The organism is Bradyrhizobium sp. P5_C12 (assembly GCF_054049735.1).
Genome location: NZ_JBFULU010000018.1, coordinates 55,627 through 113,297 on the forward strand (window position 1 = coordinate 55,627; position 57,671 = coordinate 113,297).

At 65.4% G+C, this 57,671-nt stretch carries 50 protein-coding genes and 1 other RNA gene (2 of these 51 only partly in view); 26 read left to right on the forward strand and 25 right to left on the reverse strand.

The window, feature by feature from the left end; translation table 11 throughout:
• The 4 genes from ruvB to ACXJMY_RS18045 form a co-directional block, all read right to left on the reverse strand.
• A protein-coding gene (ruvB, locus tag ACXJMY_RS18030) for a Holliday junction branch migration DNA helicase RuvB (RefSeq protein WP_456620686.1) crosses the window boundary here: on the reverse strand, positions 1-60 show its 5' portion. It extends 990 nt beyond the left edge of the window; the window shows 60 of its 1,050 coding nt (coding positions 1-60); its start codon is at positions 58-60; the stop codon falls past the left edge of the window.
• Positions 61-187: 127 nt separating this feature from the next.
• A complete protein-coding gene (gene ruvA / locus ACXJMY_RS18035; RefSeq protein WP_456620687.1) occupies positions 188-805 on the reverse strand; it encodes a Holliday junction branch migration protein RuvA in 618 nt (205 codons plus the stop codon).
• Positions 802-1,329, reverse strand: a complete 528-nt coding sequence (gene ruvC, locus ACXJMY_RS18040) for a crossover junction endodeoxyribonuclease RuvC (protein ID WP_456620688.1) — start codon at positions 1,327-1,329, stop codon at positions 802-804. The genes ruvA and ruvC overlap by 4 nt, the downstream gene beginning before the upstream one ends.
• A 250-nt stretch (positions 1,330-1,579) precedes the next feature.
• Positions 1,580-2,326, reverse strand: a complete 747-nt coding sequence (locus ACXJMY_RS18045) for a YebC/PmpR family DNA-binding transcriptional regulator (RefSeq protein ID WP_456620689.1) — start codon at positions 2,324-2,326, stop codon at positions 1,580-1,582.
• A gap of 208 nt (positions 2,327-2,534) precedes the next feature.
• On the opposite strand from ACXJMY_RS18045, the gene ACXJMY_RS18050 reads away from it, so the two are divergent.
• The 6 genes from ACXJMY_RS18050 (at position 2,535) to ACXJMY_RS18075 (ending at position 11,955) form a co-directional block, all read left to right on the forward strand.
• Positions 2,535-4,283, forward strand: a complete 1,749-nt coding sequence (locus ACXJMY_RS18050) for a methyl-accepting chemotaxis protein (RefSeq protein ID WP_456620690.1) — start codon at positions 2,535-2,537, stop codon at positions 4,281-4,283.
• 199 nt (positions 4,284-4,482) lie between these two features.
• Positions 4,483-5,907 carry a methyl-accepting chemotaxis protein gene (locus ACXJMY_RS18055; RefSeq protein WP_456620691.1) on the forward strand — a complete coding sequence of 475 codons (1,425 nt, stop codon included), beginning with the start codon at positions 4,483-4,485 and terminating at the stop codon, positions 5,905-5,907.
• Positions 5,908-6,282: 375 nt separating this feature from the next.
• Positions 6,283-7,419 carry a DSD1 family PLP-dependent enzyme gene (locus ACXJMY_RS18060; RefSeq protein WP_456620692.1) on the forward strand — a complete coding sequence of 379 codons (1,137 nt, stop codon included), beginning with the start codon at positions 6,283-6,285 and terminating at the stop codon, positions 7,417-7,419.
• Between the two features lie 554 nt (positions 7,420-7,973).
• On the forward strand, positions 7,974-8,438 hold the full coding sequence (locus tag ACXJMY_RS18065; protein WP_456620693.1) for a (2Fe-2S)-binding protein: 465 nt from the start codon (positions 7,974-7,976) through the stop codon (positions 8,436-8,438).
• Positions 8,439-8,446: 8 nt separating this feature from the next.
• Positions 8,447-10,615, forward strand: a complete 2,169-nt coding sequence (locus tag ACXJMY_RS18070) for a molybdopterin cofactor-binding domain-containing protein (RefSeq protein ID WP_456620694.1) — start codon at positions 8,447-8,449, stop codon at positions 10,613-10,615.
• Positions 10,612-11,955: a c-type cytochrome gene (locus ACXJMY_RS18075; RefSeq protein ID WP_456620695.1), complete on the forward strand. Its 1,344-nt coding sequence runs from the start codon at positions 10,612-10,614 to the stop codon at positions 11,953-11,955. The genes ACXJMY_RS18070 and ACXJMY_RS18075 overlap by 4 nt, the downstream gene beginning before the upstream one ends.
• Positions 11,956-12,189: 234 nt before the next feature.
• On the opposite strand, the gene ACXJMY_RS18080 is transcribed toward ACXJMY_RS18075, so the two are convergent.
• The 6 genes from ACXJMY_RS18080 to ACXJMY_RS18105 form a co-directional block, all read right to left on the reverse strand.
• The gene (locus ACXJMY_RS18080; RefSeq protein ID WP_456620696.1) at positions 12,190-12,867 is read right to left on the reverse strand and encodes a hypothetical protein; all 678 of its coding nucleotides are present in this window, start codon (positions 12,865-12,867) and stop codon (positions 12,190-12,192) included.
• 19 nt (positions 12,868-12,886) lie between these two features.
• On the reverse strand, positions 12,887-13,714 hold the full coding sequence (locus ACXJMY_RS18085) for a TIGR00282 family metallophosphoesterase (protein ID WP_456620697.1): 828 nt from the start codon (positions 13,712-13,714) through the stop codon (positions 12,887-12,889).
• A complete protein-coding gene (locus tag ACXJMY_RS18090) occupies positions 13,692-14,288 on the reverse strand; it encodes a 5-formyltetrahydrofolate cyclo-ligase (protein WP_456620698.1) in 597 nt (198 codons plus the stop codon). The genes ACXJMY_RS18085 and ACXJMY_RS18090 overlap by 23 nt, the downstream gene beginning before the upstream one ends.
• Positions 14,289-14,481: 193 nt before the next feature.
• A non-coding RNA gene (gene ssrS / locus ACXJMY_RS18095) (6S RNA) lies at positions 14,482-14,642 on the reverse strand.
• A 207-nt stretch (positions 14,643-14,849) separates the two neighbouring features.
• Positions 14,850-15,233 (reverse strand): cell division protein ZapA, encoded by a 384-nt coding sequence (locus ACXJMY_RS18100; protein ID WP_211382142.1) that lies wholly within the window; start codon positions 15,231-15,233, stop codon positions 14,850-14,852.
• Positions 15,230-15,550 carry a DUF4164 domain-containing protein gene (locus tag ACXJMY_RS18105; RefSeq protein WP_063701112.1) on the reverse strand — a complete coding sequence of 107 codons (321 nt, stop codon included), beginning with the start codon at positions 15,548-15,550 and terminating at the stop codon, positions 15,230-15,232. Before ACXJMY_RS18105 ends, ACXJMY_RS18100 begins: the two co-directional genes overlap by 4 nt.
• A 364-nt stretch (positions 15,551-15,914) precedes the next feature.
• On the opposite strand from ACXJMY_RS18105, the gene tkt reads away from it, so the two are divergent.
• From tkt to ACXJMY_RS18145, 8 genes are all read left to right on the forward strand, one after another.
• Entirely contained in the window at positions 15,915-17,900 is a 1,986-nt protein-coding gene (gene tkt / locus ACXJMY_RS18110) for a transketolase (RefSeq protein WP_456620699.1), read from the forward strand.
• 171 nt (positions 17,901-18,071) lie between these two features.
• Positions 18,072-19,079 carry a type I glyceraldehyde-3-phosphate dehydrogenase gene (gene gap, locus ACXJMY_RS18115; protein WP_456620700.1) on the forward strand — a complete coding sequence of 336 codons (1,008 nt, stop codon included), beginning with the start codon at positions 18,072-18,074 and terminating at the stop codon, positions 19,077-19,079.
• A gap of 142 nt (positions 19,080-19,221) precedes the next feature.
• The gene (locus tag ACXJMY_RS18120; protein ID WP_456620701.1) at positions 19,222-20,418 is read left to right on the forward strand and encodes a phosphoglycerate kinase; all 1,197 of its coding nucleotides are present in this window, start codon (positions 19,222-19,224) and stop codon (positions 20,416-20,418) included.
• 38 nt (positions 20,419-20,456) lie between these two features.
• Entirely contained in the window at positions 20,457-21,524 is a 1,068-nt protein-coding gene (gene fba / locus ACXJMY_RS18125; protein WP_456620702.1) for a class II fructose-bisphosphate aldolase, read from the forward strand.
• A gap of 256 nt (positions 21,525-21,780) precedes the next feature.
• Positions 21,781-22,806: a class I fructose-bisphosphate aldolase gene (locus ACXJMY_RS18130; RefSeq protein ID WP_456620703.1), complete on the forward strand. Its 1,026-nt coding sequence runs from the start codon at positions 21,781-21,783 to the stop codon at positions 22,804-22,806.
• 3 nt (positions 22,807-22,809) lie between these two features.
• Positions 22,810-23,478, forward strand: a complete 669-nt coding sequence (locus ACXJMY_RS18135) for a thiamine phosphate synthase (protein ID WP_456620704.1) — start codon at positions 22,810-22,812, stop codon at positions 23,476-23,478.
• 8 nt (positions 23,479-23,486) lie between these two features.
• Positions 23,487-24,563 (forward strand): tetratricopeptide repeat protein, encoded by a 1,077-nt coding sequence (locus ACXJMY_RS18140; RefSeq protein ID WP_456620705.1) that lies wholly within the window; start codon positions 23,487-23,489, stop codon positions 24,561-24,563.
• Positions 24,564-24,647: 84 nt separating this feature from the next.
• A complete protein-coding gene (locus ACXJMY_RS18145; protein WP_456620706.1) occupies positions 24,648-25,433 on the forward strand; it encodes an inositol monophosphatase family protein in 786 nt (261 codons plus the stop codon).
• 30 nt (positions 25,434-25,463) lie between these two features.
• Here ACXJMY_RS18145 and ACXJMY_RS18150 read toward each other — a convergent pair whose 3' ends face one another.
• The 4 genes from ACXJMY_RS18150 to ACXJMY_RS18165 all read right to left on the reverse strand — a co-directional run bounded on the left by ACXJMY_RS18150 (position 25,464) and on the right by ACXJMY_RS18165 (position 32,297).
• Entirely contained in the window at positions 25,464-26,591 is a 1,128-nt protein-coding gene (locus ACXJMY_RS18150; RefSeq protein WP_456620707.1) for an AAA family ATPase, read from the reverse strand.
• A gap of 171 nt (positions 26,592-26,762) precedes the next feature.
• Positions 26,763-29,924 (reverse strand): multidrug efflux RND transporter permease subunit, encoded by a 3,162-nt coding sequence (locus ACXJMY_RS18155; RefSeq protein ID WP_456620708.1) that lies wholly within the window; start codon positions 29,922-29,924, stop codon positions 26,763-26,765.
• 6 nt (positions 29,925-29,930) lie between these two features.
• Positions 29,931-31,124: an efflux RND transporter periplasmic adaptor subunit gene (locus ACXJMY_RS18160; RefSeq protein ID WP_456620709.1), complete on the reverse strand. Its 1,194-nt coding sequence runs from the start codon at positions 31,122-31,124 to the stop codon at positions 29,931-29,933.
• A gap of 261 nt (positions 31,125-31,385) precedes the next feature.
• Entirely contained in the window at positions 31,386-32,297 is a 912-nt protein-coding gene (locus ACXJMY_RS18165; RefSeq protein WP_456620710.1) for a LysR family transcriptional regulator, read from the reverse strand.
• A gap of 102 nt (positions 32,298-32,399) precedes the next feature.
• On the opposite strand from ACXJMY_RS18165, the gene ACXJMY_RS18170 reads away from it, so the two are divergent.
• Entirely contained in the window at positions 32,400-33,050 is a 651-nt protein-coding gene (locus ACXJMY_RS18170) for an SRPBCC family protein (protein ID WP_456620711.1), read from the forward strand.
• Between the two features lie 43 nt (positions 33,051-33,093).
• Here ACXJMY_RS18170 and ACXJMY_RS18175 read toward each other — a convergent pair whose 3' ends face one another.
• Together ACXJMY_RS18175 and ACXJMY_RS18180 are read right to left on the reverse strand one after the other, a co-directional pair.
• Positions 33,094-34,122, reverse strand: coding sequence for an SAM-dependent methyltransferase (locus ACXJMY_RS18175; RefSeq protein WP_456620712.1), 1,029 nt, complete (start codon positions 34,120-34,122; stop codon positions 33,094-33,096).
• 206 nt (positions 34,123-34,328) lie between these two features.
• A complete protein-coding gene (locus tag ACXJMY_RS18180; protein WP_456620713.1) occupies positions 34,329-34,457 on the reverse strand; it encodes a hypothetical protein in 129 nt (42 codons plus the stop codon).
• Between ACXJMY_RS18180 and ACXJMY_RS18185 the strand changes: the two genes are divergently transcribed.
• The 3 genes from ACXJMY_RS18185 (at position 34,456) to ACXJMY_RS18195 (ending at position 37,104) form a co-directional block, all read left to right on the forward strand.
• Positions 34,456-35,487 carry a flagellar motor protein MotA gene (locus ACXJMY_RS18185; protein WP_456620714.1) on the forward strand — a complete coding sequence of 344 codons (1,032 nt, stop codon included), beginning with the start codon at positions 34,456-34,458 and terminating at the stop codon, positions 35,485-35,487. The two genes, ACXJMY_RS18180 and ACXJMY_RS18185, sit on opposite strands and share 2 nt — an antisense overlap.
• A 23-nt stretch (positions 35,488-35,510) precedes the next feature.
• The gene (locus ACXJMY_RS18190; protein WP_456620715.1) at positions 35,511-36,539 is read left to right on the forward strand and encodes a peptidoglycan -binding protein; all 1,029 of its coding nucleotides are present in this window, start codon (positions 35,511-35,513) and stop codon (positions 36,537-36,539) included.
• A 118-nt stretch (positions 36,540-36,657) separates the two neighbouring features.
• Positions 36,658-37,104 (forward strand): GNAT family N-acetyltransferase, encoded by a 447-nt coding sequence (locus ACXJMY_RS18195; protein WP_456620716.1) that lies wholly within the window; start codon positions 36,658-36,660, stop codon positions 37,102-37,104.
• A 198-nt stretch (positions 37,105-37,302) separates the two neighbouring features.
• Here ACXJMY_RS18195 and ACXJMY_RS18200 read toward each other — a convergent pair whose 3' ends face one another.
• Complete coding sequence (locus ACXJMY_RS18200) at positions 37,303-39,147, reverse strand: ABC transporter ATP-binding protein/permease (RefSeq protein WP_456620717.1); 1,845 nt, start codon at positions 39,145-39,147, stop codon at positions 37,303-37,305.
• Positions 39,148-39,348: 201 nt separating this feature from the next.
• Here ACXJMY_RS18200 and rpmE point away from each other — a divergent pair, with 201 nt between their 5' ends.
• Entirely contained in the window at positions 39,349-39,576 is a 228-nt protein-coding gene (gene rpmE, locus ACXJMY_RS18205) for a 50S ribosomal protein L31 (protein WP_247988093.1), read from the forward strand.
• 153 nt (positions 39,577-39,729) lie between these two features.
• Here rpmE and rcdA read toward each other — a convergent pair whose 3' ends face one another.
• Positions 39,730-40,239: a protease adaptor protein RcdA gene (gene rcdA, locus ACXJMY_RS18210; RefSeq protein ID WP_456620718.1), complete on the reverse strand. Its 510-nt coding sequence runs from the start codon at positions 40,237-40,239 to the stop codon at positions 39,730-39,732.
• A gap of 602 nt (positions 40,240-40,841) precedes the next feature.
• On the reverse strand, positions 40,842-41,033 hold the full coding sequence (locus tag ACXJMY_RS18215; protein ID WP_456620719.1) for a DUF1192 domain-containing protein: 192 nt from the start codon (positions 41,031-41,033) through the stop codon (positions 40,842-40,844).
• Positions 41,034-41,221: 188 nt separating this feature from the next.
• Between ACXJMY_RS18215 and metG the strand changes: the two genes are divergently transcribed.
• The 3 genes from metG (at position 41,222) to ACXJMY_RS18230 (ending at position 47,072) form a co-directional block, all read left to right on the forward strand.
• The gene (gene metG, locus ACXJMY_RS18220) at positions 41,222-42,988 is read left to right on the forward strand and encodes a methionine--tRNA ligase (protein WP_456620720.1); all 1,767 of its coding nucleotides are present in this window, start codon (positions 41,222-41,224) and stop codon (positions 42,986-42,988) included.
• 70 nt (positions 42,989-43,058) lie between these two features.
• The gene (locus ACXJMY_RS18225; RefSeq protein WP_456620721.1) at positions 43,059-44,057 is read left to right on the forward strand and encodes an NAD(P)H-quinone oxidoreductase; all 999 of its coding nucleotides are present in this window, start codon (positions 43,059-43,061) and stop codon (positions 44,055-44,057) included.
• A gap of 138 nt (positions 44,058-44,195) precedes the next feature.
• A complete protein-coding gene (locus ACXJMY_RS18230; protein WP_456620722.1) occupies positions 44,196-47,072 on the forward strand; it encodes an EAL domain-containing protein in 2,877 nt (958 codons plus the stop codon).
• Between the two features lie 539 nt (positions 47,073-47,611).
• Here the strand turns inward: ACXJMY_RS18230 and ACXJMY_RS18235 are convergent.
• On the reverse strand, positions 47,612-47,875 hold the full coding sequence (locus ACXJMY_RS18235; protein WP_456620723.1) for a hypothetical protein: 264 nt from the start codon (positions 47,873-47,875) through the stop codon (positions 47,612-47,614).
• Complete coding sequence (locus tag ACXJMY_RS18240) at positions 47,872-48,135, reverse strand: DUF7662 domain-containing protein (protein WP_456620724.1); 264 nt, start codon at positions 48,133-48,135, stop codon at positions 47,872-47,874. Before ACXJMY_RS18240 ends, ACXJMY_RS18235 begins: the two co-directional genes overlap by 4 nt.
• Positions 48,136-48,282: 147 nt before the next feature.
• Between ACXJMY_RS18240 and ACXJMY_RS18245 the strand changes: the two genes are divergently transcribed.
• Positions 48,283-49,779, forward strand: coding sequence for a diguanylate cyclase (locus ACXJMY_RS18245; protein WP_456620725.1), 1,497 nt, complete (start codon positions 48,283-48,285; stop codon positions 49,777-49,779).
• Positions 49,780-49,890: 111 nt separating this feature from the next.
• Here ACXJMY_RS18245 and ACXJMY_RS18250 read toward each other — a convergent pair whose 3' ends face one another.
• Positions 49,891-50,766: a UTP--glucose-1-phosphate uridylyltransferase gene (locus ACXJMY_RS18250; protein WP_456620726.1), complete on the reverse strand. Its 876-nt coding sequence runs from the start codon at positions 50,764-50,766 to the stop codon at positions 49,891-49,893.
• A 203-nt stretch (positions 50,767-50,969) separates the two neighbouring features.
• On the opposite strand from ACXJMY_RS18250, the gene ACXJMY_RS18255 reads away from it, so the two are divergent.
• On the forward strand, positions 50,970-52,358 hold the full coding sequence (locus ACXJMY_RS18255) for a lytic murein transglycosylase (RefSeq protein WP_456620756.1): 1,389 nt from the start codon (positions 50,970-50,972) through the stop codon (positions 52,356-52,358).
• A gap of 21 nt (positions 52,359-52,379) precedes the next feature.
• On the opposite strand, the gene ACXJMY_RS18260 is transcribed toward ACXJMY_RS18255, so the two are convergent.
• Positions 52,380-54,143 (reverse strand): peroxidase family protein, encoded by a 1,764-nt coding sequence (locus ACXJMY_RS18260; protein WP_456620727.1) that lies wholly within the window; start codon positions 54,141-54,143, stop codon positions 52,380-52,382.
• Between the two features lie 294 nt (positions 54,144-54,437).
• On the opposite strand from ACXJMY_RS18260, the gene ACXJMY_RS18265 reads away from it, so the two are divergent.
• Positions 54,438-56,156 carry an SGNH/GDSL hydrolase family protein gene (locus ACXJMY_RS18265; protein ID WP_456620728.1) on the forward strand — a complete coding sequence of 573 codons (1,719 nt, stop codon included), beginning with the start codon at positions 54,438-54,440 and terminating at the stop codon, positions 56,154-56,156.
• Between the two features lie 71 nt (positions 56,157-56,227).
• Here the strand turns inward: ACXJMY_RS18265 and ACXJMY_RS18270 are convergent, their stop codons facing one another.
• On the reverse strand, positions 56,228-56,596 hold the full coding sequence (locus tag ACXJMY_RS18270) for a CsbD family protein (RefSeq protein ID WP_456620729.1): 369 nt from the start codon (positions 56,594-56,596) through the stop codon (positions 56,228-56,230).
• A gap of 183 nt (positions 56,597-56,779) precedes the next feature.
• Complete coding sequence (locus ACXJMY_RS18275) at positions 56,780-57,517, reverse strand: SDR family NAD(P)-dependent oxidoreductase (RefSeq protein WP_456620730.1); 738 nt, start codon at positions 57,515-57,517, stop codon at positions 56,780-56,782.
• Between the two features lie 98 nt (positions 57,518-57,615).
• Here ACXJMY_RS18275 and ACXJMY_RS18280 point away from each other — a divergent pair, with 98 nt between their 5' ends.
• On the forward strand, positions 57,616-57,671 hold the beginning of the coding sequence (locus ACXJMY_RS18280; protein WP_456620731.1) for an SDR family NAD(P)-dependent oxidoreductase. It continues 724 nt past the right edge of the window; 56 of the gene's 780 nt are visible here — the first part of the coding sequence; its start codon is at positions 57,616-57,618; its stop codon lies beyond the right edge, outside the window.

The following is a 57,671-nucleotide window of genomic DNA, read 5'->3' on the forward strand; positions in this document are numbered from 1 at the left end:
GGTGTCGCCGACGTCATCGGAGCGGCGCTCGGGCGTGACCATGCGGGGGGGCGTGGTCATGCGGATAAGCCTGATCGTAGGGTGGGCAAAGGCGCTCTTCGCGCCGTGCCCACCATATCTCCGATCATTCTACAGATGGTGGGCACGCTTCGCTTTGCCCACCCTACGAGATTGACCATCGACGCGCTCACTTCGAGAGCTCCTTCAGGCCGAGCCGAATGAGCTGCGCGGTCTCGGCAGTCTCGCCGGCACTGCGCGATGCCGCCGCGATGGCGGCGGCCGCCTGCGGCTGGCCGTAGCCGAGATTGACCAGCGCGGAGATCGCATCCGCGACGGGCCGCGGCGCACGCTGGTCGTCGACGGCGCCGGCGAGGTGCACAACGGCCGGATCGACATTGGCAAACGCCGGCGCCTTGTCCTTCAATTCGGTGACGATGCGCTCAGCGACCTTGGGGCCGACGCCGGGCGTGCGCGCCACCGCGGCCTTGTCGCGTAGCGCAATGGCGTTGGCGAGATCGGAGGGCGCCAGCGTCCCGAGCACGGCGAGCGCGACTTTTGCGCCGACGCCCTGCACGGTCTGGAGCAGGCGAAACCATTCGCGCTCCTGGTCGGTGCGAAAGCCGAACAGTTTGATTTGGTCCTCGCGGACATAGGTCTCGATCGACAACACGGCGGCTTCGCCCGGCGACGGCAGATGCTGCAGCGTCCGCGTCGAGCAATGCACCTGATAGCCGACGCCGCCGACGTCGAGGAGCACATAATCCTCGCCGTAGGAATCGATCAGGCCCTTGAGCTTGCCGATCATATCCCAACCACCTTCAGCCGCAGCGCCGTGCTCTGGCGGTGATGGGCGTGGGTGATGGCGATGGCGAGCGCGTCGGCGGCATCCGCGGACGGCGGCTCGGCCTTGGGCAGCAAAATCTTCAGCATCATCGCGATCTGGTGCTTGTCGGCGTGGCCGGCGCCGACCACGGTCTTCTTCACCTGGTTCGGCGCGTATTCGGCCACCGTGATGCCGAACATTGCGGGCGCCAGCATGGCGACGCCGCGGGCCTGGCCGAGTTTCAGCGTCGCGACGCCGTCCTTGTTCACGAACGTCTGCTCGACCGCGGCTTCCATCGGCTTGTGGTCGGAGAGCACGGCCGCGAGCCCTTCATGGATCGCGAGCAGGCGGCTTGCGAGCGGCAGGTCGTCCGGCGGTTCCACCGAGCCGCAGGCGACGTAGACGAGCCGATTGCCCTCGGACTCGATCACGCCCCAACCGGTGCGGCGCAGGCCGGGGTCGATGCCAATGATGCGAACGGGGACGCGAATCGGGAGCGCGGTCATGGGCCAGTGATAGCGGCTGGCCGCTGTGGGGGAAACAGAAACAGAACGAAAGTAACAGGGGAAGTGGGGTCGGCCCTTCGCCTCTCCCCGCTTGCGGGGAGAGGCCGGAATGCGCGCGAAGCGCGGATTCCGGGTGAGGGGGACTCTCCGCGAGTCCGTCTGTCAGCGTCTACGCGGAAACAGCCCCTCACCCCGACCCTCTCCCCGCAAGAGCGGGGCGAGGGGGTGCACCGTCCAAGCGGAACGAACCCTACCCGCCCATCTTCGCCATCAGCGCGTCCGAGACCTCGAAATTGGCGTAGACGTGCTGGACGTCGTCGTGCTCGTTGAGCAGGTCCATCAGCTTCAGCAGCTTCTCGCCGGTCTCGTCGTCGACCGCGACCGTGTTCTGCGGCTTCCAGATCAGCGCGGCCTTGCGCGGCTCGCCGAATTTGGCTTCCAGCGCCTTGGCGACGTCGCGATAGCTTTCGGTCGAGGCGTAGATCTCATGGCCGCCCTCGCCGGAGATGACGTCGTCGGCGCCGGCCTCGATCGCGGCATCGAGCACCGCATCGTCGGAGGCGACGCTGCGGTCATATTCGATGATGCCGGTGCGGTCGAACATGAAGGAGACCGAGCCTGTTTCGCCGAGGTTGCCGCCCGACTTGGTGAAGAAGGAGCGGATGTCGGAGGCGGCGCGGTTGCGATTGTCGGTCAACGCCTCGACGATGACGGCGACGCCGCCCGGGCCATAGCCTTCGTAGCGGATCTCGTCATAGTTCTCGCCGTCGCTGCCGAGCGCCTTCTTGACGGCGCGCTCGATATTGTCCTTCGGCATGTTCTCCTGGCGCGCCGCGGTGATCGCCGCACGCAGGCGCGGGTTCATGTTGGGATCGGGCGTCCCCAACTTGGCCGCAACGGTGATTTCCCGCGCCAGCTTGCCGAACAGCTTCGACTTCTGGGCATCCTGCCGCCCCTTGCGGTGCATGATGTTCTTGAATTGGGAATGTCCGGCCATGCGTGGTCTCTTGGTCTCTAGGGAAGTGTCCGCCAGCGAGAGTGGGAAGCGCGGCCTTATAGGCCGCCAACCCACCGGAATGAAAGGGTCTCTCATACTTTAAGGTAATACCGTAGGGCCCCCTGTCCAGATGTTAGGCATCGTTAACCCTGACTTCATTCCGGCCTGCGAAAATAGCGACCGCCCGTCCCCCGACAAGAGTGACCTGATGGCGTTCGGACTATTTCGGAAGCGTCTGCCGGATTCGGCCGCGCCTGCGACAGCCCCGCAAGCTGCGCCGCCTGCCGTCAATGCCGAGCCCGCGCCGGCCGCCGAGAGCGATTCGGCCAGGGAAATCCTCGAACTGCTGGAACTCGAGCTGGGCGCGATGATTCGCCAGCTTGAGCGTGCCGCCAATTCGGTCGCCGGCGGCGCGGAGGCGACCGCGGCGACGCTTGCCGATATCCGCCTGCGCACCGACGCGCTGACCGGCCGGACCAATTCCGCGCAATCGACCGCCTCCACCTTCGCCCAGGCCGCCGACAAGTTCACCCAGTCCGCACAGGGAATCGGCGCGCAGGTCCGCGCGGCCGGCAAGCTCGCCGACGAGGCCAGCGCCGCGGCGCAGGAGGCGCGCGCCAATGTCGACCGGCTGCGCGAGTCCTCGGCCGCAATCGGCAATGTCGTCAATCTGATCGCGCAGATCGCGCGGCAGACCACGCTGCTCGCGCTCAACTCGACCATCGAGGCGGCGCGCGCCGGCGCGGCCGGCAAGGGCTTCGCGGTCGTCGCCACCGAGGTCAAAGCGCTCGCGGTGCAGACCCAGGGCGCGACCGAAGAGATCACCAGGAAGATCGACGCGCTGCAGCGTGACGCGGCCGGATCGGCGGATGCGGTCCATCGCATCTCGCAGGCGATCGAGGCGATCCGGCCGGTGTTCGACACCGTCAACGGCGCCGTGGCCGAGCAGAACGCGACCACCGGCGAGGTCTCCAACAACGCGGCCAGCGCGTCGCAGTTCATCATCTCGGTCGGCGAGAGCGCCGCCGAGATCGATGCCGCGACCAAGGCCGCCGCGACCCACGGCGAGAGCGTCGCCAGTGCCGGCAAGGCCGTCACCACCTTCGCGCAGAAGCTGAAATCGCGCTGCGCGATCCTGCTCCGGCAGAGCGAGCACGACGATCGCCGCAAGACCGAGCGGCTGCCCTGCCATCTCAAGCTCGAGACCGCGCGCGGGCTGATGCCGGTCTACGAAATCGCGATGGATGGCGTGCTGATCGGCGGCGCGGACGCAGGCCGGCTCGCGCCGCAGGGCATCATCGACGGCAGCCTCGAAGATGTCGGCTCGTGCCGCCTGCGTGTCATCGAGCAGTCCAAGGCCGGCGCCCGCACCCAATTCGTCGGCCCTACCGCCGAGCTGAACGAGAAGATCGAGGACAAGCTCTGGTCGATCCACGAGGAGAACACGGAGTTCGTCACCCGTGCGCTGGAGGCGGGCAACGCGCTGACCAGGATCTTCGAGCAGGCGGTTGCGCGCGGCGAAGTCAAGATCGACGATCTCTTCGATACCGATTACGTCGAAATCGCCGGCACCAATCCGCAGCAATACCGCACCAGATATCTGGACTGGGCCGACCGCGCGCTGCCGCCGTTCCAGGAGGCGTTCCTGGCCAAGGAGCCCCGCATGGCGTTCTGCGCCATGGTCGACCGCAACGGCTTCCTGCCGGTGCACAACAAGATCTACTCGCATCCGCAACGGCCGGGCGACGCCGCCTGGAATACGGCCAACTGCCGCAACCGACGGATTTTCAACGATCCGGCGGGGTTGGGGGCCGCGCACAACCTGCGCTCGTATCTGATCCAGAGCTATGCGCGCGACATGGGCAACGGGAACACGGTCATGATGCGCGAGATCGACGTCCCGGTCCGCGTGCAGGGCCGGCACTGGGGTGGATTCAGGACGGCCTATAAGCTCTAGCGCGCAATCCGAAAAAAAGCGTGCCGCGGTTCTTCAAAAAGATCATGCGCAAACAAGGAGCTAAAGCGCGATGACAATTCTTCGCGCCTGAGTGCACGCTCAGGCAAGACGCCGGACGCGAATCATCCTTTAGAATCGGGATTGGAATGGGAATGCCGCGGAGGGCCGGCGCACGGCTCTGACTGGAGGAAGCCCAAACATGTCCGTCGCGCAGCTTGCAGTATTGGACACCGGATCGAACCGGACGCTGGCCGAGCGCCTCATCGACCAGCTTGCCGACCGCATCGGCGGCCTCGGCGTGGAACTTGCCGACATCGCCGGCAACGTCCAGGAGGTCGCAAGCCGCGTCGCGAACCAGTCTGAACGGTTTCATCACCTCCAGAAGACGGCCGAGACGATGGTCTCGGCCAACCACGACATCGCCAATGCGTCGCAGGCGGTGCAGTCGACCACCTCGGCCGCCGTCGGCGAGATCGCGCAGTCGCGCGGCGCGGTCGACGCCGCGGTCAGCCACATCTCGGAGCTCGTCGCCGCTGTGGGCCGGATCGAGGCGCGCTTGAGCGCCGTCGGCTCCGCGCTGGCGCAGGTCGCAAAGGTGTCCGGCTCGATCGAAGCGATCGCGAAGCAGACCAATCTGCTCGCGCTCAACGCGACCATCGAGGCCGCGCGCGCCGGCAATGCCGGACGCGGCTTCGCGGTGGTGGCAAGCGAGGTGAAGAACCTCGCGGAAGCCACCCGCCAGGCCACGCATCAGATCTCCGACACCGTGCGCGATCTCGACGGCCAGATCGAAGGCCTGATCGGCGAGAGCAGCGACGCCTCGCTGCGCGCAAAGACCGCGGGCGAAGGCGCCCAGCAGATCTCCGGCATCATCTCGCGCGTGCAGCAGGGCTTTGCCTCCGTCGAAGCCGAGATCGACAGCGTCACGCGCGCGGCGACCTCCAATCTCGGCCATTGCGACACCGTCATCACAGAGCTCAACGAGCTGGCCAAGGGCGTCGACCTCTCCTCGCGCGATCTCAAGAACGCCGACCAGCGGGTGACCAAGCTGCTCGACACCTCCGAAGGCCTGATCGCGATGATCGCCGACAGCGGCGTGGAGACGTCGGACGCGCCGCTGATCCGCGCGGTCGTCGAGACCGCCAGGCAGATCTCGGCCGAGTTCGAGGCCGCGATCGATCGCGGCGAGATCACGCTCGACCAGCTCATGGACGAGAAGTACCGGGAAATTCCCGGCACCGATCCAAAGCAGTATCTCACCAGCTACGTCGACTTCGCCGACCGCGTGCTGCCCGCCATCCAGGACCCGATCCAGAAATCCGACCCCCGCATCGTTTTCTGCGTCGCCTGGGCCAGGGGCGGCTACCTGCCGACCCACAATCCGAACTACCGCCTGCCGCAGGGCAAGGACCCGGTCTGGAATAACGCCAATTGCCGCAACCGCCGCCTGTTCAGCGACCGCGCGGTGAAGAAGGTCGCGGCCAACACAAAACCCTTCCTGCTGCAAACCTATCGCCGAGACATGGGCGGCGGGCAGTTCGTGCTGATGAAGGACCTGTCGTCACCGATCATGGTCCGCGGCAGGCACTGGGGCGCGTTCCGCATGGGTTTTCGGCAGAGCTGACGACCGCTCCTGCGGCCCTCACATCAAAATCTGAAAAACAACCCCATGCACAGTAGCCGGGGCGTGAGGAATCAATGGCTTGCGCCTCATCGCACGCAAGGCGCCTGACGAACCCTTGACCCGTCGGGCAAAACAGGGATAGAATACCAATATTCCGAAATCGTACTTGCAGCAGAGGGGCTGCTCACCGCACGAGTCCTGCGTCTGCCCCGGAGCAGATCAGCGACGGGTCCTGGTGCGAGCCCTTCTCACGTTGCTCGTCGACCTTTGCAGCCGAGCGTCGAAGCCGCCAGCACTGGTGCGACGGCCGTTGTTGCCATAGAAAGGCTGCCGCATATTCGGGGCGCGAGCCCGAACACAATCAGCTGGTTTTCGATGTCCCTTCCACCCACCCAAATCGGCGCGCCGCTTTCCGAGATCGATACACCGGCGCTGATCATCGACCTCGACGCCTTCGAGCGCAATCTCGACACGATGGCGACAGCGGTCGGCAAGCTCGGCGTTCGGTTGCGTCCGCATGCGAAGACCCATAAGTCACCGATCATCGCGGCCAAGCAGATCGCGCGCGGCGCGGTTGGCATGTGTTGCCAGAAGGTTGCCGAGGCCGAGATCCTGGTGGCGGGCGGGGTGAGTGACGTCCTCGTCAGCAATGAGGTCGTGGGTCTGCGGAAGCTGGAACGGCTCGCGTCCCTCGCGCGCCACGCGCGCATCAGCGTTTGCGTCGACAATTCGATCGTTCTTGAGCAACTGGCGCTCGCCGCGGAACGGGCCGGCTCGCAGATCGAAGTCCTGGTCGAGGTCGACGTCGGTGCCGGTCRCTGCGGCGTCAGGCCGGGGCCAGCCGCAGCCGGCCTGGCGCGGCAGGCGGCGGGTTCGCGCTTCCTGTCGTTCGGCGGCTTACAGGCCTACCACGGCTCCGCCCAGCACTTGCGCACGCCGGAGGAGCGGCGCGCTGCCATCGCCAGTGCCGCGAACGCGACCATGGAAACACTTCGCGTCCTCAAGGAGGCAGGCTTTCAATGCCGGACGATTGGAGGCGCGGGAACCGGGACGTTCGAACTCGAAGGCGCTAGCGGCGTCTGGAACGAATTGCAGGCCGGCTCCTATATTTTCATGGACGCCGACTACGCGAAAAACGTCGCCGACGGGACGCGCAATGCCAACCTGTTTGAGCATGCGCTGTTCGTGATCGCGACCGTGATGAGCACTCCCTCCGGCGAACGCGCGGTCATCGATGCGGGCCACAAGGCCCTGTCAAACGACAGCGGATTTCCGGTTGTGCTGGGCCGGCCCGACCTGCGCTATCATCGGCCCTCTGACGAGCACGGCCTGCTCGACTTCGACAGCGCTTCGTCACGGCTGGCGATTGGCGACAAGGTGACGCTCATCCCGGGTCATTGCGACCCGACCGTCAATCTCTACGACTGGTATGTCGGCGTGCGCGGCTTCAATAAACCGGACGCCCGCGTGGAGGCGCTTTGGCCGATCGCGGCGCGGGGCGCGGTCACCTGACATACTCACGGCGCAGTGCCGTAGGGTGGGCAAAGCGAAGCGTGCCCACGTGTCTATTGCTGTCTTGCAAGGTTCGTGGGCACGGCGCAAGTGCGCCTTTGCCCACCCTACAATTCCGGACTCGCGAAGAGAGACCCCTCACCCTAGTGAGGTTGTATCCCCCAGCGGTGTTGCCCTCTCCCGCAAGGGGAGAGGGCACAACAATGGCCAGCCGCGATTAATCCCGTCGAACGTAGCCGCGATCGCCGCCCGACTTTCCCAAACGCACGAGTTTCGTCATCGCATGATTTTGCGCGTTCGCACGGTCATCTGCAGCGATCGACGATGGATACGACGAAAATGCGCCAAAACATGACGATTATCATATCAATTAGCCCAAAACCGTTGCAGCGATCGCCGCACAAATTCGTGAACGTCATGGCCTGACGCTTTCGCAGCGCAAATATGCATTGCCGGGAATTTCAACGCTTCATCGTTTCGCGTCGGTATGATTATGGTCGCGCGGAATTCGCCGACATGATCGCCGTAAGCGATCGTCGAGCAAGGGGATGCACATGGCAACTAATCTCACCATCAACGGCGAACAGAAGTCCTTCGACGCGCCACCGGACATGCCGCTGCTGTGGGTGCTGCGCGACATTCTCGGAATGACAGGCACGAAATTCGGTTGCGGCATCGCGCAATGCGGCGCCTGCACGGTGCATGTCGACGGCAAGGCGGTGCGCTCCTGCGTGCTGCCGGTCAGCGCGGTCGAGAACCGCACCATCACCACCATCGAGCACATCGGCAGCACGCCTACGGGCGCGAAGGTGCAGAAGGCCTGGTTAGAGGCCGAAGTGGTTCAGTGCGGCTACTGCCAGTCCGGCCAGATCATGTCGGCCGCGGCACTGCTGGCGGCGACGCCCCATCCCGATGATTCCGACATCGACGCGGCGATGGCCGGCAACATCTGCCGTTGCGGCACCTATGTGCGCATCCGCGAGGCCATCAAGCAGGCCGCCTCCGGCCGGCAGTCGTGAGGTCCGCCATGAATGCACACAACAGCGTCTCCCGCCGCACGCTTCTGACCGGCGGCCTCGCCTCCGGCTTCCTGCTGGCCTTCCACCTGCCGCTGCGCGCCGCCGTCAACGAGCCGGTGCAGCCGCCTGACGCGACCGACGGAAAGTTCGCGCCCAACGCCTTCATCCGCATCGACCCTGAAGGTGCGACCACGCTGGTGATGCCGCAGGTCGAGATGGGACAGGGAATCTACACTGCGATCTCGATGATCCTGGCGGAGGAGCTCGACGCGGATTGGTCGAAAGTCCAACTGCTGCACGCACCGGCCAACGAGAAGCTTTACGGCAATCCGATTTTCATCATTCAGGCGACCGGTGGCTCCACATCGGTCCGGGCATTCTGGAAGCCGCTGCGTGAAGCCGGCGCCAGCGCGCGTGCCATGCTGGTGCAGGCTGCCGCTGCGCAATGGAACGTCGATCCCGCCAGTTGCACGACGTCGAAGGGTGAGGTGACCCACAAGGCGAGCGGCCGGACGCTCTCCTATGGCGCGCTTGCGGCTGCCGCGAGCGGCCAGACGCCGCCCAAGGACGTCCCGCTCAAGGACCCCAAGGATTTCGTCTATATCGGCCAGCCGTTCAAGCGGCTCGATACGCCCGAGAAGGTCAACGGCAAGGCGGTCTACGGTATCGACGCCATCGTGCCGAACATGAAGTTCGCAACGCTGGCGCAGTGCCCGGTTTTCGGCGGCAAGGTCGGCAAGGTCGATGATCGTGCCGCGAAGAAGATTCCGGGTGTGCGAAAGATCGTCGTGCTCGACGATCTCGTCGCCGTCGTCGGCGATCACATGTGGGCGGCGAAAAAAGGCCTGGACGCGCTCGACATCGAGTGGAACGAGGGACCGAACGAAAAGGTCAATTCGAAAGCGATTTGGGACGATTTGCGCGCCGCCAGCGCAAAGGACGGCGTGGTCGCCAAATCCACCGGCGACATCGCCAAGGGCCTCGCGAGCGGCGAAAAACTCGAAGCTTCGTTCGAGCTGCCGTTTCTCGCCCACGCAACGATGGAGCCGTTGAACGCCACGGTGCATTGCACGCCCGATTCCTGCGAAATCTGGACCGGAACGCAGATCATGGCGCGCGTGCAGTCGGAGGCGGCAAAGGCGGCCGGGCTCCCGGTCGAAAAGGTGACCGTCAACAATCACCTGCTGGGCGGCGGCTTCGGCCGCAAGCTCGAGCCTGACATGGTGGTCGCGGCCGTTCGCATCGCCAAAGAGGTCGACGGGCCGGTCAAGGTCGTGTGGACCCGCGAGGAGGACATTCAGCACGACATCTATCGACCGGTCTATCGCGATACGATCGCAGCGACCTTGTCGGCCGGCAAGATCGTCGGCTGGAAATACAAGATTGCCGGCGCTGCGATCATCGCGCGCTGGCTGCCGCCGGCCTTTCAGAAGGGCATCGATATCGACGCGATCGACAGCGCCACCGACGTGCCCTACGACATCCCGAATGTCCACGTCGAATATGTGCGGGCCGAACCGCCGGCGATACCAACGGGGTTCTGGCGCGGGGTCGGGCCCAACAACAACGTGTTTGCGGTCGAATGCTTCATCGACGAACTGGCGCGCAAGGCGGGCAAGGACCCGGTCGAGTTTCGCCGTGGAATGCTGGCCAATCAACCGCGCTTCCTGTCCGTCCTCAATCTTGCGGCAGAGAAAGCCAATTGGGGTCAACCGTTGCCGGCGCGTGTCGGGCGCGGCGTGTGCTTGCAGCCGTCTTTCGGGAGTTTCATCGCAACCGTTGTGGAAGCTGAGGTCGACGAGCAAGGCGAGATCAATCTACGCCGTGCGACCTCGGTGGTGGATACCGGCATCGCCGTCAATCCCGATACGATCGTGGCTCAGGTCGAGGGCGGGCTGATCTTCGGCCTTACCGCCGCGCTCTACGGCGAGATCACCATCGACAAGGGCCGGGTGCAGCAGTCGAACTTCCACGACTACCGCATGATGCGCATCAACGAGACGCCGAAGATCGAGGTTCACCTCGTCAAGAGCGGCGAGGCACCCGGCGGAATTGGCGAGACCGGCACGACGGCGGGGCCGCCGGCGCTGCGAAACGCGATCTACGCCGCAACCGGCGTGGCGCTGCGGCGCCTGCCGATCGACCGGAAACTGCTGGCTGCGGGGAAAAAGGCATGAGCGGCAAGACGCGTATTCTGGCAAGCCTCGTCGTGGTCGCCATCGTCGTGGCCGCGCTCGGCGTCTGGATCATCCGCGGGCCCGGCCCGCTCGATTTCGCTGGCGGCCCCAAGGTGGCGCTGGCGGATTACCGCGCCGGCAAGCCGACCGGCGTGCCGGCAAAGCTCGAGAAGGCAAGCCTGGTCGAACGCGGCGAGTATCTTGCGAAAGCGGCCGACTGCATGGTCTGTCACACCAAGCCCGGCGAGAAGGACTATTCCGGCGGGCTCGGCTTCAAGCTGCCGTTCGGCACGCTGTATTCGACCAACATCACGCCGGACAAGGACACCGGCATCGGCAATTACAGCGACCAGGATTTCCTGGGCGCCGTCCAGCACGGCAAGCGCCGCGACGGCGCTCGGCTCTATCCGGCGATGCCGTACACGTCCTACACCTACATGACCGACGAGGACGTGCTGGCGGTGAAGGCGTATCTGTTCAGCCTGCCGGCGGTGCGCGCGAAGGCGCCGGACAACACGCTGTCGTTCCCGTTCAACCAGCGCTGGGCGATGATCTTCTGGTCGGCCGTGTTCAATCCGGACACGCGCTTTACGCCCGACACCTCGAAGAGCCCGGAGTGGAACAGAGGTGCCTATCTCGCGGAGGCGCTCGCGCATTGCGGCGAGTGTCATACGCCGCGCAATCTCGGCTTCGCGCTGGACAATCGCAAGAAGTTCGCCGGCGCGATCACGGCCGGCTGGCGCGCCTTCAACATCACCTCGGACAAGGCGACTGGTCTGGGCAACTGGCGCGACGAGGATCTGATCTCGTACCTATCGCTCGGCCATGCGCCCGGCCACGGCTCGGCCTCGGGTCCGATGGGTGAAGCCGTCGACCACAGCTTTAGCCAGTTCGCGCCTGAGGACATCCGCGGCATCGTCGCCTATTTGCGCAGCGTACCGCCGCAGCCTTCGCCCGACCTGCCCGCCGGCACGGCGCCCGCCGCGCCTGCCTCGCACAAGGACGGCGTGACGGCGGATGCGCGCGGCAAGCAGGTGTTCGCCAGCGCCTGCGCCAGCTGCCACGGCTGGAGCGGCGAGAGCCCGGTGTCGCCGATGGCGACGCTGACCGGCACCTGGGCCGTCAACGACCCCGCCGCCACCAACGTCGCGCAGATCGTGCTCTCGGGCACCAAGCGACACACGCCGGATGGCGCGCTGTCGATGCCGGCGTTCGGTAATGCGTATAGCGACGACGAGATCGCGGCGGTGGCGAATTACGTCACCGCGCGGTTCGGCACCAAGGGCTCGAAGCTGACGGCGAAGGACGTCGCGGAGTTGAGGGAGCAGACGGCGGAGTAAACGCGCGCGTGGGTCGCTATCCCGCGCGTCACCCTCCAGCGTCGTCCCSGCGAAGGCCGGGACCCATAGCCACAGGCAGTCGTTTGGTGAAGATGCGTGGTTACCTGCTTCGCGCCACAACCACGTCCTGGGGGTATGGGTCCCGGCCTTCGCCGGGACGACACTGAATGTGTGGCGCGAGCTAGCTCAACCAGGACTTCGGCGTTGCCGCCACCAGCGCGATGCGACAACGGGCTAGCGGGCCGCCGACTTTTCCAAGAACGGCAACATCACCCGCTCGAACGTCGGAGGCTTGAAGCCCTTGTACTCTCGCATGATCATCGCCTTGACCGCCGCCAAATCCGGCTTGCTGTCAGGCGACGATTCGGGATTCTTGTCCGACCGAATGAAATCCGGTGCCGTGCCCGGCAATTTGTACAGGTTGAAGTCGCTTCGGCGGGTAGCGAAATCGGCTTGCAGGTAACCCTCCGCCATCATTGCGCTGGCTGGCGCCAGGTAGAATCCATCTTCGCGATAGGGGCCAAGCACCGAAAAGGTCCTGGAACCTTTTGCGACATCGACGAGCTGATGGCTCAGGCGAACCAGCTCGATATCGTTGCCGCCCGCCCTGATGTGGACGCGGCGCAGGGGGAGCTCTGTAGCATCCTGGGTCACGACGCTCACGAGCACGAGCACATGCTTTGCCGTCGCGGCATACTCCTCGGCAGTCATCGGCCAAGCGAAATCGATCGCCGAGCCCCGCGCCGCCTTTGGCACCATGCGGGCCGTCTCGTTGGCGGACTTCTCCAGCCGTTCCGCGATATCTGCAGGAGACACGGCCCCCCGCGCCGGCGGCCGTGGCTTGCTCAGGATCTGCGCGAGCGCATCATTCGAGAGCAGCAGCAACAGCAGGATGGCAACGAGCCTCGGCACCACGGACTCCCGGGTCAATTCAGGAATGCATCCAGAATGCGGGCTTCGCCGGCTCCAGCCGGCCGCCCGCGCGCACCGGCGCGATCCGCAGCGCAAGCCCCGTGGCGTCATCCGTTTCCACGGCAACGCCGCTGAGCGTGGCGACGCCGGCCGCCGGCTCGAAACGGCCCGACGGAATCCCCGACGTGAAGCGGCGCAGCGGCTCTTCCTTCTGCATGCCGATGATGGAGTCGTAATCGCCGGTCATGCCGGCGTCGGTCATGTAGGCGGTGCCGCCGGTGAGGATCTGGTGGTCGGCGGTCGGCACATGCGTATGCGTGCCGACGACGAGGCTGGCGCGGCCGTCGCAGAAGAAGCCGATGCCCTGCTTCTCGCTGGTCGCCTCGCAATGGAAGTCGACGACGATGGCATCGGCCGCAATGCCGAGCGGACAGGCGCCGAGCTCGCGCTCGAGCGCCGCGAAGGGATCGTCGAACGGGGTCATGAAGACGCGGCCCAAAGCGTTGACGACGAGGGCATGCTTGCCGTTCTTGGTCTCGACCAGCGCGGCGCCGCGGCCGGGCGTGCCGCGCGGATAGTTCGCCGGCCGCACCAGGCGCTCGGCGCGCTCGATGAACACCAGCGCCTCGCGCTGGTCCCAGGAATGGTTGCCGAGCGTCACCGCGTCGGCGCCGGCATCGAGAAGCTCCTGGTAGATCGCCTCGGTGATGCCGAAGCCGCCGGCCGAGTTTTCGCCGTTGACGACGACGAAATCGAGCGACCAGTCCTTGACCATGCCGGGCAGATGTTCGGCGATCGCCGAGCGCCCCGCGCGGCCGACGACATCACCTACGAAGAGAATGCGCAACTTCAGAACTCCGGAAATCGAACACGTCCGATTCCGTTAGCACATAATCCAGCGCGACGTCGTGCGATAGTGCCGGAACCGCCTCGATCTCCTGCGCGGCAAAAGCCAGCCCGATGCCGACGATCTGCTTGACCTTGCGCAAATGCGCGAAGCTGTGGTCGTAGTGCCCCGCGCCGTAGCCGATGCGATGGCCGAGACGGTCGAAGGCAGCGAGCGGCGTCAGCATGATGTCGGGGACGACTTCGCTTGCTGCCGGCGACGGCTCGGGAATGCCGAGCGGGCCGAGCATCAGGCGGTCGTTCGGATGAAAGATGCGGAAGACCAGCGACTGGCCGCGCGCGGTGACGCAAGGCAGCGCCAGCTGTGCTCCCTCCTCGGCGAGCTTTTTCATCAACGGCATCGGATCGATCTCGCTGCGGATCGGCGAGTAGCCGGAGACGATGCTGCCGGGCAGGACCTTGAAGGGCAGCCCGCGCTTGGCGAGTTTTGTTGCGGCCGTGGCGCGTTTCTTCTCGCTCAACGCGTCGCGCTTGGCGAGGGCTTTGGCCCGGAGTTCGGCTTTGGTGTTGGTCATGTGCGCTTGCTCCGCCGTCATCGCCCGCCTTGTGCGCACTTGCGCACTGGGGCAGGCGATCCAGTATTCCAGAGACGCCAGTGATCAAACATCGACGCCGCGGCGTACTGGATGCCCCGCCTTCGCGGGGCATGACACTGCCGGTTTGTCGTGGACGGCCATCCGACAAGAACGCATTGCCAGAAAACACAAGTGCGAAGCCGCGAACGCCGTTGAAGCACTCGATCCCGGAGTTCCCTACGAAAGTAGGTGGGCACCATATGTCCGGGCCCACGGGCCCGGCCAGGGACAGTTCCCTAAAGGATCGATAAGGCCCCGGGGATATATGGCTCCGGACGCGCGTCGCAGCCTCGCTCGGGCAATGTAACAACGATACTGACGAATCACCAGCCCGGCTTGCAGTTGCTGGTCACCTCTCCCGCTTGCGGGAGAGGTCGACGCGCGAAGCGCGGCGGGTGAGGGCTCTCTCCTCTTGGGGGTTTCTCGTTTGTGGAGACACCCTCTCCCCAACCCTCCCCCGCAAGCGGGGGAGGGAGCGCACCGCCCGCGTGGCAGCGGCCCCTACCCGATCGCGATGCCGTTGCCGACGGTCCGGTTCAGGACCTGGGTCGACTTCTCGATCCGTTCGGCCGCGGCGTTCAGCGCATTGACCACCGCGGTCTGCGTCATCCGGGCGCGCTCGACGGCGGCATTGCGGAAATCCCGCAGCTCGGTCAATTCCTGCTCCATGGTGCGGATGCGGTTGCCCGAATCGACCAGCTCGTCGCAGACGGTCAGCGCCGCCATCACGGTGAGCCTGGCATCGCCGATCTCACCGAATTTTCCGCGCAGGGACTGAATTCGCGTCTCCAGGCTTTCGGCGAGCTTGAGCAGCCGCACCTCCTGGCCCTCCTCGCAGGCCATGCGGTACTGCCGGCCATTGATGGTGACGTTGATGTGGCTCATCCATCCTCTCCGGTATCGAGCACCGAGCGTATCGTGACGATGGCGGAATCCAGCCGGTCGGAGATCTCGCGATTGGTGCGCTCGAGCTTGCGCGCCTTCACCAGCGCGCCGTCGAGCTCGTCGGCGAGCCGCGAGCGGTCGGCGCCGAGCGCCTGGATTCGCGTCGCAAGCTCGTTCTCGTCGCGATCGGCATCGCGCCGCCGCTCGACCGCGCTTTCGAGTGCGTCGAGCGCCGCCATGAGCCTGCGGGTCGCGATCTCGATCTCGACGGCCGAGGACTCGGTCATGGCGGAACTGTTGGAAACGCGATCGTTCATGCGGTCAGCGGTGGACCTTCGTGGCCTTTGCATCGGGGCTTGCCGCCCGGCAAAAGACTCGGTTCGGCAAGCGGTTAGAAGCAGAAATTTACGTGGCAAGCTAGCAAATCGCAACGTCGCCGCGAAACTATGCACCGATAGATCGGCCCTGAGCATGCCGGCCGGTTGGTTCCTGATCTGCACGATCCGCGACTGCGGCTTTTCCGGATTGCGAAACGAGCAACTTTTCGCCCGGGAATGGCGTTTGATTGCCTTGGACTCCCGGAACCGAGATGCTATCCCAGCCGCGACCCCAGCGGCCGCAAGGCTCCTTCCAGCGCGGCGAATTCCGCCACAAGCGCCTCATTTCAGACGGATTTCAGACATGACGCAGGTCGACCACACCCGTATGGCCAACGCAATCCGCGGCCTCGCAATGGACGCCGTGGAGAAGGCGAAATCCGGCCATCCTGGTTTGCCGATGGGCGCGGCCGACGTGGCCACGGTGCTGTTCACGCAGTTCCTGAAATTCGATGCGGCAACGCCGGCCTGGCCCGACCGCGACCGTTTCGTGCTCTCGGCCGGCCACGGTTCGATGCTGCTCTATGCGCTGCTCTATCTGACCGGCAACACCGACATGACGCTGGACCAGCTCAAGCAGTTCCGCCAGCTCGGCGGGCTGACGCCGGGGCACCCCGAGAACTTCCACACCAAGGGCATCGAGACCACCACCGGCCCGCTCGGCCAGGGCATCTCGACCGCGGTCGGCATGGCGCTCGCCGAGAAGATGCTCGCCGCCGAGTTCGGCAAGAAGATCGTCGACCACCACACTTTCGTGCTCGCCTCCGACGGCGACCTGATGGAAGGCGTGTCGCAGGAAGCGATCGCGATGGCCGGGCACTGGAAGCTCAACAAGATGATCGTGCTCTACGACGACAACGGCATCTCGATCGACGGCCCGACCTCGATCTCCGACTCCGTCGACCAGGTGAAGCGCTTCAAGTCCGCGGGGTGGGCCGCCGAGAAGATCGACGGCCACGACCAGGCCGCGATCACAGCCGCGATCACGCGCGCCAAGAAATCCAGCAAGCCGACGCTGATCGCCTGCCGCACCACCATCGGCTTCGGCGCGCCGCACAAGGCCGGCACCGCGAAGGCGCATGGCGAGGCGCTCGGCGCCGAGGAGCTCAAGGCCGCCAAGGAAAATCTCGGCATCTCGCTCGAGCCGTTCGCGGTGCCCGATGACGTGCTGAAGGCCTGGCGCGAAGCCGGCAGCCGCGGCTCTGTGGCGCGCCAGGAATGGGAAGGACGGATCAGCGAGCTCGGCAGCCGCAAGCGCGCCGAGTTCGAGCGCCGGCTCCGCCATGAGCGGCCGGCCTCGCTCGCAAAGGCGGTGCGCGCCTACAAGAAGGAGCTTTTGGAAAAGCCGATGACTGCGGCGACCCGCAAATCCTCGGAAGCCGTGATCGAAGTCATCGCGGGCGCGATGCCGATGGAGTTCCTGGCGGGCTCGGCCGACCTCACCGGCTCCAACAACAACAAGGCGAAGTCGGCAAGCGCCTTCTCCGCCAAGACGCCGAAGGGCCGCTTCATCCATTACGGCATCCGCGAGCACGGCATGGCCGCCGCCATGAACGGCATCTTCCTGCACGGCGGTTTCGCGCCGAACGGCGCGACCTTCCTGGTGTTCACGGATTATGCGCGGCCCGCGATGCGGCTGGCCGCCCTGATGGGCGCCGGCGTCGTCTACGTGATGACCCACGATTCCATCGGCCTCGGCGAAGACGGCCCGACCCACCAGCCGGTCGAGCATCTCGCCGCACTCCGGGCCATTCCCAACATGCGCGTGTTCCGCCCCTGCGACTCCATCGAGGTCGCCGAGTGCTGGGAGCTCGCGCTCAACCGCGTCGACGGGCCGACCGTGCTGGCGCTGACGCGGCAGAACCTGCCGCAGCTGCGCACCAATGCGCCGAACGAAAGCCCTTGCCAGGACGGCGCCTACGAGCTCGTCGCCGCCCAGGGCGAGGCCAAGGCGACGCTGTTCGCGTCCGGCTCCGAGGTCGAGATCGCGGTCGCCGCGCAGAAGCAGCTCGCCGAACGCGGCATCCCGTCGCGGGTGGTCTCGGTGCCGTCGCTCGAGCTGTTGTTAGCGCAACCAGAGGCGAAGCGTGCCGCGATCATCGGCAACGCGCCGGTGAAGGTCGCGATCGAGGCCGCGGTGCGCTGGGGCTGGGATGCCGTGATCGGCCAGGATGGCGAATTTATCGGCATGCATTCCTTCGGCGCCAGCGCGCCGGCGAAGGACCTTTACAAGCATTTCGGCATTACCGCCGAGGCTGCGGTTAACGCCGTGCTGAAACGCGTTTCCTGAGAGTTGAGCTTGCCAAAAAAAAGGACTACGTAACTCCTCATATGATCAAGCACCGCCCGGCCGAACCGGGCGTCCGCCCTAAAAAAACCCTCGCAGGCGCGCTAAGCGCGTTGTGCGGGATGACAGACGTCATTGAACACGCGTCATTGAACGGTCATAAGGAGACGAAACATGGCAGTCCGCGTCGGAATTAACGGTTTTGGCCGCATCGGTCGCAACATCCTGCGGGCTATCGCTGAGTCCGGCCGCAAGGACATCGAGGTGGTCGGCATCAACGATCTCGGCCCGGTCGAGACCAACGCCCATCTCCTCCGCTTCGACAGCGTCCATGGCCGCTTCCCCGGCACCGTCACCGTCGATGGCGACTCGATCAACCTTGGCAGCGGCAAGATCAAGGTGACCGCCGAGCGCGATCCCTCGAAGCTGCCCTGGAAGGATCTCGGCGTCGACATCGCGATGGAGTGCACCGGCATCTTCACCGCGAAGGACAAGGCCTCCGCGCATCTGACCGCCGGCGCCAAGCGCGTGCTGGTCTCCGCGCCCGCCGACGGCGCCGACGCCACCATCGTCTACGGCGTCAACCACGACACGCTGACCAAGGATCATCTGGTCGTCTCCAACGGCTCCTGCACCACCAACTGCCTCGCGCCGGTCGCCAAGGTGCTGAACGACCTCGTCGGCATCGAGACCGGCTTCATGACCACGATCCACGCCTATACCGGCGACCAGCCGACGCTGGACACGCTGCACAAGGATCTCTATCGCGGCCGTGCGGCGGCGATGTCGATGATCCCGACCTCGACCGGCGCCGCCAAGGCGATCGGCCTCGTTCTGCCCGAACTGAAGGGCAAGCTCGACGGTGTCTCGATCCGCGTGCCGTCCCCGAACGTCTCGGTCATCGACCTCAAGATCGTCGCCAAGCGCGCCACCGACGCCAAGGAAATCAACGCGGCGATGAAGCGCGCCTCCGAGCAGCAGCTCAAGGGCATTCTCGGCTACACCAACGCGCCGAACGTCTCGATCGACTTCAACCACGACCCGCACTCCTCGACCTTCCACGAGGACCAGACCAAGGTGCAGAACGGCACGCTGGTGCGCGTGATGTCCTGGTACGACAATGAGTGGGGTTTCTCGAACCGCATGGCGGACACCGCCGTCGCGTTCGCGAAGGTGATCTAAGCAAGGTCTCGTGTCCCGGACGCGGCGCAGCGTGGCTTCACGATGCGCCGCGGAGCCGGGACCCATGTCTCACCCCGCGTAGGTCCCGGTTCAGCACAGCGGCACTTCGCGCCGCAGTGCGCCCGGGACAAGAGAGTGTCCGATGGCGAACAAATTCCGCACCCTCGACGACGTCGATGTGAAGGGCAAACGCGTGCTGCTGCGCGTCGATCTCAACGTGCCCATGGAGAACGGGCGCGTCAGCGACGCAACGCGGCTCGAGCGCGTCGCGCCGACCATCACCGAAATCTCGGACAAGGGCGGCAAGGTCATCCTGCTCGCGCATTTCGGCCGGCCGAAGGGACGTGATGCCAAGGAGTCGCTCAAGCCCGTCGCCGAGGCGTTGGCGGCGGTCGTGAAGAAGCCCGTCGCCTTCGCCGATGACTGCATCGGCGAGCCCGCGGCCAAGGCCGTGGCGGCGCTGAACGACGGCGACATCCTCTGCCTGGAAAACACCCGCTTCCACAAAGAGGAAGAAAAGAACGATCCGGCCTTCGTCGCGGAATTGGCGAAACTCGGCGACATCTGGGTCAATGACGCCTTCTCGGCGGCGCACCGCGCCCATGCCTCGACCGAGGGCCTCGGCCACAAGCTGCCGGCCTATGCCGGCCGCACCATGCAGGCCGAGCTCGTCGCGCTGGAGAAGGCGCTGGGTTCGCCGACCAAGCCCGTCATCGCGATCATCGGCGGCGCAAAAGTCTCGACCAAGATCGACCTGCTCGAAAACCTCGTCAACAAGGTCGATGCGCTGGTGATCGGCGGCGGCATGGCCAACACCTTCCTGCACGCGCAGGGCGTCGGGATCGGCAAATCGCTGGCCGAGAAGGATCTGGCCGCCACCGCAGTGCGCATCATGGAAAAGGCCGAGGCCGCCAACTGCGCCATCATCCTGCCGGTGGACGCCACCGTCGCCTACCATTTCGCGGCCAACGCGCCCTCGCATGCCTATGGCCTCGACGCGATCCCGGCCGACGGCATGATCCTCGACGTCGGCCCGCAATCGATCGCCCGCGTCCATGCCGCGATCGACGATGCGGCGACCCTGGTCTGGAACGGCCCGCTCGGCGCCTTCGAGCTGCAGCCCTTCGACCGCGGCACGGTCTCGGCCGCCAAGCACGCCGCCGAGCGCACCAAGGCCAAGAAGCTGATCTCGATCGCGGGCGGCGGCGACACCGTCGCGGCCCTCAACCAGGCCCATGTGGCCGGTGATTTCACCTATGTCTCGACCGCAGGTGGCGCATTTCTTGAATGGATGGAAGGCAAGCCCCTGCCCGGCGTCGAGGTCTTGCGCGTCAAGTAATTAGCGGCCGAACTGGCCCAAACGGGAGAAAGATACAGATGGCTCGGATCACGTTGCGTCAATTGCTCGATCATGCGGCGGAACACGATTACGGCGTACCGGCCTTCAACATCAACAACATGGAGCAGGCCTTAGCGATCATGGACGCGGCCAACCAGGTCGATGCGCCGGTCATCATCCAGGCCTCGCGCGGTGCGCGCTCCTACGCCAACGACATCATGCTCAAGCACATGATGGACGCGGTGACCGAAATCTACCCGCACATCCCGGTCTGCGTGCATCTCGACCACGGCAACGAGGCCGCGACCTGCATGACGGCGATCCAGGCCGGCTTCACCTCGGTGATGATGGACGGCTCGCTCAAGGCCGACGGCAAGACCCCCGGCGACTGGGGCTACAATGTCGGCGTCACCAAGACCGTGACCGACATGGCCCATCTCGGCGGCATCTCGGTCGAGGGCGAGCTCGGCGTGCTCGGCTCGCTCGAGACCGGCATGGGCGACAAGGAAGACGGCCACGGCGCCGAAGGCAAGCTGAGCCACGACCAGCTCCTGACCAATCCGGACGAGGCCGTGAAGTTCGTCCAGGAGACCAGGGTCGATGCGCTCGCGATCGCGATGGGGACTTCGCACGGTGCCTACAAGTTCACCCGCAAGCCGGACGGCGACATCCTCGCCATGAACGTGATCGAGGAGATCCACCGCAAGCTGCCGAACACGCATCTCGTCATGCATGGTTCGTCCTCGGTGCCGCAGGACCTCCAGGACATCATCAACAGCTATGGCGGCAAGATGAAGCCGACCTGGGGCGTGCCGGTCGCCGAGATCCAGCGCGGCATCAAGAACGGCGTGCGCAAGATCAACATCGACACCGACAACCGCATGGCGATGACCGGCCAGATCCGCAAGGTGCTCAAGGACAACCCGGAAGAGTTCGACCCGCGCAAGTACCTGAAGCCGGCGATGGAAGCCATGACCAAGCTGTGCAAGCAGCGGCTCCAGGAATTCAACACCGCAGGCCAGGCCTCCAAGATCAAGAAGGTCCTGACCACCGCCGAAATGGCCAAGCGCTACGCCAAGGGCGAGCTGGATCCGAAGGTGGCGTGATCTCTATCCCTCCCTCTCCCCGTTCTTACGGGGAGAGGGTCGGGGTGAGGGGCTCTCTCCGCGGACGAGATGACCGCGGGACCTGTACCCCCTCACCCGGATCGCAAGGGCGATCCGACCTCTCCCCGCAGGTGGGGAGAGGTAACAAGACCTCCCTGCCCGCCCCTTTACCCTGCGACGAACGTTAACTCGGCATTTGCCCGAGAACGGTCTATTTTCACAGGCAAGGGCAGAATCGTTTTGGGAGGACCTCTCGATGAATCTGACTGAGCTCAACAGGATCGCGACCGCCATGGTCACCCCCGGCAAGGGCATCCTTGCCGCCGACGAATCCTCCGGCACCATCAAGAAGCGGTTTGACGCGATCGGCGTGGAATCGACGGAATCAAGCCGCCGCGACTATCGCGAGATGCTGTTCCGCTCCAAGGAGGCCATGAGCCAGTATATCTCCGGCGTCATCCTCTATGACGAGACGATCTGGCAGGACGCGAAGGACGGCACGCCGCTGGTCAAGCTGATCAAAGAGACCGGCGCCATCCCCGGCATCAAGGTCGACGAGGGCACGCAAGCCCTGCCGATGTGCCCGGGCGAGCTCGTCACCGTCGGGCTCGACAAGCTCGCCGAGCGGCTGAAGAAATATTACGAGCGTGGTGCGCGCTTCGCCAAATGGCGCGCGGTGATCGACATCGGCAGCGGGATCCCCTCGATGACGGCGATCGGCGTCAACGCCCATGCGCTGGCGCGCTATGCGGCGCTGTGCCAGGCCGCGCAGATCGTGCCGATCGTCGAGCCGGAGGTGCTGATGGACGGCGATCACGACATCGACCGCTGCTATGAGGTAACCCAACGCGTGCTCAACAAGACCTTTCAGGAATTGCGCGTGCAGCGCGTCGCGCTCGAGGGCATGGTGCTGAAGCCGAACATGGCGATCTCCGGCAAGAAATCCACCAAGCAGGCCTCGGTCGAGGAGGTCGCGGAGAAGACGATGCGGCTCTTGAAAGCATGCGTGCCGGCGGCGGTGCCCGGCATCGCCTTCCTCTCCGGCGGCCAGTCCGACGAGGAGGCGACCGCGCATCTCAACGCCATGCACAAGCTCGGCCCGCTGCCCTGGGGCCTGACCTTCTCCTACGGCCGCGCGCTGYAGGCGGCGCCGCAGAAGGCGTGGTCCGGCAAGGCCGAGAACGTCGCGGCCGGCCAACGCGCCTTCAGCCACCGCGCGCGGATGAATGGGCTGGCCACCAAGGGCGAATGGCAAAGCAGCCTGGAAAAGAAGGCAGCCTAGATCTTGTCGAACAAATCGCCTCCACCGCGCCCGGCGCCGCGCCTCTATCTCGCGACGCCTGTTGTCGATGATCCCGCGTCGCTCGTCGCCGAGTTGCCGGGCCTGCTCGCCGCTGCCGACGTCGCGGCCGTGCTGCTGCGGCTGAAGGAGACCGACCAGCGCACCATGATCTCGCACATCAAGGCGCTGGCGCCGCCGGTCCAGAAAGGGGGCGCTGCGCTGCTCGTCGACGGCCATCCTGAGCTGGTCGCACGCGGCGGCGCCGACGGCGCGCACCTGCCCGGCATGGCCGCGCTGAAAGAGGCGCTGCCATCGCTCAAGCCCGATCGCATCGCCGGCGTCGGCGGGTTGACGACGCGGCACCATTCCATGGATGCGGGCGAGATTGGCGCGGACTACGTGTTGTTCGGCGAGCCCGACGCAAAGGGCGAGCGGCCGTCGGCGCAAGCCATTGCCGAACGGCTGGACTGGTGGGCCGAGCTGTTCGAGCCGCCCTGCGTCGGCTTTGCGACCTCGTTCGAGGAGGCCTACGACTTCGCCGCCAGCGGCGCCGATTTCGTGCTGGTCGGCGACCTGATCTGGGCCGATCCGCGCGGGCCCAAGGCCGCGCTGATCGAGGCCGATGCTGCGATCAAGAAGGCTCACGCGACTCTCCCCGTGGACCAGGGCTAGCGCCCGAGATGAAGCTCAAGCGCATCACCATCCTGGCCACGCTGCTGCTGACGGCGCCCGCGGCCGCGCAGCTCCAGATCACGCCGCCTGCGGCAGCGCCGAGCCCCTCGCCTGCCAAGGAAAAGCCCAAAGACAAGCCGGCGGTGAAGCCGCACACCATCACCAAGAAGAAAGATGCCGCGCCAAAACCGTCGGCCTCGCCGACCCCGGCGCCGGCCGCGACCGTGATCCCCGCGCCCCCGACCGATAATTCAAATGTCGACCTGGTGTACGGCGCCTATCAGCGCGGCCAGTACAAGACGGCGTTCGAGCTCGCTACCGCGCGCGCCAAGGCCGGCGATCCCAAGGCCATGACCATGCTGGGCGAACTCTACTCCAACGCCATGGGCATCCGGCGCGACTATGCCAAGGCGCTCGAATGGTACAAGCGCGCGTCCGACGCCGGCGACCGCGAGGCGATGTTCGCGCTCGCCATGCTGCGCATGTCCGGCCGCGGCGGCCCGGTCGACAAGGGCGAGGCGGTGAAGCTGATGGCGTCCGCCGCCAAGCTCGGCGAACCCAAGGCGGCCTATAACCTCGCGCTGCTCTATCTCGACGGCCAGACCCTGCCGCAGGACGTCAGGCGCTCGGCCGAGCTGCTGCGCCAGGCGGCTGACGCGGGCCTGCCCGAAGCGCAATACGCGCTGGCGACCTTCTACAAGGAAGGCACCGGCGTGCCGAAGGACCCCGAAAGGGCGGTGCGGCTGCTCCAGGCGGCGTCGCTGACCGACAATGTCGATGCCGAGGTCGAATATGCCATCGCGCTGTTCAACGGCACCGGCACGCCGAAGAACCAGCCGGCCGCCGTCGCGTTGCTGCGCAAGGCCTCCCGCCAGGGCAGCGCGATTGCGCAGAACCGGCTGGCCTGGGTGCTGATCAACGGCATGGGCACGTCCGCGGACAAGGTCGAGGGTTTTAAATGGCACCTGGTGGCCAAAACCGCCGGCAAGGGCGATCCCGAGCTCGACAAGCAGTTCTCCGAACTGCCCCCCGACGACCGGGCCAAGGCCGAGGCCGCCGCCAAAAAATGGCTCGGGACCAAATGACTTGACCTTAAGCCCCTCACAGGGCACCCCATCCCTCAAACACGCGCGATTTCGCGCCATTTCCCCCGATTAAGACCAGAGCTCATGCTGTATTCCGCCACTATCAACGTCATGGTCAAGGCTGCGCGTCGCGCCGGCCGCAGCCTCAAGCGCGATCTCGGCGAGATCGAGCATCTCCAGGTCTCGCTGAAGGGGCCGGCGAACTTCGTCTCGCTCGCCGACAAGCGCGCCGAGGAGATCCTCTACCAGGACCTCGCCAAGGCGCGGCCCGGCTACGGCTTCATCGGCGAGGAAGGCGGCACGCGGGAGGGCAGCGACAAGAGCCATACCTGGATCGTCGATCCGCTCGACGGCACCACCAACTTCCTGCACGGCATCCCGCAATTCGCGATCTCGATCGGGCTGTCGCGCGAAGGCACCATCATCGCCGGTGTGATCTACAACCCGGCCAATGACGAGCTCTACATCGCCGAGCGCGGCAAGGGCGCCTTCCTCAACGACCAGCGCCTGCGCGTGGCCGGCCGCCGCCAGCTCAACGAATGCGTGGTGGCCTGCGGCCTGCCCCATATCGGCCGCGGCGACCACGAGGAATTCCGCCGCGAGATGACCGCGATCCAGGACCGCGTCGCAGGGCTGCGCCGCTTCGGCGCCGCCTCGCTCGACTTAGCCTTCGTCGCCGCCGGCCGCCTCGACGGCTACTGGGAACGCAATCTGCAATCCTGGGACGTCGCCGCCGGCCTGATCATGGTGCGGGAAGCGGGTGGGACGGTGACCGACATCGACACGCCGGGTGATGCTCTGGTGACCGGGCATGTCGTGTGCGGCAATGAGTTCGTGCACGGGGAATTGGTGAAGATTTTGCGGAAGTAGGCAGTCGCACGACGGCTCGATGCGCAACGGCTAAGAGTCGTCGTCGTCGGGTTCGTCATCGCGATATTCACCGCCAATGGTCAGGCCCTCGATGGCCGTGGCGCCTTTCGACTTGATGACCCGGCGAAGCGGGGCCGAACTCTCGCTTCGCAATGCCTCCATCAGCTGTTCCGAATGGGTGACAATCCAGATGTCGGCCCGGCGTGATGCCTTGGCGATCAGGCGCGCCAGTGGCGCCAGCAGTGACGGATGCAGGCTGGTCTCGGGTTCGTTCAGCGCGATGAACGGCGGCAGCCGATAGCCCATGAACACCGCGAGCAGGCAGATGTATTTCAGAGTCCCATCGGACAATTCGTGGGCCTTGAACGGCCGCGGCATATCCGCCAGTTGCAGATCAAATTCACACCAACCGTTTTCTTCCCATGCGCGGAGCTCGGCGCCCGGGAATGCATCCTGGATTGCGTCCTGCAGATCGATGGCGTCTTCCCGAATGGTATAGAGTGTCGCCAGGGCGGCAGCCAAATCGCTTCCATCGGCACTGAGCGAGGGCGTCGTGATCGCAAGACACGGCTTTCGTATCGGTGACGCCGGATCGGTGCGAAAGTCGTGATAGAATCGCCAGCCCAGCATTGCGTTTCTGATCAAATCGATTTCGGGGCATTCCTTGCCATCGGAAAAGCCCGCAAGCGCGGTCTCGGACGGCAGCACCGCGTCCTTGTGGCTGATCCATGCACCACTCTCGCCGCGGACGCTGACGAGCGAGTTTTTCCGCTCCATCAGTTGAACCGTTCGTTTACCCTGCGTCGCCTCGATACTTTCGGTCTTGATCATCGGTTCGCCGGAAAACGCCGCCTCGAGCGGGCCAGGAAATCCGAGCTCAATGGAATATTTGAGACGGTCGAACCTGGCAGACAAATGCAGTCGCCCATCTTCGCCGCGTTTGCGGAGGCCGGACCAGCACACCGAATTCAATCCGCCTTCGTCGGCGATCGTGCGCGTGATCCGCCCTGTTGCCGCGTCGCGCAACAGCGACAAGGACTTGTAGAGATTGGACTTGCCGACGCCATTCTCACCGACAAACACGGATAGGGGGTGGATGGGTATGGAGAGCCGCCGAATGGAGCGATAGTTGGAGATCGCAATGTCGGTCGGACGCATCACATGCTCTTAATCGGCAGGCTTTGTGTGCATTCGGCGCAGTGCGAATACACATTCTCTCAATCCAGAGATGTAGTCTGGATCGACGGCCCCGCGAAAGCAAGCCGAACGTCCGTTTGATGTCGCGTGAATTGGCACACGGTTCTGAATCACTCAGGACCGATCCGGCGTTCAGTGGCCGGCCCTCGCCGGCGCCGGCGGGCCGTACGGCTCGCCGTCCTTTGCAGCCTTCGCCTCCCGGTCTCCGCCCAGCACGCGCTGCACCGAGACGAAGAACACCGGCACCATCAGCAGCGCCAGAATCACCACCGCGATCATGCCGCCCATYACGATGCTGCCGAGCGATTGCTGGCTGGCGCCGCCGGCGCCATGGGCAATGGCCATCGGCAGCACGCCGCAGATGAAGGCAAGGCCGGTCATCAGGATCGGGCGGAAGCGCAGGCGGCAGGCCTCGATGGTGGCTTCCACCAGCGGCTTGCCCTCTTTGCGCAGGTCCTTGGCGAACTCGATGATCAGGATCGCGTCCTTGGCCGCAAGCCCGATGATGGTGATCAGGCCGACGGTGAAGTAGACGTCGTTGGGCAGGCCGCGCAGCATCGCCGCGATCACGGCGCCGACGACGCCGAGCGGCACGGTGAGCAGCACCGCGAGCGGAATGGTCCAGCTCTCGTAGAGCGCGGCCAGACACAGGAACACCACGAACACCGACAGCGCGAGCAGGAACGGTGCCTGCGAGCCCGACAGTTTTTCCTGGAGCGACTGCCCGGTCCATTCATAGCCGAAGCCGCGCGGCAACTTGCCCGCGAGCCGCTCCATCTCGGCGATGGCGTCGCCCGAGGTGAAGCCGGGCTTGGCTTCGCCGGAGATACGCACCGCCGGATAATAGTTGAAGCCGGCGATCTGCGTCGGCCCGCGCGCCCATTCGACCGTGGTGAAGGACGAGAACGGCACGAGCTGGCCGCGGCTGTTCTTGACGTTGTAGTTGAGGATGTCCTCGGTCCGCATCCGGTCGCGGGCGTCAGCCTGCACCACGACGCGCTGCATGCGGCCGCGGTTCGGGAAGTCGTTGATGTAGTTCGAACCGAGATTGGTCGAGATCGTGTTGTTGATGTCCTCGAAGGTGACGCCGAAGGCGCCGGCCTTCTCGCGGTCGATCACGAGATTGACCACGCCCGCCTCGGGCAGGCCCTCGATATAGACCTTCTGCAGCACCGAACTCGCATTGGCTTCTGCGATCAACTGGTCGGCGGCGCGCATCAGGGCCGGATAGCCCTTCTGGCCGCGGTCCTGGAGGCGGAACGAGAAGCCCGAGGAATTGCCGAGATTGTCGATCGGCGGCGGCTGCAGCGCGGAGATCTTGGCGTCGCGGATCGACGACGACAGATCGCGGTTGATGTCGGCGACGATCGCGGCGGCCGATTCCTTCGGCCCGCGCTCCGACCAGTCCTTCAGCGTGATGAAGGCCTGCGCGGTGTTCATGCCCTGGCCGGAGAAGCTGAAGCCGGTGAGGAAGGTGACGTTGTCGACGCCGGGCCGCTGCGCCAGATATTTTTCCACCTTCTCGATCACGGCCTCGGTCCGGCCGTAGGACGAATCCGACGGCGTCTGCACGTCGGTGGTGATAAAGCCCTGGTCGTCGACGGGCAGGAAGCCGCCGGGCAGCCTGACGAAGGCCCAGGAGAGGCCGACGAGCAGCGCGACATAGACCAGCATCAGCCGTCCCGTGCGCTTCAGCGAGAAGCCGACGGTGCGGGAATAGCCCTCCTTGCCGCCTTCGAGCATGCGGTTGAACCAGCCGAACACGCCCTTCTTGGCATGGCCGTGCCCGGCCGTGACGGGCTTGAGCAGCGTCGCGCACAGCGCCGGCGTCAGCGACAGCGCCAGGAAGGCGGAGAAGCCGATCGCGGCCACCATGGTGACGGAGAACTGGCGGTAGATGATGCCGACCGAGCCCGGGAAGAACGCCATCGGCACGAACACCGCCATCAGCACCAGCGTGATGCCGATGATGGCGCCGGTGATCTGCGACATGGCTTTCCGCGTCGCCTCCTTCGGCGGCAGGCCTTCCTCGGCCATGATGCGCTCGACGTTCTCGACCACGACGATGGCGTCGTCGACGAGGATGCCGACCGCGAGCACCATGCCGAACATCGAGAGCATGTTGATGGAATAGCCGGCGAGCAGCAGCGTGGTGCAGGCGCCCAAGAGCGCCACCGGCACCACGATGGTCGGAATGATGGTGTAGCGGATGTTCTGGAGGAACAGGAACATCACCACGAACACCAGTACCACGGCCTCTAACAGCGTCGTCAGCACCTTCTTGATCGAGGCCTCGACCACGGGCGTGATGTTGTAGGGAATCTCGTAGCCGATGTTGGCCGGGAAGAAGCGCGACAGCTCCTTCATCTTCTCTTCGACCGCGCTCGCGGTCGCCAGAGCATTGCCGGTCGGCGACATCAGCACGGAGAGACCGGCGGTCGGCTTGCCGTCGAGGCGGGTGTTGAACTGGTAGCTGAGGCCGCCGACCTCGATGCGCGCGACGTCGCGCAGGCGCACGGTCGAGCCATCGGCATTGGCGCGCAGGATGATCGCGCCGAATTCGTCCGGCGAGGAGAGCTGGCCCTTGACCAGCACCAGCGCGGAGGTGCGCTGGGTCGCCGTCGATGGCTCGGCGCCGATGCTGCCCGAGGCGACCTGCGCGTTCTGCGCGGAGATCGCCTTGTTGACGTCGTCGGCGGTCAGACCATAGCCGACCAGCTTGGCCGGATCGACCCAGACACGAAGGCTGCGTTCGGTCGAATAGAGCGTGGCGCGGCCGACGCCGGGAATGCGCCGGATCTCGCCGAGCACGTTGCGGATCATGAAGTCGCCCAGCCCAACCTCATCGAGGCTGCCGTCGGTCGAATTCAGCGTGATGATCTGGAGCACCGCGCTGGAGGCTTCCTCGATCAGGATGCCCTGCTGGATCACCGCGCGCGGCAGCCGCGCTTCGACGCGCTTGATGCGGTTCTGCACCTCGACGGAGGCCGCGCTGGTATCGGTGCCCGGCACGAAATTGGCGATGATCTCGACCTGGCCGAGCGAGTCGCTGGTCGATTCGAAGTTGAGGATGCCGGAGGCGCCGTTGAGCTCCTCCTCGATCAGCCGCGTGACGCTGTTGTAGAGGTTTTCAGGCGAGGCGCCGGGATAGCTGGTCGAGATCGAGATCGAGGGCGGCGCGATGATCGGATATTGCGCGATCGGCAACAGCGGGATCGCGATCGCGCCGACCAGGCAGATGAACAGCGCGACGACCCAGGCGAAGATCGGCCTGTCGATGAAGAAGCTGGCCATGGCGCGTTACCGCGTCAGCTTCTGGGCGTGCCGGTTGTCCGCGGTCGCATCCGCCTCCGACCAGGATTGCGGCTTGACCTTGTCGCCGGCAGCGAACTTCTGGAAGCCTTCGACCACGACCTTGTCGCCGGCCTTCAGGCCGTCGGTGACGAACCAGATTCCGTCCTGCACCGAGCCGGTGCGGACCGGCTGCACCGCGATGCGATTGTCGTCCTTGACGACGAACACCTCGCTGCCGCCGCCGCCATTGCGCTGGATCGCCTGCTGCGGCACCGCGATCGCGTCGGAGTCGAGGCCCTGGTCGAGGCGGACGCGGACATACATGCCCGGCAACAGCTCGCGCTTGGGATTGGGGAACTCGCCGCGCAGCGTCACCTGCCCGGTGTGGGCGTCGACCTTGGCATCGGAGAACAGCAGCTTGCCGTCGAGCGAATAGAGGGTGTTGTCGTCGAGCATGAGGCGCACCTTGGCGGCATCGGCGGCGATGCGCTCGAGGTCGCCGCTCTCGAAGGCGCGGCGGAGCTGGTTGAGCTCGTTCACCGACTGGGTGAAGTCGGCATAGATCGGATCGAGCTGCTGGATCGTGGCGAGATTGGTCTCGTTCTGCACCGCGAGCGCGCCTTCGCTGACCAGCGCCGCACCGACGACGCCGTCGATCGGCGCGCRCACGGTGGCGTAGTCGAGGTTGAGCTTGGCGCGCGCGAGGTCGGCCTTGCGTCCCTCGACCTCGGCATGAGCCTGGCGCTCGGCCGCGACCGCCTTCTCGTTCTCGGCTTCGGGCGCGGCGCGCTGACTGGTGAGCGTCGCGATGCGGTGCGCCTGCTGCCTGGCCTGCATCAACCCGGCTTCGGCCTTGGCGACCGCCGCCTCGCTGGCCATCACCTCGACCTCGAACGGACGCGGATCGATGCGGTAGAGCGCATCGCCCGCCTTCACTTCGCTGCCCTGGCGGAACAGGCGCTCGACCACGATGCCGGAGATCCGCGGCCGCACGTCGGAGACGCGGGTCGGCGCGATGCGGCCCGGCAGTTCGCGCACCACGGCGCGCGGCTGCGGCTTGACGACGACGATGCTGACATCAGGATCGGCGGGCTGGGCAGCCGAGACCGCCGAGACGGATTCATCGCAAGCACCGAGCAGCGGCGCAAAGGCCGCGAGCATCATAGCAACGCATGCCGATCGCGCGCGAAGTCCTGACATGAAGTGGGGTGCCCCGATGTTGTTGAAACTGATCACGCTCCGCACGGACCCGTTCTGGGCCATTTCGCACGGCTGATGCCGTCAACATAGAATGGACTTGCTGCGACGCAACGCATTGCGCGGGCGGCTCAATGTCACACGAGCTATGGCACTGAGTTCAGGGTGCTTTCCTGGATTCACCGGATTGTGAGTCGGGTTCCATCGCCGCGCGCTGCGACAGAACATCGCAATCAGGGTGTGTGCTCACTGCGCCGGACTCTTTCAGGCATTCTCCCTTGCAATCACGCCGAGGCAGAAATCGATGAAGCTCCGCACTTTCGCCGGCTGATGCTGGCGTGATGGAAACAGCGCATAGAGCGGAAACATCTCGCCGGACCATTCGGGAAACAGGTTGATCAATGCGCCGCTTTCCACGAGGTGACTGCTGCCCAGCTGAAGAATCTGGGCGATGCCTGCGCCGGCTTCGCAAGCCGAAAGCATGGCGCCGACATCCGAGACCAGAACACGGGCTGATACCTTCACAGGAAGCACCTCTTGTCCCTTGCGGAACTCCCAATCGAAAGGTCGCTGGTTCGCGGCGTCGTAGAAGCCGATGCAATCGTGGTCCGGCACCTCGGACGGATGCCGTGGCCGGCCGTGCTCGGCGATGTAGGCGGGCGCCGCAACCGTGAGGACACGGGTTTCGACGAGCTTGCGCGCGACCAATGAACCGTTCGGCGGGTCACCGAATCTCAACGCCAAATCGAAGCCGCCGGCCCCAAGATCTCCGACCGCATCACGCATCAGAAGCTCAAGCGACACCTCGGGATGCTGCACCAGGAACGTCCTGATGTGGGATGACAAGACGATGCGCGAGAAGAACGGATCGACGTTCACCCTCAGCCGTCCACGCACGATGCCGGCAGAGCCCGAAGCCTCGATTGCCGCTTCTTCGATGCCGGCAAGGTGCGGTCCGACGCGTTCGTAAAAGCGCCGCCCCTCGTCCGTCAATGAGAGTGAGCGCGTCGTGCGTTCAAGCAGCCTGACCCCGACGCGCGCTTCCAGCCGCGATATGGCGCGGCTTACCGCCGAGGCGGTGAGGCCCAGGGCATCGGCCGCGCGCGCAATGGTGCCGGCCTCGATCACAGCCGAGAGGACAGTAACACCCGATAGCAACCGTCCATCGAAGGGCATCGGAATTCCTGATTTGTGTGAATGTCTATTCTGACATAACGGAAATTGGATCAGCAATCACGATCTGTCATCAGTGTCGCCATCGAAGACGCGGAGGCGAACATGACGAAACGGCTTTACTTTCCGAACATCGAATCTTGCGCGCGCTGGATGCTGCTGGGCGCGTCCATGGCGTCTCTGCTTTCGATCGCCGCTCCTGCCGGAGCGCAAACGAACGACCTTCACAGCGGCACAGGAAAGGCAGCGAGCATGACGATGAAGCAGGACCTTGCGATGCGCTCGCAGGAGATTCACTGGCCGGAGGGCTTCAATCCCGCGACTGCCGATCTGTTTTCGCACAATGAGCTTCTCATCAATGCGTCATGCGAGAAGATCTGGGGTCACATCGTGGACGCCAGGAAATGGCCGCAGTGGTATCCGAACTCCAGAGGCGTCGAACTTCCCGAGGGCACCAACGTTCTGGGCGACGGCACGGCGTGGCGCTGGAGTACGTTTGGCCTGTCGATCGAGAGCAAGGTGCAGGAATATGTGCCGCATACGCGCCTCGGCTGGTACGGTTACGCGCCGGGGACGAAGCCGAGCTTCTATCATACCTGGTATCTGGCCCCTCAAGGCACGAGCTGCCTGGTCGTGACGGATGAAGTTGGCGTGGGCAAAGATGCCGCGCACCTGCGGGAGACCGATGAGAGCCTGCTGCACCGTGGCCATGATCTATGGTTGGCGACGTTGAAATGGGTCTCCGAGGGCAACTGACCGGTCGCCGGGGGACGGTGCGCGGCATTCATGCGTGCGCGCCCTAACCCGCCGCCTTCATCCGGTACTGGCTGACGCCCCACTCGGTTCCGTCGGCGTAGCCGAACAGCCCGGCGGTCGCGAGGAAGAACCAGCGCCAGCGCCGCATCCACAACGCGGTGTCCTCGCCATAGACGTCGCGCAAGGACGCCTCGATCGCATCGCGATGCGCATCGAAATTGGCGAGCCACTCGGTCGCGGTGCGCTGATAATGCGTGCCGCTCCAGCACCATTCCTTCTCGATCACGAAGATGTCGGCATATTGCCTGACGAGGTGATGGCTCGGCATCACCCCGCCGGTGAAGAAGTGCTGCGCGATCCAGTCCTCGCGATTGGTCCGGTCGAACAGGTAGGAGCCGGAGCGATGGGTGAAGATGTGCAGGAACAGGCGCCCTTCGGGCGCGAGCCACGAGCGCACGCGCGTCATCAGCTTGCGCCAATTCACCATGTGCTCGAACATCTCGACCGAGACGATGCGGTCGAACTGGCCGTCGGGCGCGAACACGTTCATGTCGGCGGTGACGACGCGCAAATTGAACAGGCCGCGCAGCCGCGCTTGCTCCTCGACATAGGCGCGCTGGCCTTGCGAGTTCGACACCGCCGTCACCTTGGCATGCGGAAACTGCCGCGCCATCCACAGCGACAGCGAGCCCCAGCCGCAGCCGAGCTCGAGGATGGTCTGCCCGTCGGCGAGACCGGCATGCTCGACGGTCTGGCGCAGCGCCTCCTCCTCGGCCTCCTGCAAGGTGGTCGCATCGGTCTTGTAGAAGCAGGACGAATATTTGCGGTTGGGGCCGAGCACCTGGGCGAAGAAGGACGCAGGCACCTCGTCATGCCCGGCACTGGCGGCATCGACGTCCTCGGCGATCGGCCGCAGCATCATCCGCCCGGCGAAGGCGGCGTCATCGGCCGCACTGAGCGCGGCGAGACGGGTCGCCGTGCGCGAGCACAGCCGCTGGATCGCGGCGCGGATCACCACATCCGGCAGCGGCACCCGTTCGGCAGTCCCGATGATCGTAGACACGACGCTCATGCGGCCACTCCCTTGGTCAGGTCTCGCTTGGGCGGCGGAAGAAAGAACCGACGGGTTCGGGCGTAACTGCCCGCCCGGAAGCAGGCGCACGCCATCAGGACCGCGAGCGAGAGCGCGATTGCCGCCAGTCCCCCAGAATGGGTCGCCATGCAAAAAATCCGAGCTAAGCCTGCGGAATGCCGAAGTTTTGCAGAATAGGTTGGTAATCAAAGCGCGGTTTCAGGATTGGGTTCCCAGCCCAGCGCCGAAATCCGCACATCCGGCGCTTTTTTTGGGCTGGCGCTGTGCCATAGTGCCGACGCAAGCAAGCTTTCGTAACGGATGATACCGGACATGCCGTCAGGCACCTCGCCCCGCTCCTCCATGGACATCGAATACACAAAACTGTCCTCCCCCAGCGTCTTCCTGGTGCGGATGCTGGTCTTCCTGGTGCTCTGCGCGTTGGTGGGGGTGGTGCTCTACAAGCAGATCATCCAGGCCTTCTTCGCCAATCCCGGCCTCAATGCCCTGATTGGCGGCGTGCTGTTCATCGGCATCATCCTGGCCTTCCGCCAGGTCATCCGGCTCTACCCCGAGGTGTCCTGGGTCAACAATTTCCGCATCGCCGATCCCGGTCTGGCGCCGGCCCGGCACCCCAAACTGCTGGCGCCGATGGCGGCGATCCTCGGCGGCGAGCGCTCCGGCCGCATGACCATCAGCCAGACCACCATGCGGCACCTGCTCGATTCGATCGCGACCCGCCTCGACGAGGCCCGCGACATCTCGCGCTACATGACCGGCCTGCTGGTCTTTCTCGGCCTGCTCGGCACCTTCTGGGGCCTGATCGAGACGGTCGGCTCGGTCGGCAAGGTGATCGACGGGCTCAAGGTCGGGGGCGATTCCGGCGCGCTGTTCGACACGCTGAAGGAGGGGCTGGCCGCCCCGCTCGGCGGCATGGGCATCTCGTTCTCCAGCTCGCTGTTCGGCCTCGCCGGCTCGCTGATCCTCGGCTTCCTCGACCTGCAATCGAGCCAGGCGCAGAACCGCTTCTATACCGACCTCGAGGACTGGCTCGCCACCACCGTGCGCGAATATGGCAGCGGCGGCGAGGTGGCCGTCGCCGCGGGCGGTGGCGGCGGCGTTGCCAGCGGCGAGCTTCAGGCCGCGGTCGAGCGGCTCCGTTCCGTGCTCGAGGAAGGCAGCGGCAGCGCCAGCCGCGGCACCACGGCGGCGATGGCGAGCCTCGCCGAAGCCATCCAGGCGCTGGTCTCGCATATGCGGACCGAGCAGCAGATGATCCGCGAATGGGCCGACGGCCAGGGCGAGCAGAACCGCGAGATCCGTCGCCTGCTGGAACGCATCGCGCGCCAGCCGGAGAAGAGTTGAGCATCTAACACCGGAAGACGACAATGGCTCTAGCGCGCGGCCGCCGCAGCGAAGGCGCTTTCAACTACTGGCCCGGATTCGTCGACGCGCTGTCGACGCTGGTGCTGTCGATCGTGTTCCTGCTCTCGGTCTTCCTGGTCGTGCAGTTCTTCCTGTCGCAGGAGGTCACCGGCAAGGACAAGGCGCTGGAGCAGCTCAACGCCAAGATCGCGCAGCTCAACGAGCTCTTGTCGCTGGAAAAGCTCGGCAAGCTCACGCTCGACGACCAGGTGTCGCAGCTGAAGGCCGGCCTCGCCTCGGCCGAGACCGAGCGCGACCGCATCAAGGGCCTCTATGACGGCCTGGCTGCCGCCGGCAACGACGCGCAGGGCAAGACCACCGAGCTCGGCAAGGCGCTGGACTCGGAGAAGGCGGTTTCGGCGCGGGCGCTGGCGCAGATCGAGGTGCTGAACCAGCAGATCAGCGCGCTGAGGCGGCAATTGGCGGCGCTGGAAGAGGCGCTCGATGCTAGCGAGAAGCGCGACAAGGAATCGCAGAACCGCATCGCCGATCTCGGCTCCCGCCTGAACGTTGCGCTGGCGCAGCGCGTGCAGGAATTGTCGCGCTACCGCTCCGAATTCTTCGGCCGCCTGCGCGCCATTCTCGGCAACCGCCCCGACATCCGCATCGTCGGCGACCGCTTCGTGTTCCAGTCCGAAGTGTTCTTCGACACCGGACAGGCGACCCTGCTGCCGGAGGGCCGCGCCGAGCTCGACACGCTGGCGACCGCGCTGATCGAGCTCGACAAGAAGATCCCCAGCGAAATTCCCTGGGTCTTGCGCGTCGACGGCCATACCGACGTGCGGCCGGTCAGCGGTGCGAACTTCAAATCCAACTGGGACCTGTCGGCCGCCCGTTCGATCTCGGTGGTGCAGTACCTGATCTCCCTCGGCGTCCCGGCCCAGCGCCTGGTCGCCGCCGGCTTCGGCGAATTCCAGCCGCTCGACACCGCCAACACCGAGGAGGCCTACAAGCGCAACCGCCGCATCGAGCTGAAGCTGACGGAGCGGTAGTGGTGTCGGATACACCACAGCTCGTCATTGCCGGGCTTGACTCGGCAATCCATCAAGCAAAGCTTTTACGAAGTGGATGGATGGCCGGGTCAAGCCCGGCCATGACGAGTGAGCGCTGATGGGTGCCCTCCACCTCCGCCCCTACGCGGCCTCCGACGAAGCGGCGGCGATCGATCTCTGGCATCGCACCTGGCAGCAGGCCTATCCGCAGATCGACTTCGCCGCGCGGCTGGACTGGTGGCGCGAGCGCTGGCGCAAGGATCTGGTGCCGAAGGCCTCGATCGTCGTTGCGGAAGCGGATGGCGCGCTGACCGGCTTCGTCACCATCGACGGCGACGGCTATCTCGACCAGCTGGTGGTCGATCCCGCGCATTGGGGCTCGGACGCCGCAAGGCTGCTGGTCGATGAAGCCAAGCGCCTGTCGCCGGCCGGCGTGACGCTGCTCGTCAACAAGGACAATTCCCGCGCCATCCGCTTCTACGAACGCAACGGCTTTGCCCATGCGGGCGACGAGGTGAACCCGACCTCGGGACGGCCGGTGCTGAAGATGGAATGGAGGCCGTAAGGCGCGCGCCAATCTCTCTCCAACGTCGTCCCGGCGAAGGCCGGGACTCATGCCGCGTGATCTATCGATAGGCGCAGGTGGCCGTACCGCGGGAGGACTCTTCACTACGAGTCTTCGCCAAACTGTGCCCTGTGGTTATGGGTCCCGGCCTTCGCCGGGACGACAGCGGAGGTTGAGGCCACAACTCGGACTGCCCCCTCACGCCCCCTCGAACTGCAACCTCGCCAGCCGCGCGTAAAGCCCGTTCACCGCCACCAGCTCGGCATGCGTGCCCTGCTCGACGATCTTGCCCTGGTCCATCACCAGGATGCGGTCGCAGGAGAGCACGGTCGCCAGGCGGTGCGCGATCACCAGCGTGGTGCGGTGGCGCATCAGTTCTTCCAGCGCAGTCTGCACCAGCGTCTCGCTTTCGGCATCGAGCGCGGAGGTTGCTTCGTCGAGCAGCAGCAGCGGCGCGTCGCGCAGGATCGCGCGCGCGATTGCGATGCGCTGGCGCTGGCCGCCGGAGAGCATCACGCCGCGTTCGCCGAGCGGGGTCTCAAAACCTTCGGGCAGGCGGCGGATGAACTCGGCGGCGTGTGCGAGCTCGGCGGCGCGCTCGACCTCGACGTCGGTCGCATCGGGCCGGCCGAAGCGGATGTTCTCGCGGGCGCTGGCGGCGAACACGGTCGACTCCTGCGGCACCAGCGCGATGCGCGCACGGAAGTCGCGGGGGTCGGCCGACTGCACCGGCACGCCATCGAGCGAGATCGCGCCGCCCCGCGGATCGTAGAAGCGCAGCAGGAGATGGAAGATCGTGCTCTTGCCGGCGCCGGAGGGACCGACGATCGCGACCTTCTCGCCGGGCCGCACCGCAAACGAGACGGCGTCGAGCACGTTGACGTCGGGCCGCCCCGGATAGGAGAAGCTGACGCGATCGAAGCCGACCTCGCCGCGCGCCGGCACCGGCAGCGCGCGCGGCGCTGCGGGCGCTGCGATCTCCGGCTGCACATGCAGGATCTCGAACAGGCGCTCGGCGGCGCCCGAGGCGGCCGAGACCTCGCCCCAGACTTCGCTGAGCTGGCCGAGCCCCGCGGCGGCGAAGGCCGCATAGAGCACGAACTGGCCGAGCCGGCCCGGCGTGATGGCGCCGGTGAGCACGTCATGCGAACCGATCCAGAGGATCGCGACCACGCTTGCGAACACGATGAAGATGATGATGGCGGTGAGCACCGCGCGCGCCTGGGTCGAGGTGCGTGCCGCCTCATAGGCCTGCTCGACCTCGCCGCCGAAGCGCTTCGCAGCCAGCCCTTCGCTGGTATAGGCCTGCACGGTGCGGATCGCGCCGACCAGCTCGCCGGCATAGGCGGAAGCTTCGGCGAGCGTATCCTGCGCGTTGCGCGACAGCCGCCGCACCCAGCGCCCGAATGCGACCAGCGGCAGCACGATCAGGGGAATGGCGAGCAGCACGAAGCCGGACAGGCGCGGACTGGTGATCACCATCATCGCCGCGGCGCCGAAGAACATCATCAGATTGCGCAGCGCGATCGAGACGGAGGCGCCGACCGCGGATTTGATCTGGGTGGTGTCGGCGGTGAGCCGCGACACCAGTTCGCCGCTGCGCGCGGAATCGAAGAAGGCCGGCGACAGCGAGAGCAGGTGGCCGAAGACGTCGCGCCTGAGATCGGCGACGATGCGCTCGCCGATCGTCATCACCAGGTAGTAGCGCGCGGCACTGGCCAGCGCGAGCACGGCGACGACCGCGATCATCACCGAGAAGTAGCTGTTGATCAGCGCGATGCCTTCCGGCGTCAGGCCGAAATCGATCATGCGCCGCACCGCGATCGGCACCAGCAGCGTGGTGAGCGCAGCGATGGTCAGCGCGACGAAGGCGAGCGCCGCGCGGCCGCGATAACGGGCGACATAGGGCGCGAGCGCCAGCAGCGGACGCAGCTTGGCGCGGCCCTTCGCCGGCGCCTCGATCAGCTCGGCCTCGATCTGGGCGGCGGGCACGTTCTGGCCCTCCTCGCGGTACTGGTCGTCAAGCCGTTCCACAGCGCTCATAAGATCGGGCCCAAGGGGAGAGGTCTGCTCCACATAGGCCGGTGCAGGGGGAGTGGCAAATCCGGGATGCTCCTTAGGGGATGGCCCGGTTCTCCTTTGCCCACAATGGCTTGTTTTACCGGGTCCCGTGGGGTATAGACCCGGCCAAATCCGTCATCGACATCACTCAAGCAAGCGACGCCGGTCGCCCTAGGAATTGCCATGAAAGCCGAAATTCATCCGAATTATCATATGATTAAGGTCGTGATGACCGACGGAACCGAGTACCAGACCCGCTCGACCTGGGGCAAGGAAGGCGACACGCTGAACCTCGACATCGACCCGAAATCGCACCCGGCCTGGACCGGTGGCAACGCGCAGCTGATGGATCGCGGCGGCCGCGTCTCGCGCTTCCAGAAGAAGTTCTCGGGCTTCCTCAAGAAGGATTGATCCGGCCCGCAAGGCTGGAAACGAAAAACGCCCCTGGGAGACCAGGGGCGTTTTTGTTTTTAGCCGTCATTCCGGGGCGGCTCGCAGAGCCGAACCCGGAATCTCGAGATTCCGGGTTCGATGCTTCGCATCGCCCCGGAATGACGAAATCGCTTACCGCTCGAACGCCGCCTTCAGCGCGTTGAGGTGCGGCACCAGCGGGTTGCCGATTGCCACGTGATCGGTCGGCGGGGTGTGGATGGTGGTGTCCAGACGGCGCACGCGGGTCTGGAGGCTCATCGAGCGATGGATCAGCTCCTGCAGCTGCGACGGCAGCTTCTCGATGGTGTCGGCGGGGCCGGGATCGGCCGCCGAGAGCTTGACCTTGGTCTTTTCGCGGTTGGCCTGGCCGAGCGTCATCTCGCCTTCCTTCACCGCGCGGTGCAGCAGCAGCCACGAGGCGAGCTGCATCAGGCGGGTGGTGAGGCGCATGCTCTCGGTCGCATAGGTGAGGCTGACGGCCCGATCGAGCGCTTTGGCCTCGGCGCGGCCGGCGCCGTCGAGATAGGCTGCGGTCTCTTCGACCAGGTCCATGCCTTCGCGGAACAGGGCGCCGAAGGCCGCAGAATTGGTGAACCGCTCGCTGAGTTGAACGAGAGCGCCGTCGGCTTGCAAACGTTCCATGGTTAACGCCCCTTACGCAACTGTTTACCCACCCGGCTTTGGCGCCGGCTTATGATGAACAAATCATTGCGCGCTGGGAGCGCGGAGTCCAGCGACAAGCGCGGATATGGTTTCCGCGGGTCTTTCCTCGGAATTCAACCGCAAAGAGAGGCAAAAAAGAGCCGCCGGAAAACCGGCGGCTTTGAAAGTTGATAACAGGGAGGCGTCAAACAGAGTGGACAGGAGCCACTCGGTGTCCAAACGAGGACAGTTCCAGTCATAAACCCGAAAGCTTAATCGGGAGTAAACGAACGATTATTTTGAGGGTTCGTTAGCCATGTCGGTCAGTGGCCGAGTGCGGTGCGGAACAAACTTTCCGCCGTCATTCCGGGGGGCGCAAAGCGCGAGCCCGGAATCCATAGCCACAGGCGGACGCAGCGGCCCGGCTCTATCAGCCTGCCCGTTTCAACTGCCTGTGGTTATGGATTCCGGGCTCGGCGCTCCGCGCCGCCCCGGAATGACGACGGAGGAAATTCGGCGCATAGCGAAACAAATCTGTCCGATGGCCGCGACAAGCCCGGCCATGACGCCGTGGAAGCGGGTCGCGCCCCTCTGCCGATTTGCTACGACTTGAAGATGCTGTTCGCGGCATCGCGCGAGGCGCGCTTCCTGGTGGCGGCTTCCTCGAGCCTTGCGATTTCGGTCTTGAGCAGGGCGACGCGCTCGGTCAGTTCCTCCACCGACAACAGTGAGAGATCCTGTCCTATCTCGTGGCTGATCTTCTTGCGCGGGCGGTCRTCGTCTTCCGTCGGCATGTGTCCTCCCGGCAACCAGGTTCCGAGGCCCGCCGATCTGGCGTCTTCAACCCCGAGGTGATATCCATGTTCACGCGAGGAGAATTTTGCAGTGACTTTCGTGTGCGCGCAACATCTGACGCGAATGCCCCGGCCCGACCGCAAGGAGTCTGACCGGACGGGATAGTGCGCGTCCACGCGCGCAAGGCATGAGCCGACCCCAAGCCCTTCCGATCACGCGGGAGGGCTTTTTGATTTTCACCGGTCGGCATCACCAAACGCGAAAGACCGCACCCATGACCAAATTTCTCATCACCAGCGCCCTTCCCTATGTGAACGGCGTCAAGCATCTCGGCAATCTCGCAGGCTCGCTCCTGCCTGCCGATGTCCACGCCCGCTTCCGCCGGCAGGTCGGCGACGACGTGCTCTTCATCTGCGCGACCGACGAGCACGGCACACCCGCCGAGCTCGGCGCCATCCAGGCCCGCCAGGACGTCCGGGCCTTCTGCGATGCCCAGCACGCCGTTCAGGCCGACATCTACCGCCGCTTCGGCCTGTCCTTCGATCACTTCGGACGAACCAGCTCGCCGCAAAATCACGCGCTGACGCAGCACTTCTTTCGCAAGCTCGAGGCGGCCGGATTGATCGAGGCGCGCGAGCTGCAGCAAGTCTGGTCGCCGGTCGATCAGCGCTACCTGCCCGACCGCTACGTGCTCGGCACCTGCCCGCATTGCGGCGACACATCTGCGCGCGGCGACCAATGCGACCGTTGCGGTACGCTGCTCGATCCGCCGGAGCTGATCGAGCCGCGATCCGCGTTGTCCGGCGATCGCGCACTCGAAATCCGCAACAGCCGCCATCTGTTCCTGCGGCAGTCGCGCCTCATCGAAAACCTGATCGCCTGGATCGACAGCCGCGCCGGCTGGCCGTCTTTCGTGGTGTCGACCGCAAAAAGCTGGTTGACCGCAGACTTGCGCGATCGCTGCATCACGCGCGATCTGGCCTGGGGTATTCCGGTCCCGCGCGAGGGATTCGAGGACAAGGTCTTCTACGTCTGGTTCGACGCGCCGATCGGCTACATCGCTGCGACGCAGGAATGGGCGGCCGCCGATGCGGGCCGCGACTGGCGACAATGGTGGTGGCAGGCCAACGACGTCAGCTACATCCAGTTTCTCGGCAAGGACAACATCGCGTTTCACACCGTCAGTTTTCCCGCGACCCTGATCGGCTCCGGCGAGCCGTGGAAGACGGTCGACGTGATCAAGGGACTGCACTGGCTGAATTACGAAGGCGGAAAGTTCAGCACCAGCCGCAATCGCGGAATCTTCACCGACGCTGCGCTGGAGGAATTGCCGGCCGATCTCTGGCGCTGGTGGCTGATCGCCAATGCGCCCGAGAGCGCCGATACCGATTTCAGCGTCGCGAAATTCGCCTCCGATGTGAACAAGGATCTCGCCGACATCTTCGGCAATCTCGTCAATCGCATCGTCAGCTTCACCCATCACGCCTTCGATGGCCGCATCCCTGCCGGCGGCACGCCCGATGAAGCCGAGCAAGCGCTGGCGCACGACCTGGAGCGACGCATCGCCTCGCTCCGCCGGCATCACGAGGCACTGGAATTCCGCGCCGCAGCGGCCGCAACCCGCACGATCTGGGACGCGGCAAACGCCTATCTGCAGCACTCAGCGCCATGGGCGCAGCTCAGGTCCGATCCACCTCGCGCGGCCGTGGTGACGCGGACCGGGCTCAATCTGGTGCGCATCTGCGCAGTGCTCGCCTGGAGCATCATCCCTCATTTGGCCGATCGCGTGCTGCGCGCCTTCGGCCGCGAAGTCGCCATCCCGTGCTGGCCAGATGGCCCGCTCACCGCGCTGCTCGATGGCGGTGCCGGCACGCCGGTCGCGCAGCTCGGTCCGCTGGTCGAAAAAATCGACCCGCACAAAGCCGGCCATCTGGCGGCGCGGTTTGGCGTTTAATGGCGTTTCACTTCGGCGGAAAAGGCGATATGTGAACCGCCAACCCTCAACATGTGGCCAAGGACAAATCATGGACAAGCTGCCCGCGCAAATGACCGTGGTCGCCATCTCCAAGCCCGGCGGACCGGAGGTGCTGGTGCCGGAACAACGCGCACTGCCGCAACCCGGCCCCGACGAGATCCTGGTCAGGGTGCAGGCCGCGGGCGTCAACCGGCCCGACGTGGCGCAGCGCTCCGGCGCCTATCCGCCGCCGCCCGGCGCCAGCGACCTGCCCGGCCTCGAGATCGCGGGTGAAGTGGTGGCGGTGGGCAGCAATGCCAAGCGGCACAAGATCGGCGACAAGGTGATGTCGCTCGTCGCCGGCGGCGGCTACGCGCAGTACTGCATCGCCCAGGATGCCCAGGCCATGAGTGTGCCGCCTGCGCTGTCGATCAAGGAAGCCGGCGCGCTGCCGGAAACCTTGATGACGGTCTGGCACAATGTGTTCGAGCGCGGCGGGCTGAAGGCCGGCGAGACGCTGCTGATCCATGGCGGCTCCTCCGGCATCGGCACCATGGCGATCCAGCTTGCGAAAGCGTTCGGCGCCAAGGTGATCGTCACCGTCGGCGGCGCCGACAAGGCCGAAGCCTGCCTCAAGCTGGGGGCCGACCGCGCCATCAACTACAAGACCGAGGACTTCGTCGCCGTGGTCAAGGCGGAGACCAACAATGCCGGCGCAAATCTGATCCTCGACATGGTCGCCGGCGACTATGTCGATCGCAATTACGACGCCGCCGCGGTCGACGGCCGCATCGTGCAGATCGCGACGCTCAATGGCCCCAAGGTCAACGTCAATATCGCCAAGGTGATGGTGAAGCGCCTGACCCATACCGGGTCCACGCTGCGCCCCCGTACTAATGCGGATAAGGCGGCGATGGTGGCCGCGATCGAGGCGAAAGTGATGCCGCTTTTGCGCGAAGGCCGCGTCAAACCGCTCATGGACAGCACTTTCCCGCTGGAAAAGGCATCCGACGCACACCGGCGCATGGAAACCAGCGCACATATTGGCAAAATTGTGTTGGAGGTCTAGGCCTCTGACCCACAGGCAAGGCGGAAACCCTTTGATTTTCCTCGCTTTCGTGGCATCTATCGCAGCGCGCCGAACCACTTTCGTCCGGTCGGAAATCGCCTTGCACACAGAGTTTGCGTCGAACGCGGAGAACTGACCTTGCGTCTGATCAGGTGCCTCGCGCCCATCGCGCTGGGCCTCATGATTCTTGTCGCCGCGTCGCCTGCACGCGCGCTCGACGCTGTCAGCGTTCGCGGCGACGCGCCCGCGATCGACCTCACCAGCGTGCTCGAGCACCAGCGCAGTGATGCCGACCGCATCCAGGTCTCGACCGCGCCGGGCACCGACGGCATCGTCCGCCGCATCGAGGTGCGCGCCCGCGAAGGCGGCCAGAACTGGGTGGTGTTCGCGCTCGCCAACAACACCGACGACCAGCTCGACCGTCTGATTGTCGCCCCGCACTACCGCATCGTGTCCTCGGGCCTGCTGTGGCCCGACCTCGGGCTGTCGCGCATCGCGACCATCACGCCGTCCACCGGCGACCGGCCGGAGCGGCAGGAAAGCCCGACCGCCGACGTCTTCCGCATCACGCTCGACCCCGGCGCCGTCATCACCTTCGTCGCGGAACTGCGCACCGACAAGCTGCCGCAGCTCTATCTGTGGGAGCCGGAGGCCTACAAGGACAAGGTCAACTCGTTCACGCTGTACCAGGGCATCGTGATCGGCATCTCCGGGCTTTTGGCTCTGGTGCTCACCATCCTGTTCGTCGTCAAGGGCAGCATCATGTTCCCGGCGGCCGCGGCGCTGGCCTGGGCGGTGCTGGTCTATATCGGCGTCGATTTCGGCTTCTGGGGCAAGGTGCTCGACATGTCGAACAACGCCGAGCGCATCTGGCGCGCGGCGGGTGAAGCGATCCTGGCGGCGACGCTGCTGGTGTTCCTGTTCGCCTATCTCAATTTGAGCCGCTGGCATGTGCGCTATTCGCACATCACGGTGGGCTGGCTCGCCTTCCTCGGCTCGCTGGTGGCGCTCGCTCTGTTCGACCCGGCGGTCGCCTCCGGCATCGCGCGCATCTCCCTGGTGCTGATCGCCTTCGCCGGCTTCGCGCTGATCGTCTATCTCTCGACCCACGGCTTCGATCGCGCTGTGCTGCTGATCCCGACCTGGTTCCTGCTGGTGGTCTGGGTGATCGCGGCCGGCATGACGGTCGCGGGCTCAGTCACCAACGACATCGTCGGCCCCGCGCTGCTCGGCGGCCTCGTGCTGATCGTGATGCTGATCGGGTTCACGGTCATGCAGCACGCCTTTGCCGGCGGCGGCGCCACCACCGGCGTCGTGTCCGACATCGAGCGGCGGGCGCTGGCGCTGGCTGGTTCCGGCGATCTGATCTGGGACTGGGACGTTTCCGCCGACAAGGTCTTCACCAGCCCGGAGACCGAGGCCCTGCTCGGGCTGAAGCGCGGCACGCTGGAAGGCCCGGCCGCGTCGTGGCTCGAGGTGCTGCATCCGCTCGACCAGGACCGCTTCCGCGCCGCGCTCGACAGCGTGCTCGACCAGCGCCGCGGCCGCCTGGTGCAGGATTTCCGCCTGCGCACCCCCGACGGTCATTTCATGTGGTTCGCGCTGAAGGCGCGCCCGGTGGTCGGCTCCGACGGCGAGGTCTCGCGCGTGGTCGGCACCCTCACCGACGTCACCGAGCTGCGCAACGCCGAGGAGCGCCTGCTGCACGATTCCGTGCATGACAACCTCACCGGCCTGCCCAACCGCAAGCTGTTCATGGACCGGCTGGGTGCGGTCGCGCATTTCGCCAAGTCGATGCCGACGCTGCGGCCGACGCTGATGGTGATCGACCTCGACCGCTTCAAGCAGGTCAACGATTCCGTCGGCATCGCGGTCGGCGATTCCATCCTGCTCACGCTCGCCCGCCGCCTCACCCGCATCCTGAAGCCGCAGGACACGCTGGCGCGGATGGCCGGCGACCAGTTCGGCCTGATCCTGCTCTCGGAGCAGGATCCCGCCCGCATCACCGCCTTCGCCGAGACCATCCGCAAGACCATCCGCGCGCCGATCGCCTTCAACGACCGCGAGATTTTTCTCACGGCCTCGATCGGCCTCGCCTTGTCCGATCCGCAGACCCAATTGACTGACGAGATCATCAAGGACGCTGAGCTGGCGATGTATCATTCCAAGCGCATCGGCGGCGACCGCATCGACGTCTACAAGCCGGCGATGCGCGCCCGCAAGACCGACCGCCTGACGCTGGAGAGCGAGCTGCGCCGCGCCATCGAGCGCCAGGAGCTCACCATCCTGTACCAGCCGATCGTGCGGCTCGAGGATCGCTCCATCGCCGGCTTCGAGGCGCTGTCGCGCTGGGATCATCCCAAGCTCGGGCGCATGGCGCCGTCGGAATTCATCACCATCGCGGAAGAGACCGGCCTGATCGTCGACCTCGGCATGTTCGTGCTTGACCAGACCGCCAAGCAGCTCGCGATCTGGCAGCGCGCGATGCGCTCGCGCGAGCCGATCTTCGCATCCGTCAACGTCTCGTCGCGGCAATTGCTGCGCCACGATCTGATCCACGACATCCGCACCGTGCTGTCGCGCTCGTCGGTGGCGCGCGGCACGCTGAAGCTGGAGCTGACGGAATCGCTGGTGATGGAGAACCCGGAGCACGCGGCGCAGATGCTGACGCGGATCCGCGAGCTCGGCACCGGCCTGTCGCTCGACGATTTCGGCACCGGCCATTCCTCGCTGGCCTATCTCCAGCGCTTCCCGTTCGACACCATCAAGATCGACCAGTCGTTCGTGCGCACCACCAACCGCGGCACCCGTCCGGTGATCCTGAAGTCGATCATCGCGCTCGCGCACGACCTCGGCATGGACGTGGTGGCGGAAGGCGCCGAGACCGATTCCGACGCGGTCGAGCTCTACCAGATGGGCTGCGAATACGCGCAGGGCTTTGCCTTCGGCGAGCCGATGGACGCCGACGCGGCGATGCGGCTCCTGACGGAAGTGCGGCTGGAAGCGGCGAGCTAGCGCCTGTCTTCTTGCGCTCTCCTCCCGGAACGAGTCGCTCGCAAAGCGAGCGGGGTGCCGCACCGGCGCGCTGATGCCGGGCTTGATCCAGATCAATAGACCCTGCTCGACCACCATGAAAGATGGCGCGCAGCATTCGATCCAGAACGGCTTCGTCATCGAGGTCACTGGGCTCGCCGCTGTCTTTCTCAGGAGTCACGGATGACCCGGCACGTTTTCTACGCGATCACCCTCATCGGCACCGGAGTGTTCCTCGCCTCATCGGCCGAAGCAGTGACAGCCGCACGATGCGAGGATCGAAGCGCAAATTGCCTCGGCACATGTGCCGACTACACCGGCGGGGCCGGTGACGTTCGAGGGCGCCAGAACACATGCGTGCGCGCCTGCGACCGGCAGGCGACCAGATGCCTGATACGAGCCCATGACGCTGACGACCGCTGGCCCCGTAATCGCCAATGAAGGCCGTGGTGCCACACTTGGTGCCACACTTGGGCTAACGCCCCCCGTCTCGCGCCGACGGCGCACCGCGTCCAGCTGACCTACCCTGGCTTGCGTCGTAGCCCCGCGACCAAACAAAACCCCGCCAGCAGCGAGATCGCGGCAAGACCGCCCCACACCAATCCCGCCTGTTCGAGATACACATCCTGCGAGACCGGGTCGTAGCAGCGGCCGAGTTCGTTGAAGCAGTCGCGCCAGCGCCAGTAGCGGGCCTCGAAGGCGAGCGCGAACAGCACGCCCAAGCCGACCAAAGCTACGCCAAGAATCCCTCTCAGCCAGCGCAGGATCGTGCGGCCCGAAATCACCTACGCCGGTCGCTCTTCAGCTTCGTGAACCGCACGCTCTGGCCGTCCGGCATCCGCATCGCCTTGAAACCCGCAGCAAGGCAGGCTTCGCGCTGCGGCATCTGGATGTCGGGGCTACGCAGGCTGTCCCACCACGAGGCGCGATTGGCCGCGCGCGGCAGGGCCGCGCCGATGATCTCCTCGATCTGCTCGAAGGTCAGCACGAATTCGGCCTGCTTGTGCCGCATCAGATAGTCGCGCAACGCGTCGTAATCGCTCACAGCCGTCCTCAGCTCGCTTGTCCTGAACGCGGCCCTGCTCAAAAGCGTGAGCCGCGGAAACCAATTCTTAACTCATTGCAGCAGCGACGTCCCGATTTAAACACTACTCAAGCTTTCAGGCGCATCCAATAATGTCGGGAGCAAACGATGTTGTCTGGATGGCGCGAAGTCATGGCCCGCCGGCCGTGGCGAATTTCGGCGAAGCTGCTGATCGTCTCGTCCGTGGTGACGGTGATCGGCTTTTCCGCCATTTTCGTCAACGTGATGCTGGACATGCGTCGCGGCGAGGAGGCGCTCGCCCACCAGACGCTCGAGAACCTCGCAACGACCATCGAGTCCGACATCAGCCGCAACATCGAGATCTACGATCTGTCGCTGAAGGCGGTTTCCAGCGGCATGCTGCTGCCCGAGATCGCCACGGTCTCGAAATCGATCCGCCACCTCATCCTGTTCGATCATGCGACCACGGCACGGCATTTCGGCGCGATCCAGGTGTTCGATGCCGACGGCCGGCTGACCATCGACGCCTCCACGCTCGATCCCCTTCCGGAGAACCGCGGCGACGAGGACTACTTCAAGGTCCATCGCGGCAATCCCAGTGCCGGATTGTTCATCAGCCGCCCGATGCTGTTCCGCGGCGCCTATTCCATCGTGCTGAGTCGCCGCATCAGCGACACCGACGGCGGCTTTCTCGGCGTCGTCGCCGGCTCGATCCGCTTCAGCTATTTCCACGAATTGTTCGAGCGGCTGAGCCTCGATCCCGAGGACACCATCACCGTGCTCAAGCGCGACCGCACCATCATGATGCGGCGGCCGTTCGATCTCGACGTGATCGGCACGAACCTCGCCGACCGGCCGGTCTGGAAGGCCGACAATCTGAAGATCGGCAGCGCGTTCGCCGGACAAGGGCCGATCGACGGCACCCCGCGGCTCTATGTCCGCAGCAGCGGAACCAATCCGCTGTTCGTGGTGGCGGGCAAGCCCCTGAGCGCCGTATTCGCGCTGTGGCAGAAGGAGGCGCTCCGCATCGGCGCCGTGGTCCTGGCGCTCGCGCTGTTCGTGCTCGGGACGGCGATCGTGCTCGCCCGCGAGATCGGCCGGCGCGCCGACGCCGAAAGCAGGCTCGAGGAGATGGCGACGACGGACGCGCTGACGGGCCTGCGCAACCGCCGCAAGTTCGACCATGTGATCGACGTCGAATGGCGGCGCGCCATGCGCCAGAAGACCCACGTCGCGCTGTTGATGATCGATGCCGATCATTTCAAGGCCTACAACGACACGTTCGGTCACCAGGCCGGCGACCAGGTGCTGGTCGGCATCGCGATCTGCATTTCCGACTCGGTGCGCCGCGCCGGCGACTGCGCCGCGCGCTATGGCGGCGAAGAATTCGCCGTGCTGCTGCCGGGCACGTCGGCTGCCGACGCCTTCAAGACCGCCGAAACGATCCGCGGCAAGGTGCAGGGCTGGTCCGACGACCAGGCGGCGTCGACCGTCTCCTGCGGCGTCGCGAGTCTCGTTCCCACGACGGGGATGGACTGGGCGGTCCTGGTCGCCGCCGCCGACAAGGCGCTCTACGCGGCCAAAGCCGGCGGCCGCAACCAGTCCGTGGTCGCGAGCCTTCCGACGCTGTCGCTGGTGGCGTGATCTAGGCTGTCATTCCGGGGCGGCTCGAAGAGCCGAACCTGGAATCTCGAGATCCCGGGTCTGGTCCTTCGGACCATCCCGGGATGACATCGAGGGCGTCCGCCTTCGATGTCACTGCCCCAGATACTTCTTCATCTCCGCGATCAGCCCGTCGCGCAGTTCGGGCCGCTGCAGGCCGTAGGCGATGTTGGCGCGGAGGAAGCCGGGCTTGGAGCCGCAATCGTGGCGCTCGCCTTCGAACTCGACGCCGTAGAATTTCTGCGACCTGGCCAGCCCGATCATGGCGTCGGTGAGCTGGATCTCGCCGCCGGCGCCGCGCTCCTGGGTCTCCAGGATCTTGAAGATCTCCGGCTGGAGGATGTAGCGGCCGGTGATCGAGAGGTTGGAGGGCGCGGTGCCCTTGGCCGGCTTCTCGACCATGCCGTCGACCTCGAACATCTTGCCGGTGCGCTTGCCCACGCCGCAGATGCCGTATTGATGGGTGAGATGGTCGGGCACCGCCTCGACCGCGATCACATTGGATTTCTCGCCAAGCTTGCCGGCGGTCTCGATCATCTGCTTCAGGCAGCCGGGCGAGTTGAGCACGAGCTCGTCGGGCAGCACCACCGCGAACGGCTCGTTGCCGACGATGTCGCGCGCGCACCAGACCGCGTGGCCGAGGCCGAGCGGCGCCTGCTGGCGGGTGAAGCTGACGGCGCCGGCGTCGGGCTGGTTCTGCGCCAGGATGTCCTGCTCGGCCTTCTTGCCGCGCGCGGCCAGCGTGGCATCGAGCTCGAACATCCGGTCGAAATGATCCTCGATGACATTCTTGTTGCGGCCGGTGACGAAGATGAAGTGCTCGATGCCGGCTTCCCTCGCCTCGTCATAGACGTACTGGATCAGCGGCTTGTCGACGATGGTCAGCATTTCCTTCGGCATCGCCTTGGTGGCGGGCAGGACGCGGGTGCCGAGGCCGGCAACGGGAAATACGGCTTTGCGAATTTTCATGGGATCGATCGAATACCTGAGGACGTGAACGGAGCAATGGCATCTTGCTAGCTTGTTTGCAGCCGCTAACAAAGGCGGATGTGGGGCCTCGCGCTCACAGAGTTGAGAAAAAGGCCGACACCAAAATTTCATCTTTGTTAGGCTATTGGCAACCGTAACCGGGCCTCCTGATGGCGGATTTTTGGCCGGACAGGTGGGACATGATGCAATCAGTGGCAGGGCTGGCAAAACGTGCAGGATCCGTGACCGGCGTAGCGCTGGCTGCGGCCGCCTTGCTGCTGCCGGCCTGCGCGCAAGCACAGGCGCAAAACGGCCTGTCGAACCTGTTCGGCGGCATTTTCTCCGGCCCGAACCCGGCCCCGTCACAACCCGCGCCCGGCGGCGCGCCGACAGGTGCGCAACCGTGGAGCGGCGAGGACGGCGCGTCCGGTCATCCGCTGATGACCGCGGCCGCGATCCGCGAGGCCGCTTCCAATTTCAACAATTGTGTCGCGGCGATGTGGCCCGATGCCGCACGGCGCGGCATCACGCAGGAGAACTTTCAGCGCTTCACCACGGGGCTTGCGCCCGATCTGCGCATCATGGACCTGATGGATTCGCAGCCGGAGTTCACCAAGTCGATCTGGGACTATCTCGACATCCTCGTGAACGACAACCGGCTCGCCAAGGGCCGCGAGATCCTCGCCAAGTACAAGGCGCAGTTCGACGCCACGGAAAAGGCCTATGGCGTCGATCGCTACATCATCGCCTCGATCTGGGGCATCGAGTCCAACTACTCGACGCAGATGGGCGACCGCAGCGTGCTGCAATCGACCGCGACGCTCGCCTGCATCGGGCGCCGCCAAGCCTATTTCAAGGACGAATTCCTGTCCGGCCTGGAAATCCTCAACCGCGGCGATCTGCGGCCCGAACAGTTGCGTGGCTCCTGGGCCGGCGCCTTCGGCCCGACCCAGTTCATGCCGACCGCATTCAAGCGCTTTGCCGTCGACGGCGACGGCGACGGCAGGCGTGACGTCGTCGACAATCCCACCGATTTGATCGCCTCCACCGCCAACAATCTGAAAAAGGACGGCTGGCAGACCGGCCAGACCTGGGGTTACGAGGTCGTGGTGCCGCAGGGCTTCAACTACATGCTGGCCGATCGCGCCAAGGCGATGACGATGGCGCAGTGGGAGAAGCTCGGGCTCAAGCGCCCGGCGGGCCAGCCCTTCCCGCATCCGGCGGAGAAAGCCTATCTGCTGGCGCCGGCGGGCGCGCAGGGGCCGGGCTTCCTGATGCTGCAGAACTACCGCGTCATCATGAAGTACAATCCGGCCGAGGCCTATGCGCTGGCGATCGGCCATTTCGCCGACCGGCTGCGCGGCGGTCAGCCCTTCGTGCAGCCCTGGCCGCGGCAGGAACGGGAGCTGTCCCGCACCGAGCGCCTGGAACTCCAGCAGCTGCTGGCCCAGCGCGGCTTCTACAAGGGCACTCCGGACGGCCAGTTCGGCGGCCAGACCCGCGAGGCGCTGCGCAACTTCCAGGCCTCGATCGGGGTGCCCGCCGACGGATTTGCCTCCTCCGACGCGCTGGAGCGGCTGCGCGGACGGTAAAATCGCCGCCGCTCCCGTTGCTCAGGCGTCGACGTAGTTCACGACGTCGGAGAGCTCGAACCTGGCTCCCGGGGCCGACATGTCCTTCACCTTGGGCCGCCAGTTCGGGACCTGGCCGAGATAGGACTGGCTGTCCGCGACCACGAGACCGATCAGGACCTCGGCGACGATGCGGCCGCCGACGTCGCCCAGCCGGCTGCCGCCGAGCTTTGCCGTACGCTTCTTCTTGTCGTCATCCTCGAACGAGGTTTTGACCTGATCGGTCAGCTCGGCCTCGCGCAAGATGTAGTACCAGAGCGGCGCATTCTCATGCAGCTGCGCGAAATTGGCCTTGAACATCTCGCGGCGTGCCTTCACGGCGGCCTCGTCCGTCAGGTTTCCCTCGTCGATCCAGAGCTGCTCGTCGGTCAGCGGCGTCAACCCCATGCGCCGCGCCACCGCCTGCCCGCTGGGCAAGCCCAGCGCTATGCCGCGCTGGAGATTCAGGCTTGGCAGAGACCTGCGATCGGGCCTTTCGTTGCGCAGATCGGGCAGACTAGCCAGCGGGTCGACCAGCATCGAGTCGATCCGATAGGCCGGCTGCGGCCGGATGAAGCTTCCGAACGGGAGCTCCTTGGTTGGTTTCGGCAGATCGCTTTTCACGTCGGGCAGGAAGAAGCTCCAGTCGATGCCCCATTCCGGCGGCAACGGACGGAAGCCGTTCAGGCTCTGCACATCGTCGCAGCTGAAATTCGCCTTGAAGATCGGCAGCCGGTCCAGCGAATTCGTCTTCTGATGCGGTATCGCCGCGCTCAGCGAATAGCTCGGCCGGACCATCGAGTGACCGAACCGATAGGCCGCAACCGAGAATTCGACGGGCATGAACGGATAGCGCGCGGCTTCCGGCTTGTAGAACCGGATGTCCGGCTTGCCGCTATTGTAGACGGCGTTGAACATCTTGTCCCCGACGATGCGCCGCAAGAAGTCGTGCAACACGACCCATTGATAGTGCCAACGCACGATGCGCTGCGCCGTGTTGAAAGCCGCAAGGCCCGTGATCCCCGGACGCTCATTTCCCTTCTCGGTCGAGGGCTTGGCAAGATCGAGCATGATCTTGTTGTGAAATCGCTGCCACAGCGCATGGATCTGCACGACGATGTTGTTCTCGTCGTTGCGCTTGTCGCCGATGATGGCACGGGGACAATCCTGATGCGCATCGTCGACTTCGCCGCTCTCGTCGCGCGGCGCACGCTGCACGTCGAAACGCTTCTTGCCCTTCAGGTAGGCCGGCGTCTTGTCGAAGCCCAGCTTGATGGTGAGGTCCGGATTGTAGAGATAGGGCTGATCCGCCGGTCCGCGGCCGTAGATGGAATCGAGATCGAGCCGCGCGGTGCGGAAATCCTCGGTTGCGTTGGGATCATTGTCACGGTCGAGATCGGAGGCGGGATCGAAGGTGATGTCGTGGTCGATGAACTGGCCGAAATAGGTATAGCCTGCCTTGATCGCCGGATTTTCGTCCACCGGCTCGGCCTCGTCGATCGGAGCGCCGAGATCGCCGGTCTTGATCATGGTGGCGGCGATCGCCTTCATGACCTCCTGCTCCTGCGGCAGCGTATCGCCGAAACGGGCACGGGCGAGTTCGGGGAACATGCGGCCGAACCGGCCAAAACCCTCCGGATGGTAGGCCACCGCGTCCAGACCGCGCTCGGCACGTCCATGGCCCTGCGGCCGCTTCGCCTTGGCCTGCTCCGCTTGCTTGTCGAGCAACTTCTCCGCTTGCGCACGCGACTTCGTCATGTCCTGCATGGCTGAGACTCCACAAATTGGCGTTGCTGAGATGGAACAATTGCAATTACAGGGGGATTTTATACCGAAACTATCACTCAGGTTGTCAGATGGATCACACTTGGGTGGGTGGATCACGGCGCCGCCCCGGCTTCCAGCCGGTGGCTGGTAACCGTTCCCATCGACTTGGCGCGGATCGGCCTTGACCGCCGGCCCCATCGCGCGATTTATGGCGATGGAATTTGCCCGTTTGCGGCCTGATTCCGGTATTATATGGGGCCTGTCCCAGACCCCGTTGCGCTGGCCCGAGATCGCATGTCGAAGCCGAAGTCCCTGTTCAAGGCGCTGACCGAGACCGGCCCGTTGATCGCGCTGGGGACGGCGCTTGCGATACTCGTCTCGATCGCGGGGCCCGCCTCGGCGCAGTTCTTCAACTTCCCCGGTTTCGGCGGCCCGCCGCAGCGGGCGGCCCCACCGCCGCCGCGGAACGGTGGTGGCGGTGGCGGCGGATGGTTCGGCGGCGACTTCTTCGCGCCGTTCCAGCAGCAACAGCCGCAAGCGCCGCGCCAGGATTTCTCGCGCGCGCCGGCACCTAGCAAGCGCGACACCGTTCCCGACAAGAACGTGCTGGTGATCGGCGACGCCATGGCCGACTGGCTCGCCTACGGCCTGGAAGACGCCTACACCGAGCAGCCCGACATGGGCGTGATCCGCAAGCACAAGACCACGTCCGGCCTGATCAAGTACCAGCCGAAGGGTGAGCCCTCGGATTGGGCGGCGGCGGCGAAGGGCATCCTCGAGACCGAGAAGCCCGACGTGATCGTCGTCATGCTCGGCCTCAACGACCGCATCGCGATCCGCGAGCCGGCCGCGGACAAGTCGGACAAGGCGACGGACAAGAAGAACGACGACAAGAAGAACGACAAGGGTGCCCGCGCCAAGCCGCAAGCAAAGCCGGGCGACGCCAAGCCCAATGACACCGCCGCCAAGCCCGACGACAAGCCTGTAGACACCGACCTGCCGCAGGACGACGCCGACAACGCCGATACGCCCGCGGCCGCACCGGAGAAGACGGCGCGCAATCCGAACGGCCTCTACGAATTCCGCGACGAGCGCTGGGTCGAGCTCTACGGCAAGAAGATCGAGGAGCTGGCCAACGTCCTCAAGAGCAAGGGCGTGCCGGTGCTCTGGGTCGGCCTGCCCGCGATCCGCGGACCGAAGGGCACCGCCGACATGCTGTTCCTGGATTCGCTCTATCGCGAAGGCGCCGCCAAGGCCGGCATCACCTATGTCGATGTCTGGGACGGCTTTGTCGACGAAGCCGGCCGCTTCCTCCAGAAGGGTCCGGACTTCGAGGGCCAGATCCGCCAGCTCCGCAGCTATGACGGCGTCTATTTCACCAAGCCCGGCGCGCGCAAGCTCGCCCACTATGTCGAGCGCGAGATCACGCGCCTGCTTGCCGGACGCTCCGGTCCGATCGCACTGCCGAGCGAACCGGCGACGCCCGACACCAGCGCCGAGCCCGGCAAGCCCGCGCCGCGGCCTCTGGCAGGTCCGATCGTGCCGCTGGTTGCGGCCTCGATCTCGACCGATCAATTGCTGGGCGGACCGGGCACGCGTCCCGCCGCCGTCGATGCGCTCGCCGCGAAGACGCTGGTGAAGGGCGAGCCGCTGGCGGCGCCCGCGGGCCGCGCCGACGATTATGCCTGGCCGCGCCGCGAGGTCGGCCGCGAGCAGGCCAAGGGCGATACGCCGATGGCAGCGACGACGCCTGACGGCGGGGCTGCTGCTCCCGGTACGCCGGGCGCTGCCGCTGCGATCGCGCCGCCAAAACTGGCACCGAAGAAGCCGCCGGCTCCACAGCAGCAGCCGGCACAGGCGACGCCATCATTCCGGGATTTCTTCGGCTTCGGCTCTCCGCCGCCCCCGCCGCGTCAATTGGCGCCGGCGCCTGGGCCGCGCAATCCGAATCCCAATCCCGCGATCCCGCGCCCGCCGGGCAACGTCGGGCGATCGGCGGAAATGTTCAGGTAGTTGCATCTCTGATTTGGGATGTCATTCCGGGGCGCGCGAAGCGCGAGCCCGGAATGACGGGCAGCTCAGCCCTAATAGCGCCAGCGCGGCGGCGGGCGGCGCGCAGGGCGCGACATCAGCAGCGCGAGCGCGAAGCCGATGCCGCCGGCGACGAGCAGCGCGCCGAGCGGGTTGTCCTGCACCTTCTTCGACAGCGCCTGCGTGCCATCGCGGAAGGTGTCGCCGCTGTTCTCATAGGCGTCCTTGGCATAGCTCGTCGCGGTGTCCGTGGCATCACGCACGGCATCCTTGGCCTGGCCGTAGAGATTCTGCACCGCGCCGGCGGCTTCCCGCGCCTTGCCCGACGCCTGCGTCTGCGCATCGCCTGCGAGATCTCCGACAGCGCCTTCCGCGCGGCCAGCGAATTCCTTGGCCGATCCGACAATCCGATCCTTGTCCATGTGGTCCTCCTCGGGGGTCAGCCGGAGTAACCGATCACGCGCGGCGCAGTTCCAATTCATGACGAAAGTGTAGCCCGGGTGGAGATGCGTAGCCCGGATGGAGCGCAGCGCAATCCGGGACAGCGCCAACCGTCTTGAAGAACCCCGGATTACGCTGCGCTCCATCCGGGCTACGGGAAACAGCTACAGAATCAGCCCGCCATCGACGACGAGCGTCTGGCCGATGATGTAGGACGACAGCGGCGACGCCAGGAACAGGGCCGCGCCCGCCATGTCGGCCGGCGTGCCCAATCGCCGCAGCGGAATACGCGACAGCGCACCTTCGAGCCGCTTGGGGTTATCGGTCGTCACCTTCGTCATCTTGGTATCGACGAGGCCGGGCGCGATGCCGTTGACGCGGATGCCGTCCTCGGCCCAGGCCTCGCCCAAGGTCCGCGTCAGTCCGACCGCGCCGGTCTTCGAGGCGTTGTAGGCGGGATTGCCCATGGTGGAATGATAGGCCGCGGTCGAGGACACCATGATCAGCGAGCCTTTGGCGTCCCGCAACATGGAATGAAAGCGCGTCGCGCAGGCCATCAGGCTCATCAAATTGACCTCGACGACCTTGCGAAAGCCGCTCATCTCGAATTCGCCGCGGCGGTAGAGCACCGCGCCCTGCGCGAGCACGAGGATATCGAGCCTGTCGAACGACGGCTTGAAGGCTTCGATCGCACCGGCATTGCTGACGTCGAGCTGCGCATAGGAAAGACCGGTGAGATCGGAGCCTTCCTCAGTTGAATATTCCGTTGCGTGAGCACGCGTGCCGCAAACCGCAACTTGTGCGCCTCTTGTGCGAAAGGCTTGCGCGATGCCGTTGCCGATGCCGCTGGAACCGCCGACCACCAGCACCTGCTTGCCCGTGAAATCCAGCTCGTTCGCCATCGCGGCCTCCCCTTTTGTCTTGCTTGTTTGACCTGTCTGCTGATCGATGCCAGCCTTGTCAATCTCATAACAAGAAACAAGAGACGCGAGGAAACGGCATGACCGAATTCAAAGAGCTCAGCCGGTCGGTAAAGGGCCTGACCGTTCTCGTCAC

Bases quoted from the DNA above. Each gene is read 5' to 3' on its own strand.
- ruvA (WP_456620687.1), bottom strand. From the start codon at position 805: ATGATCGGCAAGCTCAAGGGCCTGATCGATTCCTACGGCGAGGATTAT.
- ruvC (WP_456620688.1), bottom strand. From the start codon at position 1,329: ATGACCGCGCTCCCGATTCGCGTCCCCGTTCGCATCATTGGCATCGAC.
- ACXJMY_RS18045 (WP_456620689.1), bottom strand. From the start codon at position 2,326: ATGGCCGGACATTCCCAATTCAAGAACATCATGCACCGCAAGGGGCGG.
- ACXJMY_RS18050 (WP_456620690.1), top strand. From the start codon at position 2,535: ATGGCGTTCGGACTATTTCGGAAGCGTCTGCCGGATTCGGCCGCGCCT.
- ACXJMY_RS18055 (WP_456620691.1), top strand. From the start codon at position 4,483: ATGTCCGTCGCGCAGCTTGCAGTATTGGACACCGGATCGAACCGGACG.
- ACXJMY_RS18065 (WP_456620693.1), top strand. From the start codon at position 7,974: ATGGCAACTAATCTCACCATCAACGGCGAACAGAAGTCCTTCGACGCG.
- ACXJMY_RS18070 (WP_456620694.1), top strand. From the start codon at position 8,447: ATGAATGCACACAACAGCGTCTCCCGCCGCACGCTTCTGACCGGCGGC.
- ACXJMY_RS18075 (WP_456620695.1), top strand. From the start codon at position 10,612: ATGAGCGGCAAGACGCGTATTCTGGCAAGCCTCGTCGTGGTCGCCATC.
- ACXJMY_RS18090 (WP_456620698.1), bottom strand. From the start codon at position 14,288: ATGACCAACACCAAAGCCGAACTCCGGGCCAAAGCCCTCGCCAAGCGC.
- ACXJMY_RS18100 (WP_211382142.1), bottom strand. From the start codon at position 15,233: ATGAGCCACATCAACGTCACCATCAATGGCCGGCAGTACCGCATGGCC.
- ACXJMY_RS18105 (WP_063701112.1), bottom strand. From the start codon at position 15,550: ATGAACGATCGCGTTTCCAACAGTTCCGCCATGACCGAGTCCTCGGCC.
- tkt (WP_456620699.1), top strand. From the start codon at position 15,915: ATGACGCAGGTCGACCACACCCGTATGGCCAACGCAATCCGCGGCCTC.
- gap (WP_456620700.1), top strand. From the start codon at position 18,072: ATGGCAGTCCGCGTCGGAATTAACGGTTTTGGCCGCATCGGTCGCAAC.
- ACXJMY_RS18120 (WP_456620701.1), top strand. From the start codon at position 19,222: ATGGCGAACAAATTCCGCACCCTCGACGACGTCGATGTGAAGGGCAAA.
- fba (WP_456620702.1), top strand. From the start codon at position 20,457: ATGGCTCGGATCACGTTGCGTCAATTGCTCGATCATGCGGCGGAACAC.
- ACXJMY_RS18140 (WP_456620705.1), top strand. From the start codon at position 23,487: ATGAAGCTCAAGCGCATCACCATCCTGGCCACGCTGCTGCTGACGGCG.
- ACXJMY_RS18145 (WP_456620706.1), top strand. From the start codon at position 24,648: ATGCTGTATTCCGCCACTATCAACGTCATGGTCAAGGCTGCGCGTCGC.
- ACXJMY_RS18150 (WP_456620707.1), bottom strand. From the start codon at position 26,591: ATGCGTCCGACCGACATTGCGATCTCCAACTATCGCTCCATTCGGCGG.
- ACXJMY_RS18165 (WP_456620710.1), bottom strand. From the start codon at position 32,297: ATGCCCTTCGATGGACGGTTGCTATCGGGTGTTACTGTCCTCTCGGCT.
- ACXJMY_RS18170 (WP_456620711.1), top strand. From the start codon at position 32,400: ATGACGAAACGGCTTTACTTTCCGAACATCGAATCTTGCGCGCGCTGG.
- ACXJMY_RS18175 (WP_456620712.1), bottom strand. From the start codon at position 34,122: ATGAGCGTCGTGTCTACGATCATCGGGACTGCCGAACGGGTGCCGCTG.
- ACXJMY_RS18185 (WP_456620714.1), top strand. From the start codon at position 34,456: ATGCCGTCAGGCACCTCGCCCCGCTCCTCCATGGACATCGAATACACA.
- ACXJMY_RS18180 (WP_456620713.1), bottom strand. From the start codon at position 34,457: ATGTCCGGTATCATCCGTTACGAAAGCTTGCTTGCGTCGGCACTATGG.
- ACXJMY_RS18190 (WP_456620715.1), top strand. From the start codon at position 35,511: ATGGCTCTAGCGCGCGGCCGCCGCAGCGAAGGCGCTTTCAACTACTGG.
- ACXJMY_RS18195 (WP_456620716.1), top strand. From the start codon at position 36,658: ATGGGTGCCCTCCACCTCCGCCCCTACGCGGCCTCCGACGAAGCGGCG.
- ACXJMY_RS18200 (WP_456620717.1), bottom strand. From the start codon at position 39,147: ATGAGCGCTGTGGAACGGCTTGACGACCAGTACCGCGAGGAGGGCCAG.
- rpmE (WP_247988093.1), top strand. From the start codon at position 39,349: ATGAAAGCCGAAATTCATCCGAATTATCATATGATTAAGGTCGTGATG.
- rcdA (WP_456620718.1), bottom strand. From the start codon at position 40,239: ATGGAACGTTTGCAAGCCGACGGCGCTCTCGTTCAACTCAGCGAGCGG.
- metG (WP_456620720.1), top strand. From the start codon at position 41,222: ATGAGCCGACCCCAAGCCCTTCCGATCACGCGGGAGGGCTTTTTGATT.
- ACXJMY_RS18225 (WP_456620721.1), top strand. From the start codon at position 43,059: ATGGACAAGCTGCCCGCGCAAATGACCGTGGTCGCCATCTCCAAGCCC.
- ACXJMY_RS18245 (WP_456620725.1), top strand. From the start codon at position 48,283: ATGTTGTCTGGATGGCGCGAAGTCATGGCCCGCCGGCCGTGGCGAATT.
- ACXJMY_RS18250 (WP_456620726.1), bottom strand. From the start codon at position 50,766: ATGAAAATTCGCAAAGCCGTATTTCCCGTTGCCGGCCTCGGCACCCGC.
- ACXJMY_RS18255 (WP_456620756.1), top strand. From the start codon at position 50,970: ATGCAATCAGTGGCAGGGCTGGCAAAACGTGCAGGATCCGTGACCGGC.
- ACXJMY_RS18260 (WP_456620727.1), bottom strand. From the start codon at position 54,143: ATGCAGGACATGACGAAGTCGCGTGCGCAAGCGGAGAAGTTGCTCGAC.
- ACXJMY_RS18265 (WP_456620728.1), top strand. From the start codon at position 54,438: ATGTCGAAGCCGAAGTCCCTGTTCAAGGCGCTGACCGAGACCGGCCCG.
- ACXJMY_RS18270 (WP_456620729.1), bottom strand. From the start codon at position 56,596: ATGGACAAGGATCGGATTGTCGGATCGGCCAAGGAATTCGCTGGCCGC.
- ACXJMY_RS18275 (WP_456620730.1), bottom strand. From the start codon at position 57,517: ATGGCGAACGAGCTGGATTTCACGGGCAAGCAGGTGCTGGTGGTCGGC.